The sequence below is a fragment of the Variovorax multivorans genome (assembly GCF_051216835.1).
Taxonomy (GTDB): domain Bacteria; phylum Pseudomonadota; class Gammaproteobacteria; order Burkholderiales; family Burkholderiaceae_C; genus Variovorax.
In genome coordinates, this window is record NZ_JBPJZL010000012.1 from 53,853 (window position 1) to 110,649 (window position 56,797).

The 56,797-nt window shown below is 66.5% G+C and carries 52 protein-coding genes and 1 tRNA gene (2 of these 53 only partly in view); 30 read left to right on the top strand and 23 right to left on the bottom strand.

All coding sequences use genetic code 11. The features are described from left to right. From ACSFCA_RS27220 to ACSFCA_RS27255, 8 genes are all read left to right on the top strand, one after another. On the top strand, positions 1-789 hold the 3' portion of the coding sequence (locus tag ACSFCA_RS27220) for a LysR family transcriptional regulator (RefSeq protein WP_435461698.1). It extends 126 nt beyond the left edge of the window; only the last 789 of its 915 coding nucleotides appear in the window; its start codon lies off the left edge, out of view; the stop codon is at positions 787-789. Between the two features lie 102 nt (positions 790-891). Continuing rightward, positions 892-1,533 carry a peroxiredoxin gene (locus ACSFCA_RS27225; protein WP_093173934.1) on the top strand — a complete coding sequence of 214 codons (642 nt, stop codon included), beginning with the start codon at positions 892-894 and terminating at the stop codon, positions 1,531-1,533. Between the two features lie 20 nt (positions 1,534-1,553). After that, positions 1,554-2,129: an RBBP9/YdeN family alpha/beta hydrolase gene (locus tag ACSFCA_RS27230; protein ID WP_258355122.1), complete on the top strand. Its 576-nt coding sequence runs from the start codon at positions 1,554-1,556 to the stop codon at positions 2,127-2,129. Continuing rightward, on the top strand, positions 2,126-3,142 hold the full coding sequence (locus tag ACSFCA_RS27235; RefSeq protein WP_093054629.1) for a sulfate ABC transporter substrate-binding protein: 1,017 nt from the start codon (positions 2,126-2,128) through the stop codon (positions 3,140-3,142). Before ACSFCA_RS27230 ends, ACSFCA_RS27235 begins: the two co-directional genes overlap by 4 nt. Then, complete coding sequence (gene cysT / locus ACSFCA_RS27240) at positions 3,143-4,030, top strand: sulfate ABC transporter permease subunit CysT (protein WP_258355121.1); 888 nt, start codon at positions 3,143-3,145, stop codon at positions 4,028-4,030. It abuts the gene before it with no gap. A gap of 1 nt (position 4,031) precedes the next feature. Then, positions 4,032-4,934, top strand: coding sequence for a sulfate ABC transporter permease subunit CysW (cysW, locus tag ACSFCA_RS27245; RefSeq protein WP_093054633.1), 903 nt, complete (start codon positions 4,032-4,034; stop codon positions 4,932-4,934). 18 nt (positions 4,935-4,952) lie between these two features. Continuing rightward, a complete protein-coding gene (locus tag ACSFCA_RS27250; RefSeq protein WP_093173932.1) occupies positions 4,953-6,050 on the top strand; it encodes a sulfate/molybdate ABC transporter ATP-binding protein in 1,098 nt (365 codons plus the stop codon). Beyond that, complete coding sequence (locus ACSFCA_RS27255; RefSeq protein WP_435461699.1) at positions 6,047-6,550, top strand: disulfide bond formation protein B; 504 nt, start codon at positions 6,047-6,049, stop codon at positions 6,548-6,550. The genes ACSFCA_RS27250 and ACSFCA_RS27255 overlap by 4 nt, the downstream gene beginning before the upstream one ends. A gap of 72 nt (positions 6,551-6,622) precedes the next feature. Here the strand turns inward: ACSFCA_RS27255 and ACSFCA_RS27260 are convergent, their stop codons facing one another. Next, a complete protein-coding gene (locus ACSFCA_RS27260; RefSeq protein WP_435461700.1) occupies positions 6,623-6,949 on the bottom strand; it encodes a hypothetical protein in 327 nt (108 codons plus the stop codon). Positions 6,950-7,203: 254 nt separating this feature from the next. Between ACSFCA_RS27260 and macA the strand changes: the two genes are divergently transcribed. From macA to ACSFCA_RS27275, 3 genes are read left to right on the top strand one after another with little or no spacing between them, the layout of a single operon-like run. Further along, positions 7,204-8,370 (top strand): macrolide transporter subunit MacA, encoded by a 1,167-nt coding sequence (gene macA / locus ACSFCA_RS27265; RefSeq protein WP_435461701.1) that lies wholly within the window; start codon positions 7,204-7,206, stop codon positions 8,368-8,370. Beyond that, positions 8,367-10,358, top strand: a complete 1,992-nt coding sequence (gene macB / locus ACSFCA_RS27270) for a macrolide ABC transporter ATP-binding protein/permease MacB (protein ID WP_435461702.1) — start codon at positions 8,367-8,369, stop codon at positions 10,356-10,358. Before macA ends, macB begins: the two co-directional genes overlap by 4 nt. After that, on the top strand, positions 10,351-11,736 hold the full coding sequence (locus ACSFCA_RS27275) for an efflux transporter outer membrane subunit (protein WP_435461703.1): 1,386 nt from the start codon (positions 10,351-10,353) through the stop codon (positions 11,734-11,736). The genes macB and ACSFCA_RS27275 overlap by 8 nt, the downstream gene beginning before the upstream one ends. A 174-nt stretch (positions 11,737-11,910) precedes the next feature. Here ACSFCA_RS27275 and ACSFCA_RS27280 read toward each other — a convergent pair whose 3' ends face one another. From ACSFCA_RS27280 to ACSFCA_RS27295, 4 genes are read right to left on the bottom strand one after another with little or no spacing between them, the layout of a single operon-like run. Then, positions 11,911-12,687 carry a glycosyltransferase family 2 protein gene (locus tag ACSFCA_RS27280; protein WP_435461704.1) on the bottom strand — a complete coding sequence of 259 codons (777 nt, stop codon included), beginning with the start codon at positions 12,685-12,687 and terminating at the stop codon, positions 11,911-11,913. Beyond that, complete coding sequence (locus ACSFCA_RS27285) at positions 12,654-13,451, bottom strand: lysophospholipid acyltransferase family protein (RefSeq protein ID WP_258355114.1); 798 nt, start codon at positions 13,449-13,451, stop codon at positions 12,654-12,656. The genes ACSFCA_RS27280 and ACSFCA_RS27285 overlap by 34 nt, the downstream gene beginning before the upstream one ends. A gap of 42 nt (positions 13,452-13,493) precedes the next feature. Beyond that, positions 13,494-14,531, bottom strand: coding sequence for a chorismate transformation FkbO/Hyg5 family protein (locus ACSFCA_RS27290; RefSeq protein ID WP_435461705.1), 1,038 nt, complete (start codon positions 14,529-14,531; stop codon positions 13,494-13,496). 2 nt (positions 14,532-14,533) lie between these two features. Then, on the bottom strand, positions 14,534-15,322 hold the full coding sequence (locus ACSFCA_RS27295; RefSeq protein ID WP_435461706.1) for a class I SAM-dependent methyltransferase: 789 nt from the start codon (positions 15,320-15,322) through the stop codon (positions 14,534-14,536). Positions 15,323-15,440: 118 nt separating this feature from the next. Here ACSFCA_RS27295 and ACSFCA_RS27300 point away from each other — a divergent pair, with 118 nt between their 5' ends. The 9 genes from ACSFCA_RS27300 (at position 15,441) to rng (ending at position 23,050) form a co-directional block, all read left to right on the top strand. Next, complete coding sequence (locus tag ACSFCA_RS27300; protein ID WP_258355111.1) at positions 15,441-16,166, top strand: YebC/PmpR family DNA-binding transcriptional regulator; 726 nt, start codon at positions 15,441-15,443, stop codon at positions 16,164-16,166. A gap of 63 nt (positions 16,167-16,229) precedes the next feature. Beyond that, a complete protein-coding gene (gene purD / locus ACSFCA_RS27305; protein ID WP_435461707.1) occupies positions 16,230-17,528 on the top strand; it encodes a phosphoribosylamine--glycine ligase in 1,299 nt (432 codons plus the stop codon). Continuing rightward, positions 17,528-18,454 (top strand): oxygen-dependent coproporphyrinogen oxidase, encoded by a 927-nt coding sequence (hemF, locus tag ACSFCA_RS27310; RefSeq protein ID WP_435461708.1) that lies wholly within the window; start codon positions 17,528-17,530, stop codon positions 18,452-18,454. Before purD ends, hemF begins: the two co-directional genes overlap by 1 nt. Further along, complete coding sequence (nadD, locus tag ACSFCA_RS27315; protein ID WP_258355109.1) at positions 18,451-19,083, top strand: nicotinate-nucleotide adenylyltransferase; 633 nt, start codon at positions 18,451-18,453, stop codon at positions 19,081-19,083. Before hemF ends, nadD begins: the two co-directional genes overlap by 4 nt. Further along, a complete protein-coding gene (rsfS, locus tag ACSFCA_RS27320) occupies positions 19,083-19,745 on the top strand; it encodes a ribosome silencing factor (RefSeq protein WP_258355108.1) in 663 nt (220 codons plus the stop codon). The genes nadD and rsfS overlap by 1 nt, the downstream gene beginning before the upstream one ends. Beyond that, positions 19,742-20,209: a 23S rRNA (pseudouridine(1915)-N(3))-methyltransferase RlmH gene (gene rlmH, locus ACSFCA_RS27325; protein ID WP_042579728.1), complete on the top strand. Its 468-nt coding sequence runs from the start codon at positions 19,742-19,744 to the stop codon at positions 20,207-20,209. The genes rsfS and rlmH overlap by 4 nt, the downstream gene beginning before the upstream one ends. Then, positions 20,206-20,910, top strand: a complete 705-nt coding sequence (locus ACSFCA_RS27330; RefSeq protein WP_435461709.1) for a phytanoyl-CoA dioxygenase family protein — start codon at positions 20,206-20,208, stop codon at positions 20,908-20,910. The genes rlmH and ACSFCA_RS27330 overlap by 4 nt, the downstream gene beginning before the upstream one ends. A gap of 3 nt (positions 20,911-20,913) precedes the next feature. After that, positions 20,914-21,516, top strand: coding sequence for a Maf family protein (locus tag ACSFCA_RS27335; protein ID WP_435461710.1), 603 nt, complete (start codon positions 20,914-20,916; stop codon positions 21,514-21,516). 7 nt (positions 21,517-21,523) lie between these two features. Further along, a complete protein-coding gene (rng, locus tag ACSFCA_RS27340; protein WP_435461711.1) occupies positions 21,524-23,050 on the top strand; it encodes a ribonuclease G in 1,527 nt (508 codons plus the stop codon). Between the two features lie 3 nt (positions 23,051-23,053). On the opposite strand, the gene msbA is transcribed toward rng, so the two are convergent. Beyond that, positions 23,054-24,838, bottom strand: a complete 1,785-nt coding sequence (gene msbA, locus ACSFCA_RS27345; protein ID WP_093054669.1) for a lipid A export permease/ATP-binding protein MsbA — start codon at positions 24,836-24,838, stop codon at positions 23,054-23,056. Positions 24,839-25,092: 254 nt separating this feature from the next. On the opposite strand from msbA, the gene tolB reads away from it, so the two are divergent. The 6 genes from tolB to chrA all read left to right on the top strand — a co-directional run bounded on the left by tolB (position 25,093) and on the right by chrA (position 30,196). After that, complete coding sequence (gene tolB / locus ACSFCA_RS27350) at positions 25,093-26,319, top strand: Tol-Pal system beta propeller repeat protein TolB (protein WP_218132221.1); 1,227 nt, start codon at positions 25,093-25,095, stop codon at positions 26,317-26,319. Positions 26,320-26,347: 28 nt separating this feature from the next. Further along, entirely contained in the window at positions 26,348-26,863 is a 516-nt protein-coding gene (gene pal, locus ACSFCA_RS27355; protein WP_258355104.1) for a peptidoglycan-associated lipoprotein Pal, read from the top strand. Further along, complete coding sequence (ybgF, locus tag ACSFCA_RS27360) at positions 26,863-27,612, top strand: tol-pal system protein YbgF (protein ID WP_093054675.1); 750 nt, start codon at positions 26,863-26,865, stop codon at positions 27,610-27,612. The genes pal and ybgF overlap by 1 nt, the downstream gene beginning before the upstream one ends. Positions 27,613-27,631: 19 nt before the next feature. Next, positions 27,632-28,480, top strand: coding sequence for a tRNA threonylcarbamoyladenosine dehydratase (locus ACSFCA_RS27365; protein WP_435461712.1), 849 nt, complete (start codon positions 27,632-27,634; stop codon positions 28,478-28,480). Between the two features lie 53 nt (positions 28,481-28,533). Continuing rightward, a tRNA-Lys gene (locus ACSFCA_RS27370) sits at positions 28,534-28,609 on the top strand. A 216-nt stretch (positions 28,610-28,825) separates the two neighbouring features. Then, positions 28,826-30,196 (top strand): chromate efflux transporter, encoded by a 1,371-nt coding sequence (gene chrA / locus ACSFCA_RS27375; protein WP_435461713.1) that lies wholly within the window; start codon positions 28,826-28,828, stop codon positions 30,194-30,196. A gap of 54 nt (positions 30,197-30,250) precedes the next feature. On the opposite strand, the gene ACSFCA_RS27380 is transcribed toward chrA, so the two are convergent. The 4 genes from ACSFCA_RS27380 to ACSFCA_RS27395 all read right to left on the bottom strand — a co-directional run bounded on the left by ACSFCA_RS27380 (position 30,251) and on the right by ACSFCA_RS27395 (position 37,208). Then, complete coding sequence (locus tag ACSFCA_RS27380; RefSeq protein ID WP_435461714.1) at positions 30,251-31,300, bottom strand: DMT family transporter; 1,050 nt, start codon at positions 31,298-31,300, stop codon at positions 30,251-30,253. Between the two features lie 104 nt (positions 31,301-31,404). Further along, positions 31,405-34,485, bottom strand: coding sequence for an efflux RND transporter permease subunit (locus tag ACSFCA_RS27385; protein WP_435461715.1), 3,081 nt, complete (start codon positions 34,483-34,485; stop codon positions 31,405-31,407). A gap of 10 nt (positions 34,486-34,495) precedes the next feature. Continuing rightward, positions 34,496-35,656 (bottom strand): efflux RND transporter periplasmic adaptor subunit, encoded by a 1,161-nt coding sequence (locus tag ACSFCA_RS27390; RefSeq protein WP_435477459.1) that lies wholly within the window; start codon positions 35,654-35,656, stop codon positions 34,496-34,498. Between the two features lie 52 nt (positions 35,657-35,708). After that, the gene (locus tag ACSFCA_RS27395) at positions 35,709-37,208 is read right to left on the bottom strand and encodes an efflux transporter outer membrane subunit (RefSeq protein ID WP_435461717.1); all 1,500 of its coding nucleotides are present in this window, start codon (positions 37,206-37,208) and stop codon (positions 35,709-35,711) included. 371 nt (positions 37,209-37,579) lie between these two features. Here ACSFCA_RS27395 and ACSFCA_RS27400 point away from each other — a divergent pair, with 371 nt between their 5' ends. Continuing rightward, a complete protein-coding gene (locus tag ACSFCA_RS27400; protein WP_093054685.1) occupies positions 37,580-38,140 on the top strand; it encodes a fasciclin domain-containing protein in 561 nt (186 codons plus the stop codon). Between the two features lie 295 nt (positions 38,141-38,435). On the opposite strand, the gene ACSFCA_RS27405 is transcribed toward ACSFCA_RS27400, so the two are convergent. After that, entirely contained in the window at positions 38,436-39,152 is a 717-nt protein-coding gene (locus ACSFCA_RS27405) for a helix-turn-helix domain-containing protein (protein WP_258355096.1), read from the bottom strand. A 70-nt stretch (positions 39,153-39,222) separates the two neighbouring features. On the opposite strand from ACSFCA_RS27405, the gene ACSFCA_RS27410 reads away from it, so the two are divergent. Beyond that, positions 39,223-39,456: a helix-turn-helix domain-containing protein gene (locus ACSFCA_RS27410; RefSeq protein ID WP_435461718.1), complete on the top strand. Its 234-nt coding sequence runs from the start codon at positions 39,223-39,225 to the stop codon at positions 39,454-39,456. Between the two features lie 3 nt (positions 39,457-39,459). Next, positions 39,460-39,696, top strand: coding sequence for a hypothetical protein (locus tag ACSFCA_RS27415; RefSeq protein ID WP_435461719.1), 237 nt, complete (start codon positions 39,460-39,462; stop codon positions 39,694-39,696). On the opposite strand, the gene ACSFCA_RS27420 is transcribed toward ACSFCA_RS27415, so the two are convergent. From ACSFCA_RS27420 to ACSFCA_RS27465, 10 genes are all read right to left on the bottom strand, one after another. Continuing rightward, complete coding sequence (locus tag ACSFCA_RS27420) at positions 39,647-40,150, bottom strand: hypothetical protein (protein ID WP_093054693.1); 504 nt, start codon at positions 40,148-40,150, stop codon at positions 39,647-39,649. The genes ACSFCA_RS27415 and ACSFCA_RS27420 overlap by 50 nt on opposite strands. A gap of 35 nt (positions 40,151-40,185) precedes the next feature. Further along, a complete protein-coding gene (locus ACSFCA_RS27425; protein WP_435461720.1) occupies positions 40,186-42,177 on the bottom strand; it encodes an ABC-F family ATP-binding cassette domain-containing protein in 1,992 nt (663 codons plus the stop codon). 166 nt (positions 42,178-42,343) lie between these two features. Beyond that, on the bottom strand, positions 42,344-43,225 hold the full coding sequence (prmB, locus tag ACSFCA_RS27430) for a 50S ribosomal protein L3 N(5)-glutamine methyltransferase (RefSeq protein WP_435461721.1): 882 nt from the start codon (positions 43,223-43,225) through the stop codon (positions 42,344-42,346). Continuing rightward, positions 43,222-44,400: a succinyl-diaminopimelate desuccinylase gene (gene dapE / locus ACSFCA_RS27435; RefSeq protein ID WP_435461722.1), complete on the bottom strand. Its 1,179-nt coding sequence runs from the start codon at positions 44,398-44,400 to the stop codon at positions 43,222-43,224. Before dapE ends, prmB begins: the two co-directional genes overlap by 4 nt. Positions 44,401-44,416: 16 nt before the next feature. Further along, the gene (locus ACSFCA_RS27440; protein WP_435461723.1) at positions 44,417-45,565 is read right to left on the bottom strand and encodes a PilT/PilU family type 4a pilus ATPase; all 1,149 of its coding nucleotides are present in this window, start codon (positions 45,563-45,565) and stop codon (positions 44,417-44,419) included. Positions 45,566-45,631: 66 nt separating this feature from the next. Continuing rightward, complete coding sequence (gene dapD / locus ACSFCA_RS27445) at positions 45,632-46,456, bottom strand: 2,3,4,5-tetrahydropyridine-2,6-dicarboxylate N-succinyltransferase (protein ID WP_258355089.1); 825 nt, start codon at positions 46,454-46,456, stop codon at positions 45,632-45,634. A gap of 44 nt (positions 46,457-46,500) precedes the next feature. Then, positions 46,501-47,712: a succinyldiaminopimelate transaminase gene (gene dapC, locus ACSFCA_RS27450; protein WP_307614095.1), complete on the bottom strand. Its 1,212-nt coding sequence runs from the start codon at positions 47,710-47,712 to the stop codon at positions 46,501-46,503. An 86-nt stretch (positions 47,713-47,798) separates the two neighbouring features. Further along, positions 47,799-48,437, bottom strand: a complete 639-nt coding sequence (locus ACSFCA_RS27455; RefSeq protein ID WP_258355087.1) for a LysE family translocator — start codon at positions 48,435-48,437, stop codon at positions 47,799-47,801. Between the two features lie 36 nt (positions 48,438-48,473). Next, complete coding sequence (argA, locus tag ACSFCA_RS27460; protein WP_093054709.1) at positions 48,474-49,820, bottom strand: amino-acid N-acetyltransferase; 1,347 nt, start codon at positions 49,818-49,820, stop codon at positions 48,474-48,476. 49 nt (positions 49,821-49,869) lie between these two features. Further along, the gene (locus ACSFCA_RS27465; RefSeq protein ID WP_435461724.1) at positions 49,870-51,852 is read right to left on the bottom strand and encodes an AAA family ATPase; all 1,983 of its coding nucleotides are present in this window, start codon (positions 51,850-51,852) and stop codon (positions 49,870-49,872) included. A gap of 459 nt (positions 51,853-52,311) precedes the next feature. On the opposite strand from ACSFCA_RS27465, the gene hrpA reads away from it, so the two are divergent. Continuing rightward, entirely contained in the window at positions 52,312-56,100 is a 3,789-nt protein-coding gene (gene hrpA, locus ACSFCA_RS27470) for an ATP-dependent RNA helicase HrpA (RefSeq protein WP_435461725.1), read from the top strand. Positions 56,101-56,167: 67 nt separating this feature from the next. Here the strand turns inward: hrpA and ACSFCA_RS27475 are convergent, their stop codons facing one another. Both ACSFCA_RS27475 and ACSFCA_RS27480 read right to left on the bottom strand, forming a co-directional pair. Further along, positions 56,168-56,326 (bottom strand): DUF3309 family protein, encoded by a 159-nt coding sequence (locus ACSFCA_RS27475; RefSeq protein ID WP_093054714.1) that lies wholly within the window; start codon positions 56,324-56,326, stop codon positions 56,168-56,170. Between the two features lie 98 nt (positions 56,327-56,424). Continuing rightward, positions 56,425-56,797, bottom strand: partial view of a DUF3592 domain-containing protein gene (locus ACSFCA_RS27480; RefSeq protein ID WP_435461726.1) — the 3' portion only. It continues 83 nt past the right edge of the window; the window shows 373 of its 456 coding nt (coding positions 84-456); its start codon lies beyond the right edge, outside the window; the stop codon is at positions 56,425-56,427.

Sequence of the window (56,797 nt, forward strand, 5' to 3'; positions counted from 1 at the left end):
CGGCTCGGCGTGCAGCTGATGCAGCGCAGCACCCGGCGCCTGTCGCTCACACCGGCGGGCGAGATCTACCTGCGGCATTCATCCGCCATGCGCGACGCGGCGCAGGCAGCGGCAGAGGCGGTGGCGCAGGTGCAGACCGAGCCCAGCGGGCTGGTGCGACTGAGTTGCCCCGTCACCATCGCGCACAGCGGCTTGGCGCAACTGATGCCGGTGTTCATGGCGCGTTACCCGGCGGTGCGCATCGACATGCGGGTGATCAACCGGCCGGTCGACCTGATCGAGGAGGGCATCGACATCGCGCTGCGCGTGCGGCCGGTCATCGAGGACAGCACGGTGCTGGTGGCCAAGACCTTCGGCCACAGCCGGGGCGTGCTGGTGGCGAGCCCGGCGCTGCTGGAGCGCTACGGGCCGGTCGAAACGGTAGCTGACCTCGGCAAGCTGCCGACGGCGGCCATGTCGGTCAACGGGGAAGGGCGCAGCGACTGGCGGCTGGAGGGCCCCAAGGGCGAGAGCTACGTGCACTCCCACACACCGCACTACGTGGCGGACGACCTCGCGACGCTGCAGTTCGGCACGCTGGGTGGCGTAGGCGCGACCATGCTGCCTGACTACATGTGCCGCGCCGACATCGATGCCGGCCGGCTGGTGCGGTTGCTACCCGGTTGGGGGCCGCCACCGGTGATTGCGCACATGGTGTTTCCGGCACGGCGGGCATTGGTGCCGGCTGTGCGGAAGCTCATCGACTTCCTGATGGAGCATCTCCAGAGCGAAGATATGCGGATGTTCTAGGCTCGTTATGCGAAAAACGTCATATCCAAACAAGCAGATATTCGTTTGGCATTGAAGCAAGGGTTCGCACAATCCGAGGCTCCCATCCATCCAGGAGCGTCCATGGCTACTCTGCGACTCGGCGACACAGCCCCCAATTTCACCCAGGATTCCAGCGAAGGCCCCATCGACTTCCATCAGTGGGCCGGCGATTCGTGGGTCGTGTTCTTCTCGCATCCCGCCGATTTCACGCCCGTGTGCACCACCGAACTGGGCAAGACCGCGGCGCTGTCGGGCGAATTCGCCAAGCGCGGCGTGAAGCCCATCGCGTTGAGCGTCGATCCGGCCACCAAGCACAAGGAATGGATCAGCGACATCAACGACACGCAGAACACCACGGTCAACTTCCCCATCATTGCGGATGCCGACCGCAAGGTGGCTGATCTGTACGACCTGATCCACCCGAACGCCTCGGCCACGGCCACCGTTCGCAGCGTGTTCATCATTGACCCGAAGAAGGTCATCCGCACCACCATCACCTACCCGGCGTCGACCGGCCGCAACTTCGACGAGATCCTGCGCGTGATCGACTCGCTGCAGCTCACCGACAGCCACAAGGTGGCCACGCCCGTGAACTGGAAGGACGGCGACGACGTGGTCATCATCCCGGCCATCCAGGACCCGGCCGAACTGGCGGAGCGCTTCCCCAAGGGCTTCAAGGCCGTGCGCCCCTACCTGCGCATCACGCCGCAGCCCAACAAGTAAGCAGGCAGGGCAGCGTCGTCATGCAGACTCGCGTGATCATCGTGCCGGGGTGGCGCGACTCCGGGCCCGGCCACTGGCAGAGCCTGTGGGAAGAGCGCATTCCGGGCGCGGCGCGGGTGGTGCAGGACGACTGGGCCTCGCCCAAGCGCGAGGCGTGGGTGTCTACGCTGGCGAAGCTGGTGCTGGAGAGCGATGGGCCGGTGGTGATCGCCGCGCACAGCCTGGGCTGCATCGCCACGGCGCACCTGCCCGCCGATGCTGCGGCCCGCATCCAGGGCGCGCTGCTGGTGGCGCCTGCGGACCCAGAGCGTCGCGCCGTGCTGTCCGACTTCGCGCCCGTGCCCTACGCCGCGCTGCCGTATCGCAGCATCGTGGTGGCCAGCAGCAACGACCCCTTTTGCCCGATCCGCCTGGCTGGTGCATATTCGCGCGCCTGGGGCAGCGAGTTCGTGCGCATGCAGAATGCGGGCCACATCAACGTCGACTCGGGGCATGGGGATTGGCCGCTGGGCCTTGCCCTGCTCCAGTCCTTGACCGACGAGCCCGCCGCCTGGCCGGCGGGCCGTGAATTTTCAGAAACCTTGGCAACCACATGACTTCCAGAATAAAGACCTTCGTCGCCGTGCTCGCGCTGGCGTCCTCCGCACTCGCCGGCAGCAGCGCCTTTGCCCAGGGTACGGGACTGCTGAACGCTTCGTACGACGTGGCCCGCGAGTTCTACAAGGACTACAACGCGGCCTTCGTGGCGCACTACAAGAAGGCCACCGGCAAGGACGTCAAGATCGACCAGTCGCACGGCGGCTCCAGCGCGCAGGCTCGCGCGGTGGCCGACGGCCTCGACGCCGATGTGGTGACCATGAACACCTCGACCGACATCGACTTTCTCGCCAACGCTGGCGTGGTCGCGAAAGACTGGAACAAGAAATTCCCCGAGAACGCATCGCCGACCACGTCGACCATGTTGTTCTTGGTTCGCAACGGCAACCCCAAGGGCATCAAGGACTGGGACGACCTGGTCAAGCCGGGCGTGCAGGTCGTGATCGTCAACCCCAAGACCGGCGGCAATGGGCGCTATGCCTATCTGGCCGCCTGGGGCTACATCAAGAAGAAGGGCGGCACCGACGCCCAGGCCGCCGAGTTCGTCGGCAAGCTGTTCAAGAACGTGCCGGTGCTGGCACGCGGCGGCCGCGACGCGACCACCGCCTTCCTGCAGCGCAACATCGGTGATGCACTGATCACCTTCGAATCGGAAGTGGTGTCGATCGACCGCGAATTCGGCACCGGCAAGGTCGACTCGGTGTACCCGTCGATCAGCATCGTGGCCGAGAACCCGGTGGCCGTGGTCGAGCGCACCGTCGCCAAGAAGGGCACCGGCGAACTGGCCAAGGCCTACCTTGACTGGCTGTACTCTGAAGAAGCGCAGGAAATCGCGGCCAAGCACGCGCTGCGTCCGCGCTCGCCGGCCGTGCTCAAGAAGTACGCCTCGACCTTCAAGCCACTGCAACTGTTCACGGTGCAGGAGCTGTTCGGCAGCCTCGGCGAAGCGCAAAAGGTGCACTTCAACGACGGCGGTCAGTTCGACAAGCTCTACACGCCCGGCGGCAAGTAAATGAGCGGCGCTGTTTCTTCGGCGCTCCCGTCCGCGGGAGCGCCTTTTTCGCGTGCCAACCGGGCAGGGGGCGCCAAGCGCGTGCTGCCGGGTTTCCACATCACGCTCGGCTTCTCGATTCTTTACCTCAGCCTGATCGTGCTGATCCCGCTGTCGGCGCTGGTCTTCAGGACCTTCACGTTGACCTGGGATCAGTTCTGGGTGGCCGTGACTGCCCCGCGCGTGATGGCTTCGTATCGGCTGACCTTCGGCGCCTCGCTGATCGCGGCCGTGGTGAACGCGGTATTCGGCCTGCTGGTGGCCTGGGTGCTGGTGCGCTACAAGTTTCCGGGCAAGCGCATCGTCGATGCGCTGGTCGACCTGCCGTTCGCGCTGCCGACGGCGGTGGCGGGTATCTCGCTGACCGCGCTGCTCGCGGGCAACGGCTGGGTCGGGCAACTGCTCGAACCGCACGGCATCAAGCTGGCATTCACGCCGGCGGGCATCGTGATTGCGCTGATCTTCATCGGGCTGCCCTTCGTGGTGCGCACGGTGCAGCCGGTGCTCGAAGACGCCGAGAAAGAGCTGGAAGAAGCCGCCACTTCGCTCGGCGCGACGCGGCTTCAGACCTTCACCAAGGTGATCTTTCCGTCGATTGCGCCTGCGTTGCTTACCGGCTTTGCCATGGCCTTTGCGCGCGCCATCGGCGAGTACGGCTCGGTGATCTTCATCGCCGGCAACATGCCGATGATCTCGGAGATCACGCCGCTGATCATCATCGGCAAGCTGGAGCAGTACGACTACGCGGGCGCCACGGCGGTCGCGCTGGTGATGCTGGTCATTTCGTTCCTGCTGCTGCTGGTCATCAATGGCCTGCAGGCATGGCAGCGTCGCCGCGCAGGAGCCTGACATGAGTGCACCTTCCAAAGTCATTCGCCGCGCGCAGGCCGGCACTACTGAATCTGCCTGGGTGCGCTGGACGCTGATTGGCATTGCGCTCGCGTTCATGTTCCTGTTTCTCGTGCTGCCGCTGGCCGCTGTTGCGACCGAGGCGCTGCGCAAGGGCGTGGGCGCGTATCTCGACGCGCTGAAAGAGCCCGACGCCTGGAGTGCGATTCGCCTCACGCTGATCACTGCCGCCATCGCGGTGCCGATGAACCTCGTATTCGGCGTGGCCGCGGCCTGGGCCATTGCCAAGTTCGAGTTTCGCGGCAAGGCATTTCTCACCACGCTGGTCGACCTGCCGTTCGCGGTGTCGCCGGTGGTGGCGGGCCTGATCTACGTGCTGGTGTTCGGCGCGCAGGGCTGGCTCGGTCCGTGGCTGGCGGAGCACGACATCAAGATCATCTTTGCCGTGCCGGGCATCGTGCTGGCAACCGTGTTCGTGACTTTCCCGTTCATCGCGCGCGAACTCGTGCCGCTGATGCAGGCGCAGGGCACCGACGAGGAGCAGGCCGCCATCGTGCTCGGCGCGACCGGCTGGCAGACCTTCTGGCGCGTGACACTGCCCAACATCAAGTGGGGCCTGCTGTACGGCGTGATCCTGTGCAACGCGCGCGCCATGGGCGAATTCGGCGCGGTGTCGGTGGTGTCGGGGCACATTCGCGGCCAGACCAACACCATGCCGCTGCACGTGGAAGTGCTCTACAACGAATACCAGTCTGTGGCCGCGTTTGCCGTGGCCTCGCTACTGGCCATCCTGGCGCTGGTCACGCTGGTGATCAAGTCGGTGATCGAATGGCGCCACGAGCGCGAGATGAAGGCCATTGCCGAACTGCCCCCCGAGCGTCCCCCCGAAGCTGCGGCGGCCTGAGAGAGAAAGAACAAGATCATGAGCATCGAAATCCGCAACATCAGCAAGCAGTTCGGCGACTTCCGCGCGCTGCGCGACGTGAACCTCGACGTGGAGTCGGGCGAACTGGTCGCGTTGCTCGGGCCCTCGGGCTGCGGCAAGACCACGCTGCTGCGCATCATCGCGGGGCTGGAGACGGCCGACGCCGGCAGTATTCTTTTCTCGGGCGAAGACACCACCGACGTGCACGTGCGCGAGCGGCAGGTGGGCTTCGTGTTCCAGCACTACGCATTGTTCCGTCACATGACCGTGTTCGAGAACGTGGCCTTCGGCCTGCGCGTGAAGCCGCGCAAGGAGCGCCCGAGCGACGCGCAGATCAGGCAGAAGGTGACCGACCTGCTCAAGCTGGTGCAGCTCGACTGGCTGGCCGACCGATATCCGTCGCAGCTTTCGGGTGGCCAGCGGCAGCGCATTGCGCTGGCCCGTGCGCTGGCGGTGGAGCCCAAGGTGCTGCTGCTCGACGAGCCTTTCGGCGCGCTCGACGCCAAGGTGCGCAAGGAACTGCGCCGCTGGCTGCGCCGGCTGCACGACGAACTGCACGTGACCTCGATCTTCGTCACGCACGACCAGGAAGAAGCGCTCGAAGTGGCCGACCGCGTGGTGGTCATCAACAAGGGACAGATCGAGCAGGTCGGCTCGCCGCAGGAAGTGTGGGACCAGCCGGCCAGCCCGTTCGTCTACGGCTTCCTGGGCGACGTGAATCTGTTCCACGGCCGGGCCGACAACGGCGCGGTGCAGCTCGACGGCATGCGCCTTGATTCACCCGAGCACAGCGGCGCGCGCGACGCCAAGGCACGCGCCTATGTGCGCCCGCATGACATCGATGTGACACGCTACGTGGCCGGCGCCTCGGGCATCGTCGCCACGCTGTCGCGCGCAATCGTGGTCGGACCCATCGCACGGCTGGAACTTGAGCCCACCGAATCGAATCCAGATAATCCGGGCTCCGGAACCATCATCGAGGCGCAACTCCCTGCGCAACAGTTCCGTGACCTGGGCTTGAAGGAAGGCGACACCGTCGTCGCCAACCCGCGCAAGGCCAGGGTGTTCGTAGAAGAAGATTGGGTATCTCCTTGATCGATTGGTACTTCGGCGCGCCGCGCCGCGCGTTTGGGCTGATCTGCCTGGCCTGCGTTCTCATGCTGGCCTTCGGGCTCTACCTGCAGCACGTGGTCGGGCTCGAACCCTGTCCCATGTGCATCGTGCAGCGGTATGCGCTGGTGCTGGTGGCAATCTTCACCGGGCTGGCCGGGGCGTTCCGCAACGTAGGCCTTCGGGTCGTGGGCGGATTGCTGGCGTTGGTGGCCGCGGTGGGCGGTGCCTACACGGCGGCCTCGCAAAGCTGGCTGCAGTGGTATCCGCCCGAAGTCGTGTCCTGCGGACGCGACCTCTACGGGATGATCGAGACCTTTCCGCTGAAGCGTGCGCTGCCGATGATCTTCCGCGGCGGCGGCGACTGCTCGAAGATCGACTGGTCGCTGTTCGGCCTGACGCTGGCGAACTGGTCGTTCATCGCGTTCGCGGTTCTTTCGCTGATGCTCATCACGCTGCTAGTGCGCTCGCGTCGCGCACGCTGAGAGGCGGAAGAAGCAACGCAAGAGGCAACGCCGCCCCACGGCGGGCGGCGTGCCCAAGAGGGCGAGTTCGCGTCAGTTGAACCAGCCCTGACCCGAAAAGCCGCATCCCATTTCTTCGAGCAGGCTGCGCCAGTACCAGCGCTCGGCGCAGCTGCTGACCATCGCCATGTTCACCGGCTGAGCCGCCGTCGGCTTGATGTCGCTGCTGATGCTCGCAAGGCCCAGCGGGGTGTTGGCTTCGGGGCTGCGCACCGGCGTGGTGAACGTCAGCGGCGACTGCGCCTCGGGTGTCTCCGCCTTCGTGTTGGTGGCACCGGCCGCGCCGCTGAAGGCCATCGCTGCAGTGATCGCTCCGGCCAGCGCCACGTGGCGCAAAGTGTTCGACTGTTTGAATTTCATGGTCGTTTTCCTTCCTAGAACTATCGGTTTATGCGCGGCAACACGCCACGCACCCGAAAAAATGTAGGGCGCCTGAAGGTGTCGGACCAGTGCCGAAAGTCACGCGCTCGTAACGCTGCGAATCGGTTTGTCGATCGCCCGTGGGCCTTTAAAGAATCTTCAGTAAACGCGGCTAGGATGACGCCGGACCTCGCGGTTCCGTGCCCCTTCCGCGCAGCCGACTCGCCGCGCAGCGCCTTCCTGATTTCCCCCGCATGCCCACTACACAACCCAGGCGATCACGCAAACTAGTCATCGGCATTGCCGTTCTCGTCGTGCTGGCGGTCGTCGCCTCTTTCTGGCTCAGCCCGGGCAAGAAGGCCGAATACCTCACCGCCACGGTGCAGCGCACCGACCTCGAAAACGCGGTGCTCGCCACCGGCGTGCTGCAGGCGCTCAAGCAGGTCGAGGTGGGAGCCCAGGTCAGCGGCCAGCTCAAGTCGCTGAAGGTGGTGCTGGGCCAGACTGTGAAGAAGGGCGACTGGCTCGCCGAGATCGACCCAGTCATCTCGCAGAACACCTTCGCGCAGGAGCAGGCCAAGCTCGACAACCTGCAGGCGCAGAAGCTCGCGAAGGAAGTGCGCGTCAGGCAGGCCCAGCTCACATGGACGCGGCAGCAGGAAATGCTCGCACAGGACGCGGCCGCCAAGCAGGACATGGAAAGCGCCGACGCCGAACTGCGCGCGCTGCGTGCCGACCTGGTGTCGCTCGAAGCGCAGATCCGTCAGCAGAAACTGGCCGTGGCCTCGGCGCAGACGAATCTCTCGTACACGCGCATCGTTGCGCCCATCGACGGCGACGTGGTTTCCATCAGCACGCTCGAAGGCCAGACCGTGGTCGCAGCCTTCCAGGTGCCCACGCTGATGAAACTGGCCGACCTGTCGACCATGACCGTGAAGGCACAGGTGTCCGAGGCCGACGTGGTGCGCGTGAAGCCGGGGCAGCCGGTGTACTTCACCATCCTCGGCGACCCCGACAAGCGCTACCACGGCACGCTGCGCGCGGTGCAGCCTTCGCCAGAGAAGATCAACAACGCCGTGTTCTTCAACGCCCTGTTCGACGTGCCCAACCCTGATCGCACCTTGCGCGTAGACATGACGGCGCAGGTGGCCATCCTGCTGGGCGAGGCCAAGCAGGCGCTGACCGTGCCGCTGACCGCGCTGGGTCCGCGCGACAAGGACGGCCGCCAGGAAGTGCGCGTGCTCAAGGCCGACCAGACCGTGGAAAAACGGCAGGTGCGCGTGGGCATCTCCAACAACTTCCAGGCACAGGTGCTCGAAGGTTTGAAAGAGGGCGACAACGTCATCACGGGCGATGCCTCGGCTGTTCTGGAGCGGGGCGAAAGCGGAGACGGCGGCGGCGGACGGGGCAAGCGCCCATGACAGATGAAAAGCAGCCGCTGCTGACTCTTCGCGGCATCGGCCGCAGCTTTCCCTCGGGCGAGCAGGAAGTGCAGGTGCTGAAAGAAGTCAACCTCGACATCGGCAACGGCGAAATGCTGGCCATCGTCGGCGCCTCGGGCTCGGGCAAGTCGACGCTGATGAACATCCTCGGTTGCCTCGACCGGCCGAGTACCGGCACCTACGTTGTCTCGGGCCAGGACGTGGGCACGCTCGACAGCGACGCACTTGCCCAACTGCGGCGCGAGCACTTCGGCTTCATCTTCCAGCGCTACCACCTGATGCCGCACCTGACGGCGACCGGCAACGTCGAGGTGCCCGCCGTGTACGCCGGCACCGACGGCGAGGCGCGCGACACGCGTGCGCGCCAGCTGCTGGTGCGTCTGGGTCTTGGCGACCGCACCGAGCATCGGCCGAGCCAGCTCTCGGGCGGCCAGCAGCAGCGTGTGAGCATCGCGCGTGCGTTGATGAACGGCGGACAGGTGATCCTGGCCGACGAACCGACCGGTGCGCTGGACAGCCGCAGCGGCCAGGAGGTGATCGGCATCCTGCGAGAGCTGCATGCGCAAGGGCACACGATCATCATCGTGACGCACGACATGCAGGTGGCGAGCTGCACCGAACGCATCATCGAGATCGCCGACGGCGTGATCGTGGGCGACCGGCCCAACGTGCCCACGGTGGCGGCGCCGGCGCAAGCCGTGCAGCCCGACGCGCCAATTCCCGATGCGATGACGAAGCCCCGGCTCGGCATCGCACGCTTCAGCACCGGCTGGGCCCGCTTTGCCGAAGCCTTCCGCATGGCCTGGCGCTCGATGATGGCGCACCGCATGCGCACGGCGCTCACCATGCTGGGAATCGTCATCGGCATTACCTCGGTGGTGTCGATCGTGGCCATCGGGGAGGGCGCCAAGCGCTTCGTGCTGTCGGACATCCGGGCCATCGGCACCAACACGCTCGACGTGTACCCGGGCCGCGACTTCGGCGACGACAAGGCCTCGAGCATCCGCACGCTGATACCGTCCGACCTCGACGCGCTCGCGGCGCAGCCCTATGTGCACAGCGTGACGCCCTCGACCTCGCGCAGCCTGCGCCTGCGCTACCGCAGCGTCGACATCAACGGCACGGTGAACGGCGTGAGCGACAGTTTCTTTCGCGTGCGCGACATCCAGATGGTCAGCGGCGCAGCCTTTACGGCCAGCGACGTGCGCCACCAGTCGCAGGTGGTGGTGATCGACCAGAACACGCGGCGCAAGCTGTTCCCTAACGGCGCCGAGGCGGTGGGCAAGATCATCCTGGTGGGCAACCTGCCGTGCACGGTGATCGGCGTGTCGCAGGAAAAGAAGAGCATGTTCGGCGAGAACAAGTCGCTCAACATCTGGCTGCCCTACAGCACGGGCGCGAGCCGGCTCTTCGGGCAGCAGCACTTCGACAACATCACGGTGCGGATCCGCGACGACCAGCCGACCAAGGCCGCCGAAGACAGCGTGGTCAAGCTGCTCACGCTGCGCCACGGCAGCAAGGATTTCTTCACATTCAACATGGACAGCATCGTGAAGACAGCCGAGCGCACCAGCCAGTCGCTCACGCTGCTGCTGTCGTTCATTGCCGTGATCTCGCTGGTGGTGGGCGGCATCGGCGTGATGAACATCATGCTGGTGTCGGTGACCGAGCGCACCCGCGAGATCGGCATTCGCATGGCGGTGGGCGCGCGCCAGAGCGACGTGCTGCAGCAGTTCCTGACCGAGGCTGTGCTGGTGTGCCTGGTGGGCGGGTTGATCGGCGTGACGCTGTCGTACGGCATCAGCTTTCTGTTTTCGCTTTTCGTCAAGCAATGGCAAATGATCTTTTCGCTGGGCGCCGTGGTGACGGCGTTCTTGTGCGCGTCGCTGATCGGCGTGCTGTTCGGCTATCTGCCAGCGCGCAACGCGGCGCGGCTGGACCCGATCGAGGCGCTGGCTCGTGAGTAGGACGCGTGTTCTTTCCGCGGTGGCTGTCGCAGTGCTGGTGCTTGGCGGGTGCACCTTGTTCCAGCCTGAGCAACGGGTGCAGCGGCCATTGGAAGTGCCGCAGGGCTGGCAGCAGTCGTCCGGCGCGGGGAGCGCGGCTGGGATGCTGTCCGCGAACTGGTGGACGGCGTTCAACGATCCGCAGCTCGACCGGCTGATCGACAACGCGCTGCGCACCAACAACGACCTGGCCGCAGCGGGCATTCGCGTGCAGCGCGCGCAATTGCAGGCTGGTTTGGCGAATACCAACCTCACGCCCAGCGTGGTGGGGCAGGCCAGCACCAGCCGCAGCTACGACCTGAAGCGCGGCGGCGTGGCAGGTTCCGCGTCGAGCTCGCTGGTGACGCTGAGCTATGAGCTCGACCTGTGGGGCCGGCTCTTGGCGCAGCGCAGCGCCGCCGATTGGGAACTGAAGGCCACCGAATCCGACCGCCAGGCCACGGCGCTGACGCTTGTCGGCACCACGGCAGGGCTCTACTGGCAGACCGGCTACCTGAACCAGCGCATCGCACTCAGCGAAGCGGGCATGGAAGACGGCCGGCGCATCCTTGCGCTGGTGCGCGTGAAGTACGCGGCAGGCGCTGTGTCGGGGCTGGATGTGGCGCAGGCGGGCCAGAGTCTCGCGACACAGGAGGCGGCGCATACGCAGTTGCTTCAGCAGCGAGTGGAGGCGCGCAATGCGCTGGCGATTCTGTTCGACCAGCCGCCGGAGTCGATGGCCGTCGAGCCCGCGCAGTTGCCCGACATCGCCTTGCCAGTCATCGATGCTGGCGTGCCCGCGAGTCTGCTGGGCCGACGCCCCGACCTGCGCGCCGCCGAGCAGCGGTTGCGCGGTGCACTGGCGAACGTCGACGCCACGCGCACAGGGTTCTATCCGGCGCTGAGCCTGACGGGGTCGCTGGGCACGTCGAGTACCGCGTTGGGAGAGCTGTTGAAGAACCCTGTGGCTACGCTCGGTGCCGGGCTGGCGCTGCCGTTCCTGCAATGGAACACCGCCCGGCTTACCGTGGCCGTGTCGCAGACGCAGTATGAAGAGGCGGTGCTGGGTTTTCGGCAGTCGCTCTACACGGCGTTGTCAGAGGTCGAGAACGCGTTGTCGTCGCGCACGCAACTGCGCGACGAGAGCGAGAAGCTGGTGCTGGCGCTGCAGGAGGCGCAACGCGCGGAGCGGTTGTCGGAGGTGCGCTACCGCGCCGGAGCGACCGCGCTGCAGCCGGTGCTGGATGCGAAGGATCGGCGCCGCACGGCCGAGGTTTCGCTGGCCCAGAACCAGTTGAATCAGCTCAATGCGACGATGACGCTGTACAAGGCGTTGGGCGGGGCTGCTGTCGCGCTGTAGGGCCTCCGCGCTTCATCGGCGGCACAGCGCCCTCACCCTAGCCCTCTCCCGCAAGCGGGAGAGGGGACAAGACGGGGCGCGGCTGTGGGTACTACTCCCTCTCCCGTAGGCGGGAGAGGGCTGGGGTGAGGGCAGCGGCATCAATGCCACCGGCTCATCTCATCGTTGCCCAGATCAATCCTGAAACGGCGCCTTCTTCGCCAGCTTGCGAAACACCAGCCCAGGCAGCCGCAACACGAACTCCACCATCAGCCGCGCGTGCATCCACGTAAGCAGCACGTTGTCGCGCCCATAGCGGAAGTGCGAAACCCCGCCTTCCTCCGCCGTCAGGTACTTCACTGGCGCATCGATGTTCACCGGCTTGACGCCGCGCCAGGCCAGCCGCACGACAGCCTCGGTGTCGAAGTCGAAGCGCCGCATCCAGGGCTGCCGCTCCATGACGGCGATCAGGTTCGTCACCGGATACACGCGAAAGCCGTAGAGCGAATCGCCCACGCCGGCGAACAGCGTTTCGAGCTGCGTCCATCCGTTAGATACACGCCGACCGCGCACGCGCAGCAGCGGTGCGCTGGCATCGAACACTGGCCGTCCGAGCACCATCGTCTCGGGGCGGGCCAGCGAAGCTTTCATGAACTCGGGGATCAGGTCCGCCGGATGCTGCCCGTCGGAATCCATCGTCAGCGCATGGGTGAAACCAGCTTCCCTGGCGGCGCGCAGGCCGTGCAGCACGGCCGAACCCTTACCCTGGTTCTGCTGCAGCACCCACACGCGCAGGCCCGGGTCGCCGGCCGCCATCTGCTGCAGCCGCTCGCCCGTGCCGTCGTCGCTGCCGTCGACAACCACCCACACCGGGTTCCACTGCGCGCGCGCAGCGGCGACGGTCGAGAACAGGCGCTCGCCAGTGTTGTAGCTGGGGATCAGGACAAGGTGGGTGCGCGAGGCGTCTGGCATTCGGGGGACGCGTCGGTGGCGCGCTGCTCCAGGTTTTGTCGGAAGTATTGTTCGAGCTCGGCCTGCAGCACGTCGCTGTCCTGCGTGGGCGAGAAGCGCTTGCCGATCCGCAGGGTGAAGACGATGGGCAGCGGCGGCACGCGCCACAGCGGCCAGCCCTTGGCGAGGTAGGGCGAGTCGGTGTCGATGAACACCGTTTGTATGGGCGCCTGCGCCAGCTTGGCGATCAGCGTCGTACCGGGGCGAAACGGGTTGAGCGGCGGCGTCACCGTGCGCGTACCCTCGGGAAAGATCACCAGCTGGCCGCCGTTGCGTAGATCGTTCACGGCAAGGCGCACCATCGTGCGGGCAGACTTGTTGCTGATGTAGCGCGCCAGCCGGGCGCCCGCGCCCAGGAAGATGTTGCCCATCAGGTCAGCCTTCATGATGCAGGCGCTGCGCGGCAGCCGCGCCACCAGCAGCAGCGCGTCGAGCATGGTCGGGTGGTTGGCCACGAAGATCACGCCGGGCTCCTTGCGCATCGGGTCGAGGCAGGTGGCGTCGATGCGCATCATGCCGGTCACCGACGCCAGCCACCAGAACATGCGGTAGGCGAAGGCGATGGTCGTGCGGCCCAGCACTCGCGCGGGTGCCGCCGGCATCACCGGGTGGATCAGCATGGCGACGACGTTCCAGACCAGCGAGATCAGGCCCAGGAACAGCAGCAGCGCGTAGAGCATCAACGCGAGCGGAATCGACATGAGAATTCGCAGCACGCGAGTCATTGAATCAGTCAATCGGGCAAGGCTCGGTCGGACAACGACCGGTCATGCCCGTAGCTGGCCGGCCGCGACCGTGTGGGCCTCGATCTCGACCAGCAGGTCGCTGCGGCAGATGTCGGCTTCGAGATACACCGCGTGGCGCGCCATCGGAGCGTTGGCGCCGAGCGTGCCTTCGATGATGCTGCGCACCGCTTCGGTGTCCGACGGGTGACGCACGTAGACCACGCAATCGAGCTCGGCCAGCGAGAACTTCGCGGTGCCGCGTTCGTTGGCTGCGTCGATCACCGCCTGCAGGTTGCGCAGCGTTTCACGAGTTTGCTCGAGCACGTCGCCGTGGTGCACGGTTTCGTGGCCGACGATGCTCGCCGTGCCGGAGATGAAGAGGGCGATGTTGCCGTCGCCGATGTCCGCCAGCGCGGCGCGCGAGAAGGTCGGCGAGCGCGGGCCGTAGGTTTCGGGATAGCGGTAGGCCGAAACCTGCCGCGGGTTTTCGACCGGCAGCGGCGCCTGCTGGCCGGCCAGGAAGCGGATCGACAAAGCGCCCTGGTGGATGCCTAGGGCGCAGGCCGCGGGCGCGCCTTCGAAGGCGGCGCGGCCGGCTTCGAGAAACGCTTCCTGCCGGCCGAGATTGAACTGGCGGTAGCGCTCCAGCCCGCCGCCGTCGGCGTTGATCTGCGGCAGGTAGTTCCAGATGCGCTGCAGGTGCGGCGTGCCGGCCTGGTCGAGCGTCTTGAACAGGTCGCGGTAGGCGCGGTGCGCGAGTTCGGCGAGGCCCTGCTTTTCGGTGGCTTCGTCGAGATCGATGGCGCCGAGCAGCCAGTGCCCGTCGGTGCGCCAGCGCGCGATGCCGGTGGTGCCCGACTTGACGTGCTGCGGGCCGCTCACGTGCCACACATCGGCCATGGCGCCGTTGGCCGACAGCACGCGCGCGTTGACCGTCGGCATCCAGGCCACGCCGTGCGGCGTGCCGTAGCCGAGCGCCGCGAAGGGCGCCTTGCCGTCAACAGCCAGCGCAAGGCTGGCCGGCAGCGACAGGCGCTCGACGCGCAGATGGGAAGAAAGGGTTTCGTCCTGAGCTCGCACTGTCAGCTGGCCTCGACGGGGTGTTCGGGTTTGATGGCGGTGTAGGCAGAGAAAACGCCGAGGCTCGCATGCCGGCGCACGTCGCGAAAACCCGCGTCGGCCAGCGCCTGCATCACCCGCTCGGGCGGAATGCAGGCCTCGATCGTGTCCCAGTAATAGCGCCACAGTTCCGAGGTGTTGCGTTGGCGACCGACCACGCGGGCGATCAGCGGCACCACGGCACGCATGTAGCCCTTGAGCAGCGCGGTTGCGATGCGGCCCTCGGGCTTGGTGATTTCGAGCACCGCCACGCGTCCGCCGGGGCGCAACACGCGATGGAACTCGCTGAAGGCGGCCGCCACGTCGCTGATATGGCGCATGGCGTAGCCCATGCTCACGAAGTCGCTGCTGGCATCGGGTCGGGGCAGGGCTTCGGCCACGCCGCGCACAAGCTCGACACCGGGAAGCTTGACTTGGCCCAACATGCCGGGGCTGGGGTCGATGCCCACGAGCTGGCCGGTGGAGCCGATGAGTTTCAGCGCCTCGCGGGCCACGAGCCCGGTGCCGATGCCCACGTCCAGCACCTGCATGCCCGCCGAGAGGCCGGCTTCCCGCAGCGCAGCACGGCGGTATGAGGGGCCGGTGCCGAAGGCCAGCACGCTCTCGATGCGGTCGTAGTCCACGGCAGTGCTGTCGAAGATGCGCAGCAGGAACGCCTGATGCTCGGCCTCGGTCTTGTAGTACAGCGGCAAAGGGGCGTGCGGCGGCAGGATGTCAGGATTCCCGGGCCCGACGGAAGGCGATGGCGTCATCGAACGATTATCACCAAAAGCCCCGGCCCGAATTCCGGGCCCCAGGGCGGGCGTTGTGTGCGCCGGACAGTAAACTCGGAGCCTGCTCAGAAAACACAGGACAGCGAGATAGAAAGCCATGGCCGGACATAGCAAGTGGGCGAATATTCAGCACCGGAAGGGCCGCCAGGACGAGAAGCGGGGCAAGCTCTGGACCCGCGCCATCCGTGAAATCACAGTGGCCGCCCGCGCCGGCGGCGCCGATCTGGGCTCCAACCCCCGGCTGCGGCTGGCGGTGGAAAAGGCCAAGGCGGTGAACCTGCCCATCGACACCATCAAGCGCAACATCGACAAGGCGACGGGCAACCTCGAAGGCGTCAATTACGAAGAAATTCGTTACGAAGGGTACGGCATCGGTGGCGCGGCGATCATCGTCGACACCATGACCGACAACCGCGTGCGCACCGTGGCCGAAGTACGCCACGCCTTCTCCAAGCACGGCGGCAACATGGGCACCGAGGGCTCCGTGGCCTTCCAGTTCAAGCACTGCGGCCAGTTCATCTTTGCGCCGGGCACCAATGAAGACAAGGTGATGGAAGTGGCGCTCGAAGCGGGCGCCGAAGACGTCGTTACCGACGACGACGGCGCCATCGAGGTGATCACTGCCGTCGCCGACTTCGAAACCGTGAAGAACGCGCTCGAAGCCGCGGGCCTGAAGCCCGACGCCGCCGAAGTCACCATGCGCGCCGAAAACACGGTAGACGTGACTGGCGAAGACGCCGCAAGAATGCAGAAGTTGCTCGACGTGCTCGAGGACCTGGACGACGTGCAGGACGTTTATCACAACGCCTCGCTGTCCGAGTGATCCGGCGAGCGATGGCGAATGAATGTTGTTAGTTGAATCACAGCGAGAAATGAAGGCCCGCGAATGAAGGTACTGGTAATTGGGGGAGGGGGCCGTGAACACGCTCTGGCATGGCGGCTGGCACAGGCTGCCCGGGTGAGCCGCGTGTACGTGGCGCCGGGCAACGGCGGCACCGCAGCCGACGAGCGCTACGACTGCGTCGACATCACCGAGCCCGCCGCGCTGCGCGAATGGGCGATGAAGGAAAAGATCGCGCTGACCGTGGTCGGCCCTGAGGCGCCGCTGGCTGCCGGTGTGGTGGACGAGTTCCGCGCACACGGCCTGCGTATCTTCGGCCCCACGCAGGCAGCCGCGCAGCTCGAAAGCTCGAAGGCCTTCTCCAAGGCCTTCATGAAGCGTCACAAGATTCCGACCGCCGAGTACGAGGCTTTCACTGACGCCGCAGCGGCGCACGCGTACATCGACGCCAAGGGCGCGCCCATCGTCGTCAAGGCCGACGGCCTGGCGGCTGGCAAGGGCGTGGTGGTCGCCATGACCGCGGAGGAAGCGCACGAGGCCGTCGACTTCATGCTGGTCGACAACAAGTTCGGTGTGTCGCACAACGAAGGCGGCGCGCGCGTCGTCATCGAAGAGTTCCTGCAGGGCGAAGAAGCCAGCTTCATCGTGCTGTGCGACGGCAAGAACGTGACCGCGCTGGCCACCAGCCAGGACCACAAGCGCCTGCTCGACAACGACGAAGGCCCCAACACCGGCGGCATGGGCGCGTATTCGCCCGCACCGGTGGTCACGGCCGAAGTGCATGCGCGCGCCATGCGCGAAATCATCCTGCCGACCATCCGCGGTATGGAAAAGGACGGCATTCCATTCACCGGCTTCCTCTACGCCGGCCTGATGATCGACGCCACGGGCCATCCCAAGACGCTCGAATTCAACTGCCGCATGGGCGACCCCGAGACGCAGCCGATCATGATGCGTCTGAAGTCCGACCTGTTCGAGGTGTTCTGGCACGCCACCGACGGCACGCTCGACCAGGTCGAGCTGCAGTGGGACCGCCGCGTGGCGCTGGGCGTGGTGATGGCCGCGCACGGCTACCCGCTGTCGCCGCGCAAGGGCGACCGCATCACCGGCATTCCGGCCGAGGCGCCCGATGCCGTGGTGTTCCACGCCGGCACTACGCTGGAAAACGGCGAGCTCAAGACCAGCGGCGGCCGCGTGCTCTGCGTGACCGTGCTGGCCGACAGCGTGAAGCAGGCGCAGCAGCGGGCCTACGAGGTTGCGGCGCGCGTCAACTTCGACGGCGCGCAATACCGCAAGGACATCGGATTCCGCGCGCTTCACGCGCGCAACACTCACAGCGCTTGATGCAGCAAACCAACCCGGCAGCGGTCAGCGAGTACCTGCGCGGACTGCAGCAGTCGATCATCGCGGCGGTCGAGAAGGCCGACGGCGGCATCTGCGTGCGAGACGCCTGGCAAAAGGCGCCCGGCGAGCCGCTGCAGGGCCATGGGCTGACCTGCATCCACGAAGGCGGTGAACTGTTCGAGCGCGCGGGCTGCGGCTTCTCGCAGGTGCGGGGGCCGAAGCTGCCGCCCTCGGCCACGCAAAACCGGCCTGAGCTGGCGGGGGCGCCTTTCGAGGCAATGGGCGTGTCGCTGGTGTTCCATCCGCGCAACCCCTACGTGCCCATCGTCCATATGAACGTGCGCATGCTGGCTGCGCTGCCCAAAGAAGGTGCAGGAGGCGAGCCGGTCTGCTGGTTCGGCGGTGGCATGGACCTCACGCCGTGCTACGGCTTCGAGGAAGATGCGGTGCACTTCCACACCACGTGCCGCGATGCGCTTGCACCCTTCGGCGACGACAAGTACCCGCGCTTCAAGACCTGGTGCGACGAGTATTTCTTCCTGAAGCATCGCGGCGAGCAGCGTGGCATCGGTGGCATCTTCTTCGATGATTTTTCCGAAGGCGGTTTCGAGAACGGCTTCGCGCTGATCCGCTCGGTGGGCGATGGCTTTTTGCCGGCGTATCTGCCGATCGTCGAGCGCCGCCGCGCCACGCCTTACACGGAGCGCGAACGCAACTTCCAGCTCTATCGGCGCGGCCGCTATGTCGAGTTCAACCTCGTGTGGGACCGCGGCACGCACTTCGGCCTTCAGTCGGGTGGACGCACCGAATCAATCCTGCTGTCGATGCCGCCGCTGGCCAGCTGGGCCTACCAGCAGCAGCCCGAGCCGGGCAGCCCCGAAGCCGCGCTCTACAGCGACTTCATCGTGCGGCGCGACTGGTTGTGAACCGCTCCGGCACTGCGGTGCGTCGCATCGGCATTTTCGGCGGCGCATTCGATCCGCCGCACAACGCCCACGTCGCGCTAGCCGAAGCCGCGCTGGCGCAACTCGATCTTGCCGAACTGCACGTCATTCCCACGGGTCAGGCCTGGCACAAGAGCAGGGCGCTCACGCCGAAGGAAGACCGCCTCGAGATGACGCGGCTGGCCTTCGCTGACCTGAAGGGCACCGTCGTCATCGACAGCCGCGAAGTGCTGCGCGACGGGCCCACCTACACGCTCGACACCCTGCACGAACTGCAGCGCGAGCAGCCCGGCGCACAGCTGGTTCTGATCATGGGCGCCGACCAGGCGAGCGCGTTGCCGACTTGGCACGGCTGGCAGGATATACTCGGCATTGCTATCGTTTCTGTAGCGTATCGCGCACTATCGACGAGCAACGCTGCTCGTTTTGATCCGAAAATGCTGCCCGGCCTCCCGGCTGGCGCGCGTTTCGAGGCGCTCGAACTGCCACCTATGAACAACAGCGCCACCGAGATTCGGCGGCGCGCAGAGCTTGGCGTGGACATTTCCTCGCTGGTTCCGCCCACGGTTGCACGCTATATTGACCAACACCACCTCTACCGCTCTGCCTGATGACCACTGAAGCCGCCGCCAAGAAAGACACCCAGAAACTCCAGCGAGCCATCATCGATGGTCTCGAAGACGTCAAGGCGCAGGACATTCAGGTATTCGACACAGAACATCTTTCGCCGCTGTTCGAGCGCGTGATCGTGGCGTCGGGCACCTCCAACCGCCAGACGAAGGCGCTGGCCGCCAGCGTGCGCGATGCGGTGCGCGAAGCCGGTTTCGGCAAGCCGCGCATCGAGGGCGAAGACAACGGCGAGTGGATCATCGTGGATTGCGGCGCGGCTGTGGCGCACATCATGCAGCCCGCCATCCGCCAGTACTACCACCTCGAAGAGATCTGGGGCGACAAGCCGGTGCGCGCCAAGCTCGGCGGTGTCAAGCCCGCGGTTGCCACCGCATCGAAGGTCGGCACCGAAGAGAAGAAGCCGGCCGCCAAGACGCCGACGCTGCGCCGCTCCAGCGCCGCCAAGACCGCGATCCGCGCGGCGGAACAAGAAGCCAAGGCTGCGAAGGCACCGGCCAAGAAAACCGCTGCCAAGAAGGCGCCCGCCAGGAAGACCACCACCGCACGCGTGCCCGTCAAGGTCGTCGGCAAGCCTGCCGCCAAGAAGCCCGCTGCGAAGAAGACGACGACGGCTGCCAGGAAGGCGCCAGCCCGCCGCGCATGAAGCTGCTGGTGGTCGCCGTCGGGCAGCGCATGCCCGATTGGGCACAGACTGCCTGGGACGACTACGCCAAGCGCTTCCCGCCCGAGCTCAAGCTCGAGCTGCGCGCCGTCAAGACCGAGCCGCGCGGCTCCAAGTCGCTCGAAACGCTGTATGCCGCGGAGCGCGAACGCATCGAAGGCGCAATTGCGCGTGGCATGCGCATCGTTGCGCTCGACGAACGCGGCACGGCGCTGACCACCAAGGCGCTTGCCGCGCGCCTGCAGGCTTGGCAGGGCGAGGGCGATGACGTCGCCCTGGTCATCGGCGGGCCCGACGGGCTCGATCCGGCCTTCAAGGCCGCGGCCCACGAACGCATCCGCCTGTCTGACCTGACGCTGCCGCACGCGATGGCGCGGGTGCTGCTGGTCGAGCAGCTGTACCGGGCGTGGTCGGTCAACGCGGGTCATCCTTACCACCGCGAATGACAAGCGCCGACGGGCAGGCCGCGTTGCTCGAGGAGAAGGGCCATGCGCTGCTGCCGGCGCTGTTGCCGTTTGATCTGCTGGACGCAACCGCGCAGTCGCTCGATCATTGGCTGGGGCAGGCGGCAGGCAGCCGCAACCTTCTGGCCCAGCCGCAGTGCAGCGAAATGGCCGTCCAACTGAAGACGCGGCTGGTCAGCATGGGCCTGCTCGATGCTTCATCGGTGGCCGTGCAATGCACGCTCTTCGACAAGACTGCCGACAGGAACTGGCTGGTCGCGCTGCATCAGGACACCTCGATTCCCGCCTCGGGCGCCGGCACGCCGGCCGCCATCAAGGAAGGTGAGCCTTATGTGCAGCCATCGGTCGAGGTGCTGCGATCACTGCTCGCAGTGCGGGTGCATCTGGATGACTGCGACGTGGATGCGGGGCCGTTGCGCGTCGTGCCGGGCAGCCATCGTGCCGGTCGGATGGACGGCGATGAAGCGCAGGCCTTGCGCGCCGAACATGGCGAGACGACTTGCACGGCGGCACGCGGCGATGCCTTGCTGATGCGCCCGCTGCTGCTACATGTGTCGTCCCGCGCCCGATCGCCGGCCCGTCGCCGCGTCCTTCACTTTCTTTTCGGACCCGCGCGCCTGCCGCATGGACTGGTCTGGAACCGCACAGTGGCCGGCGCGCAGCCGACCCTCCAGGAGAACTGAACCTTGCCGGACTTCATCTACCTCGCTTCGCAGAGCCCGCGTCGCGCCCAACTGCTCGGTCAACTCGGAGTGCGCCACGAACTGCTGCTGGCCGATGCCGACGAAGACGCCGAATCGCTCGAAGCCGTGCTGCACAACGAGGCCCCTGCAACGTATGTGCAGCGCGTCACGGCCCTGAAGCTCGATGCCGCGGTGGCCCGACTCCAGCGCCGCGGCCTCGCCGATGCGCCGGTGCTCTGCGCCGACACCACAGTCGCACTCGGCCGCACGATCCTCGGCAAGCCCGAAGATGCGGCGGATGCGGCGCGCATGCTGCGATTGCTCTCGGGCGCTACGCACCGCGTGCTGACCGCCGTTGCGCTGCAGCATGGCGCGCAGCGTCACGCAGCGCTCAGCGTGTCCCGTGTGCGCTTCGCGGACATCACCGATGCGCAGATCGCCCGCTACGCCGGCAGCGGCGAGCCGCTGGGCAAGGCCGGGGCCTATGCCATCCAGGGCGCGGCGGCCGCGTTCATCGAACACATCAGCGGGTCCTATTCGGGCATCATGGGCCTTCCCATGTTCGAGACAGCAGGGCTGCTTCGAAACGCCGGTTTCAATACTTGAGAATTCCATGCAAGACATCCTGATCAACTGGTCTCCACAGGAGACCCGTGTGGCGCTGGTCGAGCACGGCGCGGTGCAAGAGCTGCACGTCGAGCGAACGCTGGAGCGTGGACTGGTCGGCAACATCTACCTCGGCAAGGTGTCGCGCGTGCTGCCGGGCATGCAGTCGGCCTTCATCGACATCGGCCTGGAGCGCACCGCTTTCCTGCACGTGGCCGACATCGTGGCGCCGTTCACGCCGGGTTCGCGACCCAGTGCACCGGCGCCCGAGCGCGACCACCGCAACGGCGGGCCGATGGTGCCCATCGAGAAGCAGGTGTTCGAGGGCCAGTCGCTGTTGGTGCAGGTCATCAAGGACCCCATCGGCACCAAGGGCGCGCGGCTGTCCACGCAGATCAGCATTGCCGGGCGGCTGCTGGTGTTCTTGCCGCAGGACAACCACATCGGGGTGTCGCAGAAGATCCCGTCAGACCAGCGCGAGTCGCTGCGCAACCGCATGCTGGCGCTGATCGAGGCCGCAGCCGCGGCCGACAGCGGCGGCGTGGTGCCGGCCAACACCGGCGGCTTCATCCTGCGCACCAACGGCGAAGAATCCACCGACCCCGAGCTTGCCGAAGACATTGCCTACCTGCGCAAGACCTGGTCGCGCATCCGCGATGCCTCGATGCGCATGCCGCCGATGTCGCTGCTGCACCAGGACCTGAGCCTGCTGCAGCGCGTGCTGCGCGACATGACCAGCGAAGACACGCAGACCATCCGCATCGACTCGCGCGAGCAGTTCGAGGTGCTGCTGAAGTTCGGGCTCGAATTCATGCCCAAGGCGGCGGGCAAGCTGCAGCACTACAAGGGCGAGCGGCCGATCTTCGACCTGTATTCGGTCGATGAAGAAATCGCGAAGGCGCTGGGCCGGCGCGTCGAACTCAAGTCGGGCGGGTATCTGGTGGTCGACCAGACCGAGGCGTTGACCACGGTGGACGTGAACACCGGCGGCTTCGTCGGTGCACGCAACTTCGACGACACCATCTTCAAGACCAACCTCGAAGCAGCACAGGCCATTGCGCGGCAGCTGCGGCTGCGCAACCTGGGCGGGATCATCATCGTCGACTTCATCGACATGGGCCGCGACGATCACCGCGAGCAGGTGCTGGCGGAGTTCCGCAAGCAACTGGCGCGCGACCGCGTGAAGACCACGGCCGGCGGCTTCTCGCAGCTCGGGCTGGTCGAGATGACGCGCAAGCGCACCCGCGAATCGCTGGCGCACATGCTGTGCGAGCCTTGTGCGGCGTGCGGCGGCCAGGGCATCGTGAAGACCGCGCGCAGCGTGGCCTACGACGTGATGCGAGAGATTTTGCGCGAGGCGCGGCAGTTCACGCCGCGCGAGTTCCGCATCGTGTCGTCGCCGCAGGTGATCGAGCTGTTCCTCGATGAGGAGAGCCAGCACTTGGCAGGACTGAGCGACTTCATCGGCAAGCCGATCTCGCTGCAGTCCGAGCCCGCGATCGGGCAGGGGCAGTACGACATCGTGCTGCTTTAAGGCTTAAAGCGTCGGGTCCTGTCCTGGCGGGGCGCTGCGCACCGCCAGCGTCTGCAGCCGCGCGTAGAGCCCGTCCAGCGCCATGAGCTGCTCGTGGCTGCCTTGCTCGGCGATGCGGCCTTGCTCCATCACGATGATCCGGTCGGCATGCTGGATGGTCGACAGGCGGTGGGCGACGATCAGCGTGGTGCGGTTCTGCATCAGGCGCTGCAGGGCGTCCTGCACCAGCCGTTCGGATTCGGTGTCGAGCGCCGAGGTGGCCTCGTCGAGCAGCAGCACGGGCGCGTTCTTGTAGAGCGCACGGGCAATGGCGAGGCGCTGGCGCTGGCCGCCCGAAAGCTGCGTGGCGTTGTGGCCGAGCACCGTGTCGAGGCCCTGGGGCAGGCTTTCGACGTGCGCGCTCAGATTGGCTGCCTCGATGCATTGCAGCACGCGCTCGCGGTCGATTTCGGCGCCCAGCGCCACGTTGGCCGCCAGCGTCTCATTGAGCATCACCACGTCCTGGCTCACCATGGCGAACTGGGCGCGCAGGCTTTTCAATTGCCATTCGCTGGTGTCGTGTCCGTCGAGCAGCACCTGCCCGCCGCTGGGCTGCACGAAGCGCGGCAGCAGGTTGACCAGCGTGGTCTTGCCCGAACCCGAAGGGCCGACGAAGGCCACCACCTGGCCGGGTTCGATGGTCAGGCTCACGCCGTCGAGCGCGCGCTGTTCGTCTTCGCCGCGGTAGCTGACCTGCACATTGCGCAGTTCGATGCGTCCTTCGGCATGTTCGACCTGGAACGTGCCCTGCGACTCCGGGGCCACGTCGTCGATCAGGATCAGCCCACGCTCCAGCGCGGCGAGGCCGCGGGTGATGGGGCCGGCAACTTCGGCGAGGCGCCGGATCGGCGCGATCAGCATCAGCATGGCCGTGATGTAGGCGACGAAACCGCCCACCGTGAAGCCCTGCTTGCCGCTTTGCCACAGCGCGATCATCACCACGATCGACAGTGCGAGCGACGCCATCATCTGCGTGAGCGGCGTGGTGGCAGCCTGGGCGATGGTCGACTTCACGGCCAGCCGGTTCAGGCGCTGGCTCAGCTGTTCGAAGCGGCGGCCCTGGGCGCCTTCCGCGCCGTGCAACCGCACCACTCGATGGGCGAGCACGTTTTCTTCGACCACGTAGGCCAGTTCGTCGGTGGCTTGCTGGCCTTGCTGGGTCAGGCGGTAGAGCCGCTTGGAGAACACCTTCATGATCCAGGAGATGCTGGGCACCAGGAAGGCGACGATCAGGGTGAGTTTCCAGTTCAGGTAGACCAGATAGCCCAGCAGCGCGATCAGCGTGAAGCCATCGCGCGAGAGCCCGAGAATCGCTTGCACCAGCAGCATCGCGCCGGTCTGCACTTCGTAGACCACCGTGTTCGACAGAGTGCTGGCCGATTGCCGGGCGAACAGCGCGAGTTCGGCGCCGAGCAGCCGCTCGAACAGCACCCGCCGCAGTTTCTGCATGCCTTCGTTGGCGATGCGCGACAGCGCGTACTGGGAAATGAACTGGGCGATGCCGCGTACTGCGAAAAGAAGCAGCACGGCGGCGGGCACGAACCACAAGGGCATCTCGCCGCGCGTGAAGCCCCGGTCGAGCAGGGGCTTCAGCAGGGCGGCCATCAGCGGTTCGGTGATTGCTGCCAGCATCGCTCCGCTCAGTCCGAGGGCCCACCATTGGCGGGAGCCGCCAAACCAGGTCATGAGTCGCGCCATACGGCGCATCAGGGGAGGGCGTACGTTCTCGCCGCCGGGGGGTGCTTGCATGGCGGCGGATTCTACGGGGGCCCTTATTCAGGGCCTTCCGCAGGTGCTTCTGTAGGACCGCGTCGCCGGATAAACGTTTTGTGACGGCGGCTTCAAGCCAGTGTGTAACATGTGGCCCGTTACAGCCGGGGAGAACTTTTTACCCGGAAACCTCTCCGAACCGCATGAACAAGCCGTTGCCAACTCTAATTCCAACTCCTTCTTCATCGTTATTTGCACGCCGCACGCTCATCGCGGCTCTCGCTGCCACTCCCATGCTTCCTGCACTGGCCCAGTTCCGGGTCGAGGTGTCGGGCGTCGGGCTCACGCAGCTGCCGATTGCGCTCGTTCCTTTCAAGGGCCAGGAAGGCTCGCCCCAGAAGATCTCGGACATCGTCCAGGCCGATCTGGAACGCAGCGGCCAGTTCCGTGGCGTCGATGCCTCGGGCCAGGCGCTGGACGAGGCCTCGCGCCCCGACCTGTCGCTGTGGCGCCAGCGCACGGCCGATTCGCTCGTGGTGGGCAGCGTCAACCGGCTGGCCGACGGCCGCTTCGACGTGCGCTTCCGCCTCTGGGACGTGGTGAAGGGGCAGGACCTGGGCGGCCTGAGCTACACCGTGCCGCAAGGTGACCTGCGCCTTGCTTCGCACCGCATTGCCGACTACGTGTACGAGAAGCTGACCGGCGAAAAGGGCATCTTCTCGACCCGCATCGCCTACGTCACCAAGGGCGGCAGCCGCTACTCGCTGTGGGTGGCAGACGCCGACGGCGAGAACGCCCAGGCCGCGCTCGCCAGCCCCGAACCCATCATCTCGCCCTGCTGGTCGTCCAACGGGCAACAGCTGGCGTATGTGTCCTTCGAGTCGCGCAAGCCTGTCGTGTACGTGCACAACGTGGCCACCGGCCAGCGCCGGCTACTTGCGAACTTCAAGGGCTCCAACAGCGCGCCGGCCTGGGCGCCTGACGGCAACTCGCTCGCCGTCACGCTCAGCCGCGATGGCGGCTCGCAGCTGTTTTCCATTCCGGCCAGCGGCGGCGAACCGCGCCGCCTGACGCAAAGCTCCAGCATCGACACCGAGCCGGTGTACTCGGCTGACGGCGGCACCATCTATTTCGTGAGCGACCGCGGTGGTGCGCCCCAGATCTACAAGATGAGCGCCGGCGGCGGCAACCCGACGCGGGTGACCTTCAGCGGCACCTACAACATTTCTCCGTCTGTCAGCGGCGATGGCCGGTGGTTGGCCTACATCTCCCGAGTGGGCGGTGCCTTCAAACTCCACGTGATGGAGTTGGCAACCGGCAACGTCAGCGCAATCACCGACACCTCCGCGGACGAAAGTCCAAGTTTTGCCCCGAACAGCAAGCTGATCGTCTATGCAACGCAACTGCAAGGCCGCGAAGCCCTGATGACGACCACGCTCGATGGAAAAATAAAGGCACGACTGGCGGGACAGGCGGGAGACATCAGAGAACCGGACTGGGGTCCGTTTCAAAAGCAATGACCAAGGTTTATTTGAGGAGTTTGAAAATATGTTGAAACGTACGATTTATTCGCTGGCCATCGTGGCTCTCATCGCCGGCTGCTCGTCGGGCACCAAGCTCAACGAAACGCCGGTGACCGATCGTTCCGGCTCGGCCGGCGGCCAGCAAGGCGCCAGCAACGTGGCACCTGTCACCATCGATCCGACCGCGGGCACCGCGCAAGGTCCGATTGGCGTCGAGCGCATCGTGTATTTCGACTACGACAGCTACACGGTCAAGCCCGAGTTCCAGTCGCTGATCGACGGCCACGCCAGGTTCCTCAAGGCCAACCCGCAACGCCGCGTCTCGATCGAAGGCCACACCGACGAACGTGGCGGCCGCGAGTACAACCTTGCACTCGGCCAGAAGCGTTCCGAAGCCGTGCGTCGCGCGCTGACCCTGCTGGGCGTGAGCGACAGCCAGATCGAGGCCGTGAGCTTCGGCAAGGAAAAGCCTGCCGTCACGGGCTCGGGTGAAGAAGTGTGGGCGCAGAACCGCCGCGCCGAAATCCGCTACACCCGGTGATGCCACGCGCCATGCTGCGAGGCGCGGCGCTGGCTGCCGCCTTGCTCTGCGTCTCGATGGGGTCGCAGGCTGCACTGTTCGAGGATGACGAGGCTCGCCGCGCCATTCTCGACCTGCGCCAGCGCGTCGAGGCCATGCGCCAGCAGACCGACCAGCGGCTGACCGACGAGAACGGCCAGCTTCGCCGCAGCCTGCTCGACCTGCAGAACCAGATCGAACAGATGCGTGGCGACCTGGCGCGCATGACCGGCCAGAACGAGCAGCTCACCCGCACTGTGAGCGAGATGCAGTCTCGCCAGACCACCATCGACGACAAGCTCAAGCAGAGCGAGCCTTCGAAGGTGTCGGTGGACGGCCGCGAGTTCACCGCCGATCCCAAGGAAAAGGCCGACTTCGACGCCGCCCTCGGTGTGTTCCGCTCGGGCCAGTTCGCGCAGGCGCAGACCGCGTTTGCCGAGTTCGTCAAGCGCTACCCGCAAAGCGGCTACAACGCCTCGGCGCTGTTCTGGCTCGGCAATGCGCAGTACGCCACGCGCAACTACAACGAGGCCATCGCGAACTTCCGCTCCATGCTCTCGCTCGCGCCAGACCATGCCAAGGCCCCCGAGGCCGTGCTGTCGATCGCGAACTGCCAGATCGAGCTGAAGGACACGCGCGCCGCGCGCCGCACGCTGGAAGACCTGACCAAGGCCTACCCGCAGTCCGAAGCCGCACAGGCCGGCCGCGAGCGCCTCTCGCGCCTGCGTTGATGCGGGCGGAGTCTTCCGCTTGAGCGCCATCATCACTGCCGCGTTCACCATCCCTCCTGCCGCCGCGGATGTCGTCACCGACACCGCGGCGCCTGACTTTGCGCGCCGCTTCGGCGGGCTCGAGCGGTTGTACGGCGTGGCCGGTGCCGCGGGCATCCGCAACGCGCACGTGCTGGTCGTCGGCATCGGCGGCGTGGGCTCATGGGCGGTCGAGGCGCTGGCGCGCAGCGGGGTGGGGCGGCTGACCATGATCGACCTGGACCACGTGTCGGAGTCGAACATCAACCGCCAGATCCACGCACTCGATGCGACCGTGGGGCAGGCCAAAGTCGAAGCCATGCGCGACCGCATTGCGCAGATCAACTCCGAGTGCAAGGTGCAGGCGATCGACGAGTTCGTCGAGCCCGGCAACTGGCTCTCGCTGCTCGACGCGGCGCAGGCCGCGAACGGACTGCCAACGGCCGTCATCGATGCCTGCGACCAGGTGAAGGCCAAGGTGGCCATGGCGGCATGGGCGCGTGCATCGTCGCGCACGGCGTTCGTCACGGTAGGTGCGGCGGGTGGCAAGCGGCAGGCGCACAAGGTCGACATCGACGATCTGTCGCTCGTTACGCACGACCCGCTGCTTGCGCAGTTGCGCCAGCGCCTGCGCAAGGAGCACGGCGCCCCGCGTGAAGGCCGCAAGATCGGCGTTGCCTGCGTCTTCAGCCGCGAAAGCGTAGCGCCGCCGGATGCGTCTTGTGCCATCGAAGGCGACGGTTCGCTCAACTGCCACGGCTACGGCTCGGTGGTGAGCGTGACGGCAACCTTCGGTCAATGTGCTGCAGGTTGGGTGCTCGACAAAATCGCGTCAAACGTCGCGCTATAATCTTTGGCTTTGCCGGATTCAACGTCGGCAAGAGCAAGAATAAAAAATGGTTTGGGACGTTAGCTCAGTTGGTAGAGCAGCGGACTTTTAATCCGTTGGTCACTGGTTCGAATCCAGTACGTCCTACCAAACTTTCAAGAATCCCCGCCTGCCTTGTGCACGCGGGGATTTTTTCTGCGCGCGATCAAGCCAGACCGTTCAGGTGCTCATAGAGGATCAAGATGTCGATCCCGATCAGGAAGCCGATGGGTCTGCTACGATTTCCGTCCCGGGGAAACAGCCTCCCGGTCTGCAAAGTAAGACGGTGTCCCGTCCAAGCGCTGGCGATTCATAACGGAGCTATCCGTGGACACCGTACTGCCCGACTCCTCTCCTGCGCATTCCGCGCCAATCCAGCCCGTCTCCTTCGCCGAAGCATTCCGCTTCTGGCTCAAGCTCGGCTTCATCAGCTTCGGCGGTCCTGCCGGGCAGATCGCGATCATGCACACCGAGCTGGTCGAGCGCCGGCGCTGGATCAGCGAGAAGCGCTTTCTGCACGCGCTCAACTACTGCATGCTGCTGCCCGGCCCCGAGGCCCAGCAGCTGGCCACCTACATCGGCTGGCTGATGCACCGCACCTGGGGCGGCATCGTCGCTGGTGCGCTGTTCGTGCTGCCGTCGCTGTTCATCCTGATCGCGCTGTCCTGGATCTACATGGCCTACGGCAACGTGCCCGCGGTGGCCGGCATCTTCTACGGCATCAAGCCGGCCGTCACCGCGCTGGTGCTGCACGCGGCCCATCGCATCGGCACGCGTGCGCTGAAGAATCGGTGGATGTGGGGCATTGCGGCCGCGGCCTTCGTGGCCATCTTCGCTTTCGACACGCCGTTCCCGGCGATCGTGATCGGGGCCGCGCTGATCGGCCATTTCGGCGCGCGCTGGGCGCCAGGCGTATTTGCACTGGGCGGTGGCCATGGCAGCGCCAATCAGGGCTACGGACCGGCGCTGATCGACGACGACACACCGCCCCCTGTGCATGCCCGCTTCACGCGCGGCCGCCTTGTCAAAGTGCTGGCAGTGGGACTCGGCCTGTGGGCCGTGGCGATGGGCGTGCTCGTGGCCACGCAGGGCTGGCAGAGTGCGCTGGCGCAGATGGGCTGGTTCTTCACCAAGGCTGCGCTGCTGACCTTCGGCGGCGCCTACGCCGTGCTGCCCTATGTGTACCAGGGGGCGGTCGAGCACTACCACTGGCTCAACGGCACGCAGATGATCGACGGCCTGGCGCTCGGCGAGACCACGCCCGGGCCGCTGATCATGGTGGTGGCCTTCGTCGGCTTCGTGGGCGGCTGGCTGCAGCAGGTCGCGGGGCCGGGCGCGTTGTTCATCGGCGGGGTGTTGGCGGCCACGGTGGTGACCTTCTTCACCTTCCTGCCGTCGTTCATTTTCATCCTCGCGGGTGGGCCGCTGATCGAGGCCACGCACGGCAAGCTCGGGTTCACCGCGCCGCTGTCGGCCGTCACGGCCGCGGTGGTCGGCGTGATCCTGAACCTCGCGCTGTTCTTCGCGTACCACGTGCTGTGGCCGCAGGGTTTCGGTGGGCGCTTCGACGCGCTGTCCGCGGTCATCGCGGTGGCGGCGGTCGTGGCGCTCTTTCGCTTCAAGGTCGGCGTGATGCCGCTGCTCGGCGCCTGCGCGGCCGTCGGGCTGCTGGCGACCCTGGTGCCCGGGCTGCGCTGAGGAGTTGCGCGCGGCCGGCTGGTCTTGCGCTTCATCGAGCCTGAGGGTTCTTCTTCAGTGCGGATGCGCGTGGTGCGCGTCCGGCACGTGCGCATGCGTGTGGTGCAGCGGTGCGTGGTGGTGCGGGTGGCTGTGCTCGCCCACCGGCATCGGGTCGTGTGTATGGTCGTGATGCCCGTCGTCGTGCCGGTGCGCGTGCTCATGGTCGAGCGGCTCGTGGTCGTGCGCATGGCCGTGGGATTCGGCCAGGTGCAAGGCCACCCCGGCGAGCATCAGCAATCCGCCGGTCGCCATGCCCCAGCTCAAGGCACGGTCCCCCAGCGCGAGGGCGACCACTGCGCCGATGAACGGTGCGAAGGCGAACACCGAGCCCGTGCGCGCCGCGCCGAAAGCACGCTGCGCCAGCAGGTAGAGCCGCAGGCTGAGCCCGTAGCCGCTGGCACCGATGGCGAGTAGCGCCAGGGCCGCGGTCCAGCCGGGCAGCGGTTCGCCGGTCGCAATTGCGAGCAGGGCGGTCGCGCCCGCGCCCAGCAGCGACTTGCCGAGCACTACCTGACCGGGATCGCGCTCGGCCAGCGCGCGCGACAGCGTGTTGTCGATGCCCCAGGCAGCCGTGGCTGCCAGCACCGCAAGCAGGCCCAGCAGTTGCACGCCACCGCTCAGGCCCCGGTCGATCACCAGCACCATGCCGCCTGCGAGCAACAGCAGCATCGCGCTCCACACCCGGCGGTCCATCACCTCGCGGTAGAGCGTGCGCGCCAGCACCGCGGTGAACAGCGCTTCGAGCGCGAGCATGAGCGAGGCGCTGGTGCCGCTGGTGTGCTGCAGGCCCCAGGCGAGAGCCACGGGGCCGATGACGGCGCCGAACAGAGCCATCCACGACAGCCGCTTCAGGTCGGCGCGGCGCAGCGCCGCTTCGCGCTCCACCGGCTGGCGCAGCCACGCGCCCATGAACGCGGCGCCGGCGTAGAGCAGGGCGGCGGTGGTGAAGGCGCCGAGTCCCGCGCCCGCGCGCTGAACCAGTGGCGTGCTGATGCCGAAGAGCGCCGCGGCCGCGAGGGCCAGCAGGCCGCCGCGCAATGCCGGGAGATGGAAGAGGGGCACGTCTTCAGTCCTTCAAGAGCCGTTGCGCAATTCGCAATTCTCAAATGAAAAAGCCCGCTGCTTCCACGGCAGCGGGCTCGACCGGTGCGATCTGGCCCGAAGGCTCAGGCTTCCGGCGCCACCGTCCCCGGCAATGCCGGCTGTTCCGGCGGGCTCTCCGCGCTTTCTTCCTTCTGATGCCGCGCCGCAATGAACAGGTACATCGCTGGCACTACGAACAGCGTGAACAGCGTGCCGATCGACAGCCCGCTGAAGATCACGATGCCCATCGCCTTGCGCCCGGCCGCGCCGGCGCCCGAGGCAATGACCAGCGGCAGCACGCCGAACACCATTGCCGCGGTGGTCATCAGAATCGGCCGCAGCCGTGTGCCGGCCGCCTCGACGATGGCGTCGAGTTTGCTCAGCCCCTGCTTCTGCAGCCGGTTCGCCACCTCGACGATCAGAATGCCGTGCTTGCTGATGAGGCCCATCAGCGTGACCAGCCCCACCTGCGTGTAGATGTTCATCGAGGCGAAGCCCCAGAAGATGAAGATCATGGCGCCGAAGAGGGCCAGCGGCACCGACACAAGAATGACGACCGGGTCGCGGAAGCTTTCGAACTGCGCCGCCAGCGCCAGGAACACGATGATCAGCGCGAACAGGAAGGTGATGGCGAAGTTGCCCGACTCCTGCACGAACTGGCGCGACTGGCCCGAGTAGTCGACCGTGTAGCCGCTCGGCGCCAGCTGCTGCACCACGCCGCGCAGGTACTCCAGCGTTTCGCCCTGCGTGCCGCTGGGCACGCCCTGGATGGTCACGGAGTTGAGCTGCTGGAAGTGGTTCACCGTCTCGGGCTGCACCGTGTACTTCAGGCTCGCGACCGTGCTTGCCGGCACCACGCCGTTCGGGGTCTTGATGTAGAAGTTGAGCACGTCAGACGGGTTGAGCCGGTCGACTTGCTGCACCTGCGGAATCACCTTGTACGAGCGGCCCGAGATCGAGAAGTAGTTGACATACCCGCCGCCCAGCGCCGCGCCCATCGCGTTGCCCACGTCCTGCTGGGTGATGCCCAGCGTGGCGATCTTGTCGCGATCGACCACCACGGTGGCCTGCGGCAAGTCGATCTTCAGGTCGGCGTCGATGTAGTAGAACTTTCCGTCCGCACGCGCCTTGTCCATGATTTGCTGCGCGAGTGTGTTCAGGTTCTCGAAGGGCTCGGTCGTCTTGATGACGAACTGCACCGGCAGGCCCGAGGCGCCCGGCAGCGCCGGAAACTGGAAGGCCACGACCTTCGCGCCTGCAATGCCGTTCCAGCGGTTCTGCAGATCGGCCTGGATCTCGTGCGCGCTGCGCGTGCGCTGGTCCCAGGGCTTGAGCAGCACGCCGGCAATGCCTGCGTTGGTGCTCGGCACGCCGGTGAGCTGGAACAGCTGCGCGTATTCGGGCGTGTCGTGCGCAACCTTGAAGATCTGGTCCGCATAGGTCTGCATCTGGTTGATGGTGGCCGTGGGCGCGCCCACCACCTGCGACAGCACGATGCCCTGGTCTTCCTCGGGCGCGAGCTCCGACTTCGACATCTTGAACATCACGAACAGCAGCGCCACGAGGATGGCGCCCATCACGATCATCACCGGCCAGGTCTTCAGCACGCCGCGCAATATCAGCTGGTAGCGGCGGTGCACGCGTTCGAAGGTGTGCTCGATGAAGGTCGCGAACTTGCCGGTGTCCTGCTCGGGCTTGAAGAAGCGCGAGCACATCATCGGCGACAGCGTGAGCGCGACCACGCCCGACACCACCACCGAGCCCGCAAGCGTGAACGCAAATTCGGTGAACAGCGACCCGGTCAGCCCGCCCTGGAAACCGATGGGCACGTACACCGCCACCAGCACCACCGTCATGGCCAGAATGGGTCCGCCCAGCTCGCGCGCCGCGAGCAGCGAAGCCTGCATTGGCGATTTGCCCTCCCGCATGTGCCGGTCGACGTTCTCCACCACGATGATCGCGTCGTCCACCACCAGCCCGATCGCCAGCACCAGCGCCAGCAGCGTGAGCAGGTTGATGGAGTAGCCAAGCACCAGCATCACGAAGAAGGTGCCGATCAGCGACAGCGGCATGGCAATCACCGGCACCACCACTGCGCGGAAGCTGCCCAGGAAGAGATAGATCACCACCGTCACGATGATCAGCGCCTCGACCAGCGTCTTGATCACTTCGCTGATGGAGGTGTTGATGAAGTCGGTCGAGTCGTAGACGATCTTTCCGGTCAGGCCCGTGGGCAACTGGGCCTGCAGGTCGGGGAACACGGTTCGCACCTGCTTGGCCACTTCGAGGATGTTGGCCTCGGGCGCGACCTTGATGCCGATGAACACCGAGCGCACGCCGTTGAAGGCCACGTTGAAGTCGTAGTTCTCCGAGCCGAGCGTCACGTTGGCCACGTCCTGCAGCCGCACGATGGCGCCGTTGCTGCTCTTCACCGACAGCTGCTTGAACTCGTCCACGCTGTGCAGCGAGGTGCCGGCCGTGAGCGGCACGCTCACCATCTGGCCCTTGCTGGTGCCCACGGCCGCCAGGTAGTTGTTGGCGGCGAGCGCGGTGCTCACGTCGGTGGCGGTCACGCCGTAGGCGGCCATCTTCTGCGCGTCGAGCCAGGCTCGCAGCGCGAAGGTACGCGCGCCGAGGATTTCGGCGGTCTGCACGCCCGGAATGGCGTTGAGCTTGGGCTGCACCACGCGCACCAGGAAGTCGGTCACGTTGTTGTTGGGCAGCGTGTCGCTGTAGAAGCCGATGTACATGGCATCGGTGGTCTGGCCCGTGGCCACCGTGAGCACCGGCTGCTGCGCCTGCGGCGGCAGCTGGTTGCGCACGGAGTTGACCTGCGTGTTGATCTCGGTCAGCGCGCGGTTCGAGTCGTAGTTCAGCCGCAGCGTGGCGGTGATGGTCGACACGCCCAGGCTGCTGGACGACGACAGGTAGTCGATGCCCTGTGCCTGCGACACGGCGGCTTCGAGCGGCTGCGTGATGAAGCCCGCGACCGTGGCCGCATCGGCGCCGTAGTAGGCCGTGCTGATGGTGACCACGCCGTTCTCGGTCTTCGGATACTGGTTGACCGGCAGGCCGGTCAGCGCGCGCAGCCCCAGCACCACGATCAGCAGGCTCACCACCATCGCCAGCACGGGCCGGCGGATGAAGATGTCGGTGAAGTTCATGCGGGCTGCCTCACTTTTCCTGCGGCGTCGGTGCCGCATCGTTGGTGGGCTGCACGCTGTTGTCCACCGTCACGGGCGAGCCGTTCTTCAGCTTGTTCTGTCCGCTGCTCACCACCACCTGGCCGGCTTTCAGCCCCTTGACGATGGAGATCTGGTCGCCACGCGTCGGGCCGGTCTCGATGAAGACCTGCTCGGCGATGAGCTGCGGCTTGCCCGACGGGTTGGCCGCGGGGGCCGGCGTACCTGCAGCACCAGCAGCACCAGCCTTGGGCGGCTCGGCTTCCTTCACCACGTACACCGTGGAGCCATACGGGTTGTAGGTCACGGCGGTGGAGGGCAGCGTCAGTTGCTCCTGCACGCCGCCGATGTCGATCTTCACGTTCGCGAACATGCCGGGCAGCAGCAACAGCTTGGGGTTCGACACCGTGGCCTCGACCTGCACGTTGCGCGTGGCGGAATCCACCTTCGGGCTGATCGCGTTGATCTTGCCGGTGAAGCTCTGGCCCGGGAAGGTGTCGACCGACAGGTTCACCACCTGGCCCACCGCGAGGCCCGCGAGCTGTTGTTGCGGCAGCGAGAAGTCGGCGTAGATCGGGTCCAGCGTCTGCAGCGTCACGAGCTTATCGCCTGCGTTCACGTACTGGCCCGGGTTCAGCGCGGTGATACCCAAGCGGCCCGAGAAGGGCGCGCGGATCGACTTCTTTGCCACCACGGCCGCCTGCTGCTCGACCTGCGCACGCTTGCTCTTCAGGTCGTTGGTGTCGGCGTCGATCTGCGCCTGGCTCACGGCCTGCACAGCCAGCTGCGCCTGGTCGCGCTTGAGCACGGTGGCGGCCTGCGCGGCGGCGGCTTCGGCCGAATGCAGCAAGGCGATGTCGGAGTCGGCGTTAAGCTCGACCAGCAGCGCGCCGGCCTTCACGTCCTGGCCCGACTTGAAGTGCACCGTGCGCACCAGGCCCGCCACTTCGGTGCTGAGGTCGGCGCCGCGCACCGGGTTCAGCGTGCCGACTGCGGTGAATTGCGTCTGCCACTGCAGCTTCTGCACCTGGGCCGTCGACACGGTCTGCGGCGCCGGCTTGGGCACGGCCGCGATCAGCGCGCGGATCTGCATGAACTTGCCGAACGCGAGCACGGCGACCAGCAGCAGTACGCAGCCGATCATGATGATCATTCTCCGGGTCATAGGTAGGCTTTTCTTCGTGTTATTTGATGGAGGTATTCGGTCAGTTCTGTGCGGCGGGCTGTGCCACCGGCTGCCCCGGCGCGATCACCGCATCGGCCAGCGCGCCGCGGTTCCACCAGCCGCCGCCAAGCGCCTGGAAGAGGGCGGCCGTGTCGGCATAGCGCGCGGCCTGCGCCTGCACCAGCGCGGTGTGCGTCTGCAGCCAAGCCTGCTGCGCAGTGAGCAGTGTGACGTAGCTCACCGCGCCGGCGCGGAACTGTGCGGTCGACAGGTCGAGCGACTGCCTTGCAAGGGATTCGGCCGTGGCCTGGGTCTGCAGGGCGTTGGCGTCGAGTTCCAGCGCGCGCAAGGCATCGGCTACGTTCTGGAAGGCGCCGAGCACGGTGTTGCGGTACTGTGCCGCCGCCGAATCGTAGGCCGCGACTGCCGCGCGCTGCTGCGCGCGCAGGGCTCCGCCGTTGAAGATCGGCTGCGTGAGCCCGGCGCCGATGCTCCACAGGGTGGTCGGGCCGGTGAACAGGTCGCGCGCCCGCAAGGCGCTGTTGCCGTAGCTGGCGCTCAACTGGATCTGCGGGTAGAGGTTGGCCGTGGCCACGCCGACCGCTGCGCTGGCCTGGTGCAGCTGCGCTTCGCTGGCACGCACGTCGGGGCGTTGGCGCGCGAGCTCGGAGGGCAGAGACAGCGGAAGCGCCTGCGGCAGCGAGAGGCTTGCCAGGTCGAACTCGGGCAGGCCTGCTTCGGATGGCAGGCGGCCCGCGAACACCGCGAGCTGGTGACGCGTTTGCGCGAGCGATTTCTCGATGGGCGGCACTGTGGCTTCGGTCTGTGCGACCTGCGTGCGCTGCTGCAGCACGATCGACTTCGCGATCGCGCCGGTGTCGAACTGCTTTTCGATCACGTTCAGCTGCTCGCGCTGCGCCTGCAGCACCTCGCGCACGGCCTGCAGCTGCGCGCGCAGCGAGGCTTCGCGGATGGCTGTGGTGACCAGGTTCGAAGTCAGCGTGAGGTAGACCGCCTCGACCTGGTAGCGCTGCGCTTCCACCGCGGCCCGTTCGCCTTCGATCTGCCGGCGCGAACCGCCGAACACGTCGAGGTTGTAGCTGACGTTGACCGATGCGTTGTACAGCGTGAGCAGCTGGCCGCCCGGCACCTGCGTGCTGACTTCGGATGCGCGCTCGCGCTGCACGCCGAGCTGTCCCGTGACCTGTGGCCACAGCAGGTTGCCCGACTTGGCGTCGTACGTGGCCTCGGCCTGGCGCAATGCGGCCTGTGCAGAAGCCAGCGTGGGGCTTTGCGCGAGCGAGGCGCGGATCAACTGGTCGAGCGACTCCGAGCGAAACACGTCCCACCACTGCGCGGGGATGTCGCGGCCCGGCAGCAGCTCCTGGGCCTGGCCGGCCGGCACGTTGGCCTGTGCCGTGCGCGCGGGTACCGGCGCGGGCGTGTAGTCGGCGCCGCTGGCGGCGGCCGGCAGGTCGGGCGTCTTGAAGTCGGGGCCGACCGCACAGGCGCTCAACAGCAGCAGGACGGCACCGAGCACGGCACCCTGGGCAGGCCGCCCCATTCGTCGGCGCGCGGAAGCCGCGCGCGGAGAACTGGGGGGACCCTCCAACGCATTGTTTTCTTGATTTGGCATGGGGCAGCGGTTGTACACCCGGACCGTCCGGGATACCTGACTTTCCTGAAATGTCGTCGTCTGCGCTCCACGCCGCAAGAGCGATGCGACGAAATTTGCACTGCGTGGTGCGAAATGCATGGGCACGGCGCGAACCGCGGCTACCGGAATGCAGTCCTTTGCTTTCCTTTTTTTCTTTTCGCCGTTGCCGAATCTGTTCCGCGCGGGCTCCCGTATTGAAGACAGCCGCTGCCATTTCGCGGTGGTCGGTCATTCATTCAACCAGGAGCATCTTCATGCAGCGCAAACTTCATCGCCTCGCCGCGGTCTCTCTCGCCATCGCACTGTCTGCCGGCGCGGTCTCGGCCCTCGCGGCTTCGGTCATGGTGGGCGGCGCGCCGATGTTGCCGACCAAGGACATCATCGACAACGCAGTCAACTCCAAGGACCACACGACGCTGGTTGCCGCGGTCAAGGCTGCTGGCCTGGTCGACACGCTCAAGGGCCCCGGTCCGTTCACCGTGTTCGCGCCCACCAACGCCGCCTTCGCCGCACTGCCGGCCGGCACCGTCGACACCCTGCTCAAGCCCGAAAGCAAAGACGCCCTGACCGGCGTGCTGACCTACCACGTGGTGGCCGGCAAGCTGGACGCAGCCGCGCTGAAGAAAGAGATCAAGGCAGGCAAAGGCTCGGCCGAACTCAAGACCGTGGCCGGCGGCACGCTCGTAGCCAAGGAAAAGAGCGGCAAGATCACCCTCACCGACGAGAAAGGCGGCACCGCCACGGTGACGATCCCCAATGTCTACCAGTCGAACGGCGTGATCCACGTGGTCAACAAGGTGCTCCTGCCCAAGTAAACCCACGGCTCATTCCAGAAACACCACGGAACCGGCTCCGCCGGGCCGTAGGTGTTGCCCCCGGTAGGGGGAAGGAGAAGCGACACGAAGTGCGCGCAGCCTGGGGGCGAGCAACAAGTGTTCAAAAAAAAGCCCGCACTAGGCGGGCTTGAAGGTGACCTGCTGGAGGAGGGAGGATCAGAGGATGCAGGCCACAGGGAGAGACATGAATATCGCCTGTGAACCTGCACGCAACCTGACCTCGCTGGAATCTTGTTCCAGGCTCATTCCTCGCTAATTCTTGGACCGTCTGCGCTCAGTCTTCGTCTTCCCATTTGCCGACCACGGTGCCCAGCACGGTGAAGGCCTCGCGCACCGGCTCGTGCTTCGGATTCAGCGGCAGCAGCCAGCGTCGGCCGTCGTCTTCCTTGTAGACCTTGAAGGTGACCTCTCCGCTGTCCTCGAGCTTCGCGATGATGCGTTCACCGTCCTCGGGCTTCCTCAGCGACGTATCGACGAACACGATCGACTCCGCGGGATAGCTCTTCAGATGGCCGCTGGACGCCGTCATGCTGTCGCCGCGCACGCGCAGGGCGTAGCTCTGGAGGCTGTGGTGGGCGATGCAGGGAATCCAGCGCTCGGCACGCGGCTGTTGCGAGACTTCGTGGCTGTCCCAGTTGGCGGCATCCGCCCAGGAAATGAGGGGCACGGTGCCGGGCGTGCGGGGCGAGAACGACGGAATCAATGGCGCAATGTGCGTCACCCGATAAGGGCCCGGCGGCTCGTTGGCCTTGTCTCGGGCCTGGCGGATCTGGTCTTCGTCCCAAGGCGCCGGGCCGTCGCCGGTGTCGAGCCAGTTCGGATCGGCGCGGTAGGCGCGCGCCAGCGCGAGCACGCTCATCGACCGGCTGACGTCCCCCCGCTCGATCTTGGAAATGCTGGACTGTTTGACGCCGGAAGCCGCCTCGGCCTGCTTCTGGGTCATCTTGGCGAATTTGCGCGCGGCCAATGCGCGTGTGGCAATGCTCTCCATCGGTTGGGGATTTAAGCCCAAACGAATATTCTTCCTGAACTCTAGAATATTAAAAAAAGGGAGTATTGCCATGAAGCCACGCGAGTTGGTGCTGGCGCTGAGGGCCATGGGGCTCACGCAGAAGCAGATCGAACAGAGAACCGGTATTCCGCAGCCAACGGTCAGCAAGATCGGCCTGGGTCGGGTGGGCGACGTGATGTCGCGCCACTACCTCGCGCTGCTGGCCGCTTATGAGCAGCGGGTGAAGGAAGAGGCGCTGGAGCCCGCGCCGCAGGTCTTTCGCCAGCCGTCCGTCAATGAATAGGCCGTGCGCCGCAGACGATTGCCGTCGGGCCTGTGGCTCGACCGCGCGCTGTGCGTGCTGGTGGCGCTGCTGTCCCTGGCGGGGCTGGTTGTCGGGCTGATCGCGGCGCGCCCGGCCATCGCAGGCGGCGGCTGCTTCGGGCTGGTCTGCGCGGCGTGGGCGGCGCAGGTGTTGTTCGACCGCGAGGCGTTCAGGCGCTCGCGTGCGGTTCGGGCGGCGCGAGAGCGAGGGTGGAGCTGACGCGCACGCAGTCCTTGATGTGCTGCTCGCCCAGCGCCCGCAGCGCCGCATAGCCGAGCGCGGCCGACACGATCTGCCCGGCAATGGGCACGTACTTGGTGGCCTGCTTGGCCGTGAGGCGCACGCCAGCGTGCTTTGCCAGCCGGATCAGCAGGTCGCGCGTGACGAGCCGCCCGACCAGCAGGGCGCCGACGGTGGTTGCGGCCTTCTGGATGCGCTCGCGCTGGTGCGGCGCGAGCTTTTCGACCTGGGTGACCGAAAGGCCGAACTCCGCGCTGATCTGTGGCACCAGCCGCGAGAGCAGCGCGGCATCTGCCATCCAGTCGATGCCGGGCAGGGGCACGGCGCTGGCCGCGGCCGCCATCAGCGCCTTGCGGGTGATGAGGCGGCGGCTGCGGTGCACGGCGGCGATGAGTTTCTCGTCACCCCGGGCCAGTTCGATTGCAGACGGCATCCAGCGGCTCCCTTGTTGTCGGCTTCCAGGCTCGTTCAGGCCGCGAGCGCTTCCAACTGGTCCGACAGGGCCAGCCAGCGCTCTTCGAGGCGGCCGATTTCATCGTTGAGCGCCTTCAGCCGCTTGCCGGTTTCGGCAATCTCGGCGGAAGGCAGCGGTTGCGCCAGGCGCGCCTCGAGCGCGGTGCGTTCGGTGCCGGCCGCGGCCAGGCGTTCGTCGATCTGGGCGATCTCGCGCTTGATCGGCTTGGCCTGGTCGCTGCGCTGCTGGCGCTCCTGGGCGTCCTGCTTGCGCTGCTGCGGGGCGGCGGGCGCGGCCACCGGCGCAGCAGCGGCCGCAGCCGCCGCGCTGACGGCCTCGCGCACGGCCACCTTGGCCTCTTCGCGCAGGCGCTTGGCTTCGTCGAGCAGGTAGCGCTGGTAGTCGTCCAGGTCGCCGTCGAAATCGCCGACCACGCCGCGGCCCACCAGCCAGAACTCGTCGCACACCGAGCGCAGCAGCGCACGGTCGTGGCTCACCAGCATCAGCGTGCCCTCGAACTCGTTGAGCGCCACGGCCAGTGCCTCGCGGGTGGCCAGGTCCAGGTGATTGGTAGGTTCGTCGAGCAGCAGCAGGTTGGGGCGCTGCCACACCATCATTGCGAGCACGAGGCGGGCCTTTTCGCCGCCGCTCATGGTGCCCACGGCCTGCTTGACCATGTCGCCGCTGAAGTTGAAGCTGCCGAGAAAGCCGCGCAGCGCTTGCTCGCCGGTGGCTTCCTTCACGCTGCTGCCTAGCTCGCGCGCCATGCGCACCATGTGTTCGAGCGGCGTGTCTTGCGGGCGCAGCACGTCGAGTTCCTGCTGCGCGAAGTAGCCGATGTTCAGGCCCTTGCCCTCGGTCACCTGGCCGGCCAGCGCACCCATTTCACGCGCGATGGTCTTCACCAGCGTCGACTTGCCCTGGCCGTTGGCGCCCAGGATGCCGATGCGCTGGCCCGCCAGTACCGAGCGGCTGACGCCGCGCAGGATGGTCTTGGGCTCTTCGTTTTCGATCTCGTAGCCGAAGCTCGCGTTGCTGATCGACAGCATCGGGTTGGGAATGTTGCCCGGCTCCTTGAACTCGAAGGTGAAGTCGGCCTCGGCCAGCAGCGGCGCCACGCGCTCCATGCGCTCCAGCGCCTTGACCCGGCTTTGCGCCTGCTTGGCCTTGCTGGCCTTGGCCTTGAAGCGGTCGATGAACTTCTGCAGATGGGCGATCTTGTCCTGCTGCTTGCTGAAGGCAACCTGCTGCTGCTCCATCTGCAGCGCGCGCATGTCCTCGAACTTGCTGTAGTTGCCGCCGTAGCGCGTGAGCTGGGCGTTGGCGATGTGCAGGGTGACGTCGGTCACGGCATCGAGAAACTCGCGGTCGTGGCTGATGACGATCATGGTGCCCGGGTACTTCTGCAGCCAGGCTTCGAGCCACACCAGCGCGTCCAAGTCCAGGTGGTTGGTGGGTTCGTCGAGCAGCAGCAGGTCGCTCGGGCACATCAGCGCGCGGGCCAGTTGCAGGCGCATGCGCCAGCCGCCGGAGAAGCTGTTGACGGGCTCGTCGAGCTCGTGCGACTTGAAGCCCAGGCCCAGGATGAGCGCCTGCGCACGCGGCACGGCGTCGTGCTCGCCGGCATCGGCCAGGTCGGTGTAGGCGTGGGCCAGTTCCATGCCGATGTCGGCGTCGTCGGGGTTCTCTGTGTAGGCGGCCTCGATGGCGGCCAGCGACTCGCGCAGCTCGGTCAGGCGGGTGTCGCCGCCCACCACGAAGTCGGTTGCCGACTCCTCGGTTTCGGGCATGTTCTGCGCCACCTGGGCCATGCGCCAGTGCTTGGGCACCGAGAAATCGCCGCCGTCTTCGTGCAGCGTGCCGTTGAGCAGGGCGAACAGGGTCGACTTGCCGGCGCCGTTGCGCCCCACCAGGCCGACCTTTTCGCCGGGGTTGAGGGTGACGGTGGCGCCGTCGAGCAGAACCTTGGCGCTGCGGCGAAGAATGACGTTTTTGAGAGTAATCATGAAAGAGGAACCGTAGGGGCGATTATCCCGCCCGTCCTTTGCGGCCCGGCGAAAGGGGGCAAAAGCGCAGGGGAAAGGCGCGGCAGGCGCGGGGAATGGCCCGGTGAATGGGGTTTCGCGGCCAGTGGCGGCGAGAAAGCGGCTGAAGGGCTTGGAGCTGGCGCAGCTAACGCACGCCGGCGCCGGCCACCAGGGCGTCGCGCGTGACAAGCAAGACCTGGTCCTCGCCCGCCGAGGTTTCGAGCCAGACTACTTCGAGCTGCGGGAAGGCGGCCTCGAAGTAGTCGCGCTCGTTGCCGATTTCCAGCACCAGCACCGCCTGCTCGCTCATGCGCGAGGGCGCGTCGGCGAACAGCTGGCGCACGAAATCCATGCCGTCGGTGCCGCCAGCCAGCGCCAGTTCAGGCTCGGCGCGGTATTCGGCGGGCAGGGCGGCCATGCTGGCGCTGTTCACGTAAGGCGGGTTGCAAAGCACGAGGTCGTACGGGCCGGGCGCGTTCTTCAGCCCGTCCGATTCGATCAGCGTGACGCGAGCGTCCAACTGGTGACGGGTGACGTTGATGGCTGCCACTTCGAGCGCCTCGACAGACAGATCGGCCGCGTCCACCGTCACGTCCGGGTAGGTCAGCGCCGCGAGCACCGCGAGGCTGCCGTTGCCGGTGCACAGGTCGAGCACGCGCTGGGTGTGTTCGCCCAGCCAATAGTCGATGCTGCCATCGGCGATCAGCTCGGCGATGAAGCTGCGCGGCACGATGGCGCGCTCGTCCACGTAGAAGGGCACGCCCTGCAGCCACGCTTCCTTGGTGAGGTAGGCGGCGGGCTTGCGGGTGGAGATGCGCTCGTCGATCAGCGCGGCGACCTTGCCGGCGTCGGCAGGCGACACGGGCCTGTCGGCCACGCTGTCGATGTCGTCCAGCGGCAGCTTCAGGCGCCACAACACGAGCCAGGCAGCTTCGTCGAAGGCGTTGGCGGTGCCGTGCCCAAAGGCCACGCCAGCCTCTTCGAGCTTCTTGGCGCCCGACTCGATCAGTTCGATGACCGTGCTCATGCCGCAAGCGCAGCGTCGAGCTGCTTCAGCGTGCGCACGTAGATATTCTTCAGCGTCTCGATCTCGGCCACGTCGATGTGCTCGTCGATCTTGTGGATGCTGGCGTTCACCGGGCCCAGCTCCACTACCTGCTTGCAGATCTTGGCGATGAAGCGCGCGTCGCTGGTGCCGCCGCTGGTCGACAGCTCGGTCTCGATGCCGGTCTCGTCGCGGATCGCGCCCTGCACGGCCGTGACCAGCTCGCCCGGCGTGGTCAGGAAGGGCAGGCCGCCGATGGTCCAGGCCAGCGTGTAGTCGACCTTGTGCGCGTCGAGCACGGCGTGTACGCGCTGCTGCAGCGACTCGGGCGTGGATTCGGTCGAGAAGCGGAAGTTGAAGTCGATCACCGCGCTGCCCGGAATCACGTTGCTCGCGCCTGTGCCCGAGTGGAAATTGCTGATCTGCCAGCTGGTCGGCTGGAAGTAGGGGTTGCTTGCGGTGTCCCAGCCGCCGGCGGCGTTGATGGCCACCAGTTCGGCCAGCGCGGGCGCTACTGAATGCACCGGGTTCTTCGCCAGGTGCGGGTAGGCGATGTGGCCCTGCACGCCCTTCACTGTGAGCTTGCCGCTCATGGTGCCGCGGCGGCCGTTCTTGATCATGTCGCCGCAGCGCTCCACGGCAGTGGGTTCGCCAACGATGCAGTAGTCGATGACCTCGCCTCGGGCGGCCAGTGCATTGCAGACGATGACGGTGCCGTCGACGCCGGGGCCTTCTTCATCGCTGGTGAGCAGCAGGGCGAGCGTGAGCTTCGGCTCGGGCACGGCCTGAAGGAAATCCTCGATCGAGGTCACGAAGGCCGCGACTGAGGTCTTCATGTCGCAGGCGCCCCGGCCGTAGAGCTTGCCGTCGCGGTGCGTGGGGGTGAAGGGGTGGCTGGTCCATTGCTCGACGGGGCCGGTGGGCACCACGTCGGTGTGGCCGGCGAACACGAGCGTCTTGGTTGTGGCCGCGTTCGCAGGGCGGCGCACCGCCCACAGGTTGGTCACGCGAAAGTCGGCCGGTCCGCTTTCGATGGTTTCCAGGGTGAAGCCCAGTTGCGCCAGCCGCTCGCCGAGGATCTGTTGGCAGCCCGCGTCGTCGGGGGTGACGGAGGGGCGCGAGATGAGTTGTTCGGCGAGCTGGAGCGTACGGGACATCGGGAAAAGGCTTGGTTCAGAACTTCACGTCGAGCGTGATGTCGGTGAAGGTGGGTTCATCGACCTGGTCGGTCAGGTGGCGGTCGTCGACCTGCGGCTTGGGCGCGGCGCGGTTCTGCAGGCGCCACATCAGGTTGGTGGGCGAGTCGGCTTGCGACAGGCCTTCTTCGCGCGTGACGCGCTCTTCGGTGATGAGGCGGGCGATGTCTTCCTCGAAGGTCTGCGAGCCTTCGGCCATCGACTTTTCCATCGCTTCTTTTACGGCGGAGAAGTCGCCCTTTTCGATCAGCTCGGCCACCAGCGCGGTGTTGAGCATGACTTCGAGCGCCGGCACGCGACCGCCAGCCGGCGTGCGCAGCAGGCGCTGCGACACGATGGCGCGCAGCGCGCCGCCCAGGTCGCCCAGCAGCGTGGGCCGCACCTCGACCGGGAAGAAGCTCAGGATGCGGTTCAGCGCGCGGTAGCTGTTGTTGGCGTGCAGCGTGGCCACGCACAGGTGGCCCGACTGCGCATAAGCGATGGCGGCGGTCATGGTGTCGCGGTCGCGGATTTCGCCGATCTGGATCACGTCGGGCGCCTGGCGCAGCGCGTTCTTCAGCGCCGTCTGCAGCGAGGTGGTGTCGCTGCCCACGTCGCGCTGGTTCACCACCGATTTCTTGTTGGTGTAGGTGAACTCGATCGGCTCCTCGACCGTGAGGATGTGGCCGCTGGCGTGTTCGTTGCGGTAGTCGAGCATCGAGGCCAGCGTGGTGGTCTTGCCCGCGCCCGTGGCACCAACCATCAGGATCAGCCCGCGCTTTTCCATGATCAGCGTCTTCAGGATGTCGGGCAGGTTCAGATCGGCAAAGCTGGGGATGTCGGCGGCAATGTGCCGCACCACCACCGCGTAGGTGCCGCGCTGGCGCATGGCGCTCACGCGGTAGTTGCCGGCGCCTTCGAGGGCGACGGCCATGTTCAGTTCGCCCGTGCTTTCCAGCTCCTGGATACGGGCGGCGGGCACCACTTCGGACAGCAGCGCGAGCGGCGCGGTCGCAGGCAGCACCTGCGCGTTGATGGGCACGCAGATGCCGTTGATTCGGATCAGCACCGGGGAGTGGGCCGAGAGGTAGATGTCGGAGGCCTTGCGCTCGGCCATCAAACGAAGAATTCGCTCCATCATGTTCATCGGTCTCTCTCCTCGGGTGCTGTTGTTTTCTCTAAGGGGAAAAGGGTTCGGCCTTGAAGGAGCCGATCAGTCGCGCAGCAGGTCGTTCAGCGAAGTGGTGGAGCGCGTCTTGGCGTCGACCTTCTTCACGATGATGGCTGCGTACATGCTGTAGCGGCCGTTGTCCTTGGGCAGGCTGCCGGCCACGACGACCGAGCCGGCGGGCACGCGGCCGAAATGGGTTTCGCCGGTGGCGCGGTCGTAGATGGGGGTGCTCTGGCCGATGAACACGCCCATCGACAGCACCGAGTTTTCTTCGACCACCACGCCTTCGACCACTTCCGAGCGGGCGCCGATGAAGCAGTTGTCTTCGATGATGGTCGGGCCGGCCTGCAGCGGCTCGAGCACGCCGCCGATGCCGACGCCGCCCGACAGGTGCACGTTGGCACCAATTTGTGCGCACGAACCCACGGTGGCCCAGGTGTCGACCATGGTGCCTTCGCCCACGTAGGCGCCGATGTTCACGTACGAGGGCATCAGGATCGCGCCCTTGGCGATGAAGCTGCCGCGGCGGGCCACGGCCGGCGGCACGATGCGCACGCCCGATTCCTTCAGCTCACCAGCCGACAGGTGCGAGAACTTGGTCGGCACCTTGTCGTAGAAACCGAGCGAGCCGGCCTGCATCTGCTCGTTGTCCTTCAGGCGGAACGACAGCAGCACGGCCTTCTTGATCCACTGGTGCACGGTCCACTTGCCGACGGCTTCGCGGGTTGCCACGCGCAACTTGCCGTTGTTCAGCTCGGTGATGACGTGCTCGACGGCGTCGCGCACTTCGGCCGACGAGGCGGTGGGCGAGATGTTGGCGCGGTCGTCCCACGCGGCGTCGATGATTTGTTGCAGTTGCTGGGTCATTGAGAAGGTCTCGGGTGAAAAATGGGTGCGGGCAGGAAAGCGGGTCAGCGGCGGGCGTCCTTGCAGAAGCGGACGATGCGCTCGGCGGCCTCCACGCATTCGGCTGTTTCGGCCACCAGTGCCATGCGGATGCGGCCGCGGCCTGGGTTGGCGCTGTGGGCGGTTTCGCGCGCCAGATAGCTCCCCGGCAGAACCGTCACATTGTATTGAGCGTAGAGCGCGCGGGCGAAGGCTTCGTCGTCGCCAGCCCACACTTCGGGCACGCCGGCCCAGAGGTAGAAACTGGCGTCGGGCAGCCGCACGTCGAGCACGGGTTCGAGCAGCGGCGTGACGGCCGCGAACTTGGCGCGGTACTGGGCGCGGTTGTCGACCACATGCGACTCGTCGCCCCAGGCCGCGATGCTGGCCGCGGCCACGGTGCCGCTCATGGCGCTGCCGTGGTAGGTGCGATAGAGCAGAAACTTCTTGATGATGGCCGCGTCGCCTGCCACGAAGCCGCTGCGTAGGCCGGGCACATTGCTGCGCTTGGACAGCGAGGTCAGCGCAATCAGGTTGCGGAAGTCGGGCCGGCCGAGCTTCACCGAGGCTTCGAGGCCGCTGAGCGGGGGCTCGTCGCGGAAATAGATTTCGCTGTAGCACTCGTCGGCGGCGATCACGAAGCCGTGGCGGTCCGAGAGGGCGAAGAGCTTCTTCCATTCGTCCAGCGACATCACCGCGCCCGTCGGGTTGCCCGGCGAGCAGACGAACACCAACTGCGTGCGGGCCCAGACGGCCTCGGGCACGCTGTCCCAGTCGACTGCGAAATTGCGCGCGGGCACGCTGGCCGCGTAGTACGGCTCGGCGCCCGAGAGCAGGGCCGCGCCCTCGTAGATTTGATAGAACGGGTTGGGCGACATCACCACCGGCTGCGGCGAAACGGTGGGATCGACCACGGTCTGCGCCAGCGAGAACAGGGCTTCGCGCGAACCATTGACGGGCAGCACCTGGGTGGCTGGGTCGAGGGCGAGGCTGTAGCGGGTCTTCAGCCAGTCGGTGAAGGCGGTGCGCAGCGCCAGGTCGCCGGCGGTGGCGGGGTAGGCGGCCAGCGCGCCGAGGCTGGCGCTCAGGGCGTCCTTGATGAAGCCCGGCGTGGCGTGCTTGGGTTCGCCAATGCCCAGGCTGATGGCCGGGAACTCGGGGTTGGGCGTGACGCCCGCGAACAGTTGCTTCAGCCGTTCGAAGGGATAGGGTTGCAACCGGGAAAGCAGGGGATTCATGCCCGGGATTATCGGTGACAGGTGTTACCGCTCCTGTCGAAGCGGCTACTGGCGGCCATGACGACAGCCATGACGGCTGGCAGGCGTCAGGCCGCGCTGCGCCGGTAGAAGGCCAGCGAGCCGGCCAGCGCCAGCAGCATGCCGCCGCAGGCGCGATCGATCCAGCGCGTGGCCGACACGGTCAGCAGCCGGATCGCGCGGGCGCCGACGAAGGCGTAGGTCAGCATCACCGCCATGTCGAGGCCCGCGAAGATCAGCGCAATGACGATGTACTGCGGCGCCTGTGCGGCGGAGGGATCGATGAACTGCGGCAGCAGGGCCGAGCAGAAGATGTAGCCCTTGGGGTTGGTCACCGCCACCAGGAAAGACTTGAAGAAGATGCGCCGGCTTTCGCCCGCCGTGGCCGAAGGCGCGGCATCGGCCGCCGGCAGGTGGAAACCGCCCTTGGAGCGCAGCATGCGCAGCCCGAGCCAGGCGAGGTACACCGCACCGACCCACTTCAGCATCGAGAACCAGAACTCCGACGCCGCCAGCAGCGCGCCCAGGCCGAGCGCCACGGCGCCGACCAGTACGAAGTCGGACAGCACCGCGCCGAGCATGCCCGGCAGCGCCCGGCGCACGCCGTGGCGCGAACCGTTGCTGAGCGCCAGCAGCACCGTGGGGCCGGGCGTGGCGATGGCGGCGAAGGCCACGATGGCAAAAAGCAGGGCGGTGGCGAGCGTCATCGGGGCAGTTTCCTTCGAGAGGGGGGCAGCAGCCGGTCAGATCTTCTTGACCAGCACCTGGCTCTTGCGGTCCCAGTTGTACTTGCGCTTGCGGGCCTCGGGCAGCCAGTCAGGGTTGACCTGCTGGAAGCCGCGCTTGAGGAACCAGTGCATGGTGCGCGTGGTGAGCACGAAGATGCTGTCCAGGCCCATGGCCTTGGCGCGGTGCTCGATGCGCTTGAGGATGCGCTCGCCGTCGCCCTGCGACTGCGATTGCGGTGACACCGTGAGCGCGGCCATTTCGGCGGTGCGCGCCTCTGGGTACGGGTAGAGAGCCGCGCAGCCGAAGATCACGCCGTCGTGCTCGATCACCGTGTAGTGGCCCACGTCACGCTCGATCTCGTTGCGGTCACGCTTGACCAGCGTGCCGTCGCGCTCGAAGGGCTCGATCAGCTGCAGGATGCCGCCGATGTCGTCCACGGTGGCTTCGCGCAGGCTTTCGAGCTTCTCGTCGATCACCATGGTGCCGACGCCGTCGTGCACGTACACCTCCAGCAGCAGCGAGCCGTCGAGCGCAAAGGGCAGGATGTGGTTGCGCTCCACGCCGCCCTTGCAGGCCTTCACGCAGTGCTGCAGGTAGAAGCCCGTGTCGGTCGGCTTCTGGGCCGGCGGCAGCGAGGCCAGCAGCTTTTCGGCGGCGTCCAGCGGCAGCTCGGTGTCGATCGGGTTGTCTTCGCTCTCGGGCAGCTCGCTGTCGATGCGGATGCCGGGGATTTCCGTGAGGAAGATCAGCTTGTCGGCCTGGATGGAAATGGCGACGCTGGTGGCCACCTCTTCCATCGTCAGGTTGAAGGCTTCGCCGGTGGGCGAGAAGCCGAAGGGCGACATCAGCACCATCGCGCCGAAGTCCAGCGTACGGCGGATGCCGGCCGCATCCACCTTGCGGACCAGGCCCGAATGCTTGAAGTCCACCCCATCGACCACGCCCACCGGTCGCGCGGTGATGAAGTTGCCCGAGATCACCCGCACCGTCGAGCCGGCCATCGGCGTGTTGGGCAGGCCCTGGCTGAAGGCGGCCTCGATCTCGTAGCGCAGCTGGCCGGCGGCTTCCTGCGCGGAGTCGAGAGCCACCTCGTCAGTGATGCGGATGCCGTGCGAATAGCGAGCCTCGTGGCCCTTGGCCGCGAGCTGTTCGTTGACCTGCGGCCGGAAGCCGTGCACCAGCACGATCTTCACGCCCATGCTCTGGATCAGCGCCAGGTCTTGCGCAATGTTCTGCAGCTTGCCCGCCGCAATCGCCTCGCCCGCCAGGCCGACCACGAAAGTCTTACCGCGGTGCGTGTGGATGTAGGGCGCGACCGAGCGGAACCAGGGCACGAAGGTGAAATTGAAGACGGTGGACATGGGGCGTGATTGTGCATTCATGAAGCGTCATTTGCCTGACTCACGCGATTCAGGCGATAGCGCGTAGCACGCGGGCTGCGCTCGCGGGAACGGCCGCTCCGGTGCCCTTGGGCGGCGTTGGCGGCGGCAGGCCGGCGTTGCGGGCGCGGAAGCTCGCGAGCAGCGCTGCGTAGGCGTCCGTGGCCGCACCGGCTGCCGGGTCCGGCAGCTCGAGCATCGCGGCCAGTTCAGCCGGCGCGATGGAGCCCTCGCGCAGCAGCGCGTCGACCACCGCCATCAGCGCAGGCGTGTGCGCGTCGAGCAGCGCCAGCGCGCGTGCGTGTTCCTGCGCCAGCAGGGCCTCGATCTCGGGGTTGGTCGCCTCGATGTCGGTGTTGACGTTGTCGCCCGGGTCGTTCGCGACGTCGGTGCGACTCAGGCGCGTGCCGAAGGCGAAGTGGCGCACGTACTGCGCGGCATAGGCGGTCGCCTGCATGAAGTCTTGCGTGGCGCCCGAGGTGCAGGCCTGCTCGCCGAACACCAGCTGTTCGGCGGCGCGGCCCGCGAGGCTCACGCAGATGCGATCGCGCAGGTTTTCCTTGGACCAAGCCTTGCGCTGCTCGTAGCTGTTGTAGCCGCCCTCGAACGAGGCCACGTTGATCTTGATTTCCTGCGGCGCGCGGGCGAACAGCAGGCCGTAGGCCACGCCGTGGCCCGCCTCGTGCACGGCGAGCAGGGCGCGGAAGTCCTCGCTCGAGCGCTGCTTGAGGCGGTTCAGCTCCAGCGCGACCGGAAACTGGCGGCGCGCCTTGCGGTACTTGGCCGTGATGCACGACGCGCCCGCGTCCAGCGTGAGCCACACCGGCTCGCTGCCGTCGGCGCGTTGCTCCAGTGCCCACAGCGCGGCATTGACCAGCGTCGCGCTCAGGATCGCGTGGATCGACGAAAACAGCGGGCGCGTGCCCTGCGCCGGGAACACGGCGTTGGCGTAGATCTGCTCGTACACGCTAGCGTCGAGCACGAAGCGCACGCCGGAGCTTTCCTGGATCTCGGCCACGTAGCGGTCGCAGATCGACAGGATCAGGCGCACGTAGGTCGCGCGGTTGAACGAGGGGTAGATCACGTGGTTGTTGCCCAGTCGGGCGATCTGCTCGGGACGGAAGCGCTCGGCCAGCGCCTTCTTCACGTCGATGACGGAGAGCTTCCTCGTCAGGGTGTGGAAGATGTCGGCGTCGGTGTCGCAGTCTTCGACGCGCTGGGCCGTCTCGGCGTACATCTCGTCGAGGTTGCCCGAGACGAACACCAGCAGCTTGCTGTAGTCGGTCTCCCAGCTCTGCTGCGTGTCGCGGAAGGCACGCAGGCGTGCGTGCACCTCGGCGGGCTTCCACGCCATGATCTGCAGCAGGGTCTCGGAGAGCTTCAGGCAGCGCTTCACTTCGCGCGCCTCCCAGGGCGACAGGTGCAGCTTGCGCTTCTTGTCGAACTTCTTCTTGTCGGCGCCGTCGCGGTCCTGCACGAACTCGGCATGCGCGAGCGACGACTCGATCTCGCCGAGCATCGAGAGCGCGGGCGGCAGGCGGCCGTCTGATAGCAGCGCCCACACGTCCTGGTAGCGCTCAACTTTGGCGTCATTGCCGTTGCCGTCGACCGTGCGAAAGCGCTGGAACTCGTCGAGCACCAGGATGCCTGGCGTGCCTTCGGCGATGCCCGATTCGGCCAGCATGGCCGAGATGGAGCCGCGGCTGTGATAGCCCGAGCCGTGGCTGAAGCCGTCCATTTGCACTTCGATGAAGCGGTCGTAGAAGCCCAGGTGCTGCGCGAGCTTGCGCACCAGTTGCGTCTTGCCGGTGCCGGTAAGGCCCCAGAGGCAGACGATGACGGGGCGGCTGATGATCTGCGGCAGCACATACCAGGCGCGCAGCGAATCGATCACGCGGTCGATGATGTCGTCGATGCCGAAGAGCTCGGTCTTCAGGGCTTCGGCAACGGTCTGCAGGTGGCGCGTGCGCTCTGCGAGCTCGGCGTGCAGACGGGAATGGATGTCTTTGGACATGGTGTTTTTCTTTTTGAATCGAACAGATACGGAAAGGCGGCCGCTCCTTCGGCATGAAGGAATCGGCAGGCAGGACGCTGTGGGTGTCGGTTGCGGCGCTTCTGTGTCTGAAGCGCGCCGACGTGAGCGAGGGCGCGGGCTTCAGGCCGGGCGGGGCAACTTGACCCTCCCATGCGCGGCGGGCGCATGGCTTGCGCAGCGACGGCGCAAAGTGGTGGGGGCAAGGCAGGACATGGACGCGATCGTAGTAGCGGTTTGCAATTGAGTAAAGACTATTTACGGATCGTGTTGCAGCGAAGCAGCGCGCTGTGGATGCCGTGCAACAGCCGCGGTGCGCACCGATAATCGACGGTTTGCCCGCCGCGCCAGCCCGACGACTGCCTTCCCTTGACGACCACGACACCTCTCCGCATCGAATTTCCCGAATCGCTCCCTGTCTCGGGCAGGCGCGACGAAATCATGGCCGCCATATCGGCGCACCAGGTTGTGATCGTTTGCGGCGAGACGGGCTCGGGCAAGACCACGCAGCTGCCGAAGATCGCGCTCGCGCTGGGCCGCGGCAAGCTCAATGCCGAGCCCGGCAAGGGCCGGCTCATCGGCCACACGCAGCCGCGCCGCATCGCCGCGAGCTCGGTGGCCAAGCGCATCGCCGAAGAGCTGAAGACGCCGCTGGGCGACGTGGTCGGCTTCAAGGTGCGCTTTCAGGACCGCTTGAGCCGGGACGCCTCGGTCAAGCTGATGACCGACGGCATCCTGCTGGCCGAAACGCAGACCGATCCGCTGCTGAAGGCCTACGACACGCTCATCATCGACGAGGCTCACGAGCGCTCGCTGAACATCGATTTCCTGCTGGGCTACCTGCGCGAGATCCTTCCGCGCCGGCCCGACCTGAAGGTGATCGTCACCTCGGCCACCATCGACGCCGATCGCTTCGCGCAGCATTTCGCCTCGGCCAAGGGACCGGCGCCGACCATCATGGTGTCGGGCCGCACCTTCCCGGTGGAGCAGCGCTACCGCCCCTTCGAAGAGTCGCGCGAGCATGACCTGAACGACGCCATTGCCGACGGTGTCGACGAACTCTGGCGCGATCCGCACAACGCGGGCGACATCCTCGTCTTCCTGCCCGGCGAGCGCGAGATCCGCGAGGCGGCCGACCACCTGCGCCGCCACCTGAGCCACCAGCCGCTGCTGCGCAATGCCGAGGTGCTGCCGCTGTTCGCGCGGCTCTCGGGCCCCGAGCAGGATCGCATCTTCGACGGCCACACGGGGCGGCGCATCGTGCTGGCCACCAACGTGGCCGAAACCTCGCTCACGGTGCCGGGTATCCGCTACGTGATCGACACCGGCACGGCGCGCGTCAAGCGCTACAGCTTCCGCAGCAAAGTCGAGCAGCTGCTGGTCGAGCCGATCAGCCAGGCCGCGGCCAACCAGCGCGCGGGCCGTTGCGGTCGTGTGGCGAACGGCATCTGCATCCGGCTCTACGACGAGAAGGATTTCGAGGGCCGGCCGCGTTTCACCGATCCTGAAATCCTGCGTTCGTCGCTGGCCGGCGTGATCCTGCGGATGAAGTCGCTGCGCCTCGGCGACGTGGCGCGCTTTCCGTTCCTGGAGGCACCGTCGCCGCGCGCGATTGCCGACGGCTACCAGTTGCTCAACGAGCTGGGCGCGGTCGACGACGCCAACGAGCTCACGCATACCGGCGCCGAGCTGTCGAGGCTGCCGCTGGACCCGCGCGTGGGCCGCATGATCCTGGAAGCCCGCTCGCGTGGCGCGCTCGAAGAGGTGCTCATCATCGCGTCGGCTCTCAGCGTGCAGGACGTGCGCGATCGCCCGATGGAAGCACAGCAGCAGGCCGACCAGGCGCATTCGAAGTTCGACGACGAGAAGAGCGAGTTCAGCGGCTACCTGCGGCTGTGGAAGTGGATCGCCGACGCGCGCGGCGGCCATGGCGACACTCACAAGCTCAGCAACCGGCAGTACGAACAGCTGCTGCGGCAGAACTTCATCAACATCCGCCGCGTGCGCGAATGGCGCGACATCCATTCGCAGCTGCTCACGGTGGTTACCGAGCACAAGTGGCGCCTGAATGCGGAGCCGGCCGGCTACGAGCCGCTGCACCTGTCGATGCTCGCAGGCCTGCTGGGCAATGTCGGCTGGAAGCTCGAAGACGACGAGGCGTACCTCGGCGCGCGCGGCATCAAGTTCTACAAGCACCCAGGCGCGCACCTGAAGAAGAAGCCCGGCCGCTGGATCGTCGCGGCCGAACTGGTCGAGACCACGCGGCTCTTCGGGCGCGGCATCGCCAACATCGAGCCGCAGTGGCTCGAACAGGTGGCTGAGCATCTGCTGAAGAAGCAGTTGCTCGATCCGCACTGGGAGAAAAAGGGCGCGCAGGTGTCTGCGCTGGAGCGGGCAACGCTGTACGGCCTTGTGGTCTATAGCGGACGGCGTGTCGACTTCACCAAGGTCGATCCGGTCGCGGCGCGCGAGATATTCATCCGCGAGGCGCTGGTCGCCGGGCAGTGGGAGAGCAAGTTCTCGTTCCTCCAGGCCAATCGCAAGCTGGTGCGCGAGGTCGAAGGGCTGGAGCACAAGTCGCGCCGGCAGGACGTGCTGGTCGACGACGAACTGATCTTCGCCTTCTACGACGCACAGCTGCCCGCCGACGTGGCCAGCGGCATCACCTTCGAGAACTGGTACCGCCATGCCTCGAAGGACCAACCGCGCCTGCTGTTCCTGACACGCGACGAACTGATGCGCCACCAGGCGGCCGGCATCACGACGCAATCGTTCCCGCCGACGCTTCGACTCGGCGGTGTGGATTGCGCCGCGACCTACCTGCATGAGCCCGGCGACGCGAAGGACGGCCTCACGGTCAGCGTGCCGCTGTTCGTGCTCAACCAGGTGAGCGAGGAGCGCTGCGAGTGGCTGGTCACGGGCATGCTCAAGGACAAGATCCAGGCGCTGCTCAAGAGCCTGCCGCAGCGTCCGCGCTCGCGGCTGGTGCCGTTGCCCGAGTCGGCGTCGAAGCTGGCGGAAGAACTGTCCGTGCCCGAGCTGTTCGGCACAGGCTCGCTGACTGACGTGCTGCTCAAGCGCGTGCGCGACATGACCAGCATCGACGTCAAGCGCGCGGACTTCAAGCTCGACATGCTGCCGCCGCACCTGTTCATGAACCTGCGCGTGATCGACGAGCATGGGCGCCAACTGGGCATGGGGCGCAACCTCGGTGCGCTGAAGGCTGAGCTTGGTGCGCAGGCGCGGGGTGCCTTCCAGGCGCTGGCGGGGCTCAACGTCAAGGCGTCGCCGGAGAAGAATGCGGCGGCTGCGCCCGAAGGCAAGTCAGGGGCGCCTGCAAAGGATGCGAGCCAGGCCACCGCACCCGCTGCATTGCCTGCAGGCCAGCGCTACACGGGCTGGACTTTCGGCGAGCTGCCCGAGCTGATGGAAGTGCGCCGCGGCTCGCAATCGCTGATCGGCTTCCCGGCGCTGCGCGACGAAGGCGACGCGGTGACCATCGAGGTGTTCGACGAGCCCGCCGTGGCAGCCGCAAAGCACCGCGCCGGCCTGCGGCGCCTGTTCGCGCTGCAGCTGAAAGACGCGCTCAAGTACCTCGAGAAGAACATTCCCGACCTGCAGAAGATGTCGGTGGCCTACATGCCGCTGGGCACCTCCGAGGAGTTGCGCACGCAGATCATCGACGTGGCGATCGACCGGGCCTTCCTGCAGGAGCCGCTGCCGACCGACGAGTTCGCCTTCAAGCGCCGGCTGGAGGAGGGCCGCGGCCGCCTCACGCTCATCGCGAATGAGGTGGCCCGGCTCGCGTCGACCATCCTCGTCGAATATGCAGCGGCCGCGCGCAAGATCAAGGACACGAAGATCCACCCCGACGCCGTTCAGGACGCCGCGCAGCAGTTGCAGCGTCTCGTCGGCAAGCGCTTCATCGCCGATGCGCCGTGGACGCAGCTGCAGCATTTCGCGCGCTACCTCAAGGCGATCGTGCTGCGGCTCGACAAGCTGCGCGCCGACGCGGCGCGCGACACCGCCAAGCTCGCCGAGCTGAAGCCGCAGGATCAGCGCTACTGGCGCCTCGTGGCCGAACGCAAGGGCGTGGTGGACGACCGCATGCTCGAATTCCGCTGGCTGCTCGAAGAGTTGCGCGTGAGCTTCTTCGCACAGGAGCTGCGCACGCCGCAGCCAGTGAGCGTGAAGCGGCTCGACAAGGCCTGGGCCCAGTTGCAAGCCTGATCCGCAGGCCGCGGAGGACGAAAAAAAGCCCGCTTGCGCGGGCTTTTTCTTTGCGGCGTGCCTGGGCCTATATGCGTCCCATGAGAACCAGGATCACGACGATCAGCACGACCAGGCCGACACCGCCGCTGGGACCATAGCCCCAGGCCCGGCTGTATCCCCAGCTCGGCAGCGCGCCGATCAATATCAGGATCAGGACGATCAGCAGAATGAACGAGAGCGACATGTTTTCTCCAGGGCGGTTGTTGTGACGAGCTTTCATGCTCCCCCTGCCATGTCGCGCGGATCGCCGGAGAGCCGCCCCTTCGGTGGTCGGTGAACGTCCTACCCTGGCCGTCGGCGCGTTGCCAGCGCCTGCGCAGGCAGGAACAGCATCGCCACCGCGACGAGCAGGAAAACGAGGCCAATGCCACCGGTGATGACCGCGCCGCCCCACAGCGAGAAGAAGCCGTTCAGCATGGCGTCCTGCGGGTTGCGTGGATCGAAGAAGACGTCGACTTTCTCGCCGACGCCGTAGGCCGGCGGGTTGCTGCTGCTCGACGGCGTGAACTCGATGATCTCGCCGCCCGGCGCCTTGAAGCGCACCAGTGGCTTCCAGGTGCCCGAACTGTTGCTCTTCGAGCTTTCCACATGCAGCAGCCGCAGGACTTCGCCCTCCGTGCGGCTGGCCGACGCGATGAACGCTGACGTATGCTGG

Coding starts and splice junctions, on each gene's coding strand:
- ACSFCA_RS27225 (WP_093173934.1), top strand. CDS start 892: ATGGCTACTCTGCGACTCGGCGACACAGCCCCCAATTTCACCCAGGAT.
- ACSFCA_RS27230 (WP_258355122.1), top strand. CDS start 1,554: ATGCAGACTCGCGTGATCATCGTGCCGGGGTGGCGCGACTCCGGGCCC.
- ACSFCA_RS27235 (WP_093054629.1), top strand. CDS start 2,126: ATGACTTCCAGAATAAAGACCTTCGTCGCCGTGCTCGCGCTGGCGTCC.
- cysT (WP_258355121.1), top strand. CDS start 3,143: ATGAGCGGCGCTGTTTCTTCGGCGCTCCCGTCCGCGGGAGCGCCTTTT.
- cysW (WP_093054633.1), top strand. CDS start 4,032: ATGAGTGCACCTTCCAAAGTCATTCGCCGCGCGCAGGCCGGCACTACT.
- ACSFCA_RS27250 (WP_093173932.1), top strand. CDS start 4,953: ATGAGCATCGAAATCCGCAACATCAGCAAGCAGTTCGGCGACTTCCGC.
- ACSFCA_RS27260 (WP_435461700.1), bottom strand. CDS start 6,949: ATGAAATTCAAACAGTCGAACACTTTGCGCCACGTGGCGCTGGCCGGA.
- macA (WP_435461701.1), top strand. CDS start 7,204: ATGCCCACTACACAACCCAGGCGATCACGCAAACTAGTCATCGGCATT.
- macB (WP_435461702.1), top strand. CDS start 8,367: ATGACAGATGAAAAGCAGCCGCTGCTGACTCTTCGCGGCATCGGCCGC.
- ACSFCA_RS27280 (WP_435461704.1), bottom strand. CDS start 12,687: ATGCCAGACGCCTCGCGCACCCACCTTGTCCTGATCCCCAGCTACAAC.
- ACSFCA_RS27285 (WP_258355114.1), bottom strand. CDS start 13,451: ATGACTCGCGTGCTGCGAATTCTCATGTCGATTCCGCTCGCGTTGATG.
- ACSFCA_RS27295 (WP_435461706.1), bottom strand. CDS start 15,322: ATGACGCCATCGCCTTCCGTCGGGCCCGGGAATCCTGACATCCTGCCG.
- ACSFCA_RS27300 (WP_258355111.1), top strand. CDS start 15,441: ATGGCCGGACATAGCAAGTGGGCGAATATTCAGCACCGGAAGGGCCGC.
- purD (WP_435461707.1), top strand. CDS start 16,230: ATGAAGGTACTGGTAATTGGGGGAGGGGGCCGTGAACACGCTCTGGCA.
- hemF (WP_435461708.1), top strand. CDS start 17,528: ATGCAGCAAACCAACCCGGCAGCGGTCAGCGAGTACCTGCGCGGACTG.
- rsfS (WP_258355108.1), top strand. CDS start 19,083: ATGACCACTGAAGCCGCCGCCAAGAAAGACACCCAGAAACTCCAGCGA.
- rlmH (WP_042579728.1), top strand. CDS start 19,742: ATGAAGCTGCTGGTGGTCGCCGTCGGGCAGCGCATGCCCGATTGGGCA.
- ACSFCA_RS27330 (WP_435461709.1), top strand. CDS start 20,206: ATGACAAGCGCCGACGGGCAGGCCGCGTTGCTCGAGGAGAAGGGCCAT.
- rng (WP_435461711.1), top strand. CDS start 21,524: ATGCAAGACATCCTGATCAACTGGTCTCCACAGGAGACCCGTGTGGCG.
- msbA (WP_093054669.1), bottom strand. CDS start 24,838: ATGCAAGCACCCCCCGGCGGCGAGAACGTACGCCCTCCCCTGATGCGC.
- tolB (WP_218132221.1), top strand. CDS start 25,093: ATGCTTCCTGCACTGGCCCAGTTCCGGGTCGAGGTGTCGGGCGTCGGG.
- pal (WP_258355104.1), top strand. CDS start 26,348: ATGTTGAAACGTACGATTTATTCGCTGGCCATCGTGGCTCTCATCGCC.
- ybgF (WP_093054675.1), top strand. CDS start 26,863: ATGCCACGCGCCATGCTGCGAGGCGCGGCGCTGGCTGCCGCCTTGCTC.
- ACSFCA_RS27385 (WP_435461715.1), bottom strand. CDS start 34,485: ATGAACTTCACCGACATCTTCATCCGCCGGCCCGTGCTGGCGATGGTG.
- ACSFCA_RS27390 (WP_435477459.1), bottom strand. CDS start 35,656: ATGATCATCATGATCGGCTGCGTACTGCTGCTGGTCGCCGTGCTCGCG.
- ACSFCA_RS27400 (WP_093054685.1), top strand. CDS start 37,580: ATGCAGCGCAAACTTCATCGCCTCGCCGCGGTCTCTCTCGCCATCGCA.
- ACSFCA_RS27405 (WP_258355096.1), bottom strand. CDS start 39,152: ATGGAGAGCATTGCCACACGCGCATTGGCCGCGCGCAAATTCGCCAAG.
- ACSFCA_RS27410 (WP_435461718.1), top strand. CDS start 39,223: ATGAAGCCACGCGAGTTGGTGCTGGCGCTGAGGGCCATGGGGCTCACG.
- ACSFCA_RS27420 (WP_093054693.1), bottom strand. CDS start 40,150: ATGCCGTCTGCAATCGAACTGGCCCGGGGTGACGAGAAACTCATCGCC.
- ACSFCA_RS27425 (WP_435461720.1), bottom strand. CDS start 42,177: ATGATTACTCTCAAAAACGTCATTCTTCGCCGCAGCGCCAAGGTTCTG.
- prmB (WP_435461721.1), bottom strand. CDS start 43,225: ATGAGCACGGTCATCGAACTGATCGAGTCGGGCGCCAAGAAGCTCGAA.
- dapE (WP_435461722.1), bottom strand. CDS start 44,400: ATGTCCCGTACGCTCCAGCTCGCCGAACAACTCATCTCGCGCCCCTCC.
- ACSFCA_RS27440 (WP_435461723.1), bottom strand. CDS start 45,565: ATGAACATGATGGAGCGAATTCTTCGTTTGATGGCCGAGCGCAAGGCC.
- dapD (WP_258355089.1), bottom strand. CDS start 46,456: ATGACCCAGCAACTGCAACAAATCATCGACGCCGCGTGGGACGACCGC.
- dapC (WP_307614095.1), bottom strand. CDS start 47,712: ATGAATCCCCTGCTTTCCCGGTTGCAACCCTATCCCTTCGAACGGCTG.
- ACSFCA_RS27455 (WP_258355087.1), bottom strand. CDS start 48,437: ATGACGCTCGCCACCGCCCTGCTTTTTGCCATCGTGGCCTTCGCCGCC.
- argA (WP_093054709.1), bottom strand. CDS start 49,820: ATGTCCACCGTCTTCAATTTCACCTTCGTGCCCTGGTTCCGCTCGGTC.
- ACSFCA_RS27465 (WP_435461724.1), bottom strand. CDS start 51,852: ATGTCCAAAGACATCCATTCCCGTCTGCACGCCGAGCTCGCAGAGCGC.
- hrpA (WP_435461725.1), top strand. CDS start 52,312: ATGGCCGCCATATCGGCGCACCAGGTTGTGATCGTTTGCGGCGAGACG.
- ACSFCA_RS27475 (WP_093054714.1), bottom strand. CDS start 56,326: ATGTCGCTCTCGTTCATTCTGCTGATCGTCCTGATCCTGATATTGATC.